This is a genomic window from Sphingopyxis indica, assembly GCF_032879645.1.
Taxonomy (GTDB): Bacteria; Pseudomonadota; Alphaproteobacteria; order Sphingomonadales; family Sphingomonadaceae; genus Sphingopyxis; species Sphingopyxis indica.
In genome coordinates, this window is record NZ_CP076394.1 from 1,109,731 (window position 1) to 1,167,111 (window position 57,381).

Annotated in this window: 53 protein-coding genes and 1 riboswitch (2 of these 54 cut by a window edge); of the genes, 39 read left to right on the plus strand and 14 right to left on the minus strand. The window is 63.2% G+C overall.

Features of this window, described 5'->3' with window-relative positions:
- The 9 genes in view from KNJ79_RS05420 to KNJ79_RS05460 are tightly spaced (at most 53 nt apart) and all read left to right on the plus strand, a layout consistent with a single transcriptional unit that may run on beyond the window.
- Positions 1-275: the 3' end of a phage tail tape measure protein gene (locus tag KNJ79_RS05420; RefSeq protein ID WP_317153110.1), read on the plus strand. 4,489 nt of this gene lie to the left of the window's left edge; 275 of the gene's 4,764 nt are visible here — the last part of the coding sequence; its start codon lies off the left edge, out of view; the stop codon is at positions 273-275.
- Between the two features lie 53 nt (positions 276-328).
- Entirely contained in the window at positions 329-826 is a 498-nt protein-coding gene (locus KNJ79_RS05425) for a phage minor tail protein L (protein WP_317153111.1), read from the plus strand.
- Complete coding sequence (locus tag KNJ79_RS05430; protein WP_317153112.1) at positions 823-1,284, plus strand: NlpC/P60 family protein; 462 nt, start codon at positions 823-825, stop codon at positions 1,282-1,284. Before KNJ79_RS05425 ends, KNJ79_RS05430 begins: the two co-directional genes overlap by 4 nt.
- Positions 1,265-1,603 (plus strand): MPN domain-containing protein, encoded by a 339-nt coding sequence (locus KNJ79_RS05435; protein WP_317153113.1) that lies wholly within the window; start codon positions 1,265-1,267, stop codon positions 1,601-1,603. Before KNJ79_RS05430 ends, KNJ79_RS05435 begins: the two co-directional genes overlap by 20 nt.
- Positions 1,594-2,160, plus strand: a complete 567-nt coding sequence (locus KNJ79_RS05440) for a tail assembly protein (protein ID WP_317153114.1) — start codon at positions 1,594-1,596, stop codon at positions 2,158-2,160. Before KNJ79_RS05435 ends, KNJ79_RS05440 begins: the two co-directional genes overlap by 10 nt.
- Positions 2,160-3,323, plus strand: coding sequence for a helix-turn-helix domain-containing protein (locus KNJ79_RS05445; RefSeq protein ID WP_317153115.1), 1,164 nt, complete (start codon positions 2,160-2,162; stop codon positions 3,321-3,323). The genes KNJ79_RS05440 and KNJ79_RS05445 overlap by 1 nt, the downstream gene beginning before the upstream one ends.
- Before the next feature lie 49 nt (positions 3,324-3,372).
- Complete coding sequence (locus tag KNJ79_RS05450) at positions 3,373-8,898, plus strand: phage tail protein (protein ID WP_317153116.1); 5,526 nt, start codon at positions 3,373-3,375, stop codon at positions 8,896-8,898.
- A gap of 4 nt (positions 8,899-8,902) precedes the next feature.
- Positions 8,903-9,223: a hypothetical protein gene (locus KNJ79_RS05455; RefSeq protein ID WP_317153117.1), complete on the plus strand. Its 321-nt coding sequence runs from the start codon at positions 8,903-8,905 to the stop codon at positions 9,221-9,223.
- The gene (locus tag KNJ79_RS05460; protein ID WP_317153118.1) at positions 9,220-9,528 is read left to right on the plus strand and encodes a hypothetical protein; all 309 of its coding nucleotides are present in this window, start codon (positions 9,220-9,222) and stop codon (positions 9,526-9,528) included. Before KNJ79_RS05455 ends, KNJ79_RS05460 begins: the two co-directional genes overlap by 4 nt.
- Here the strand turns inward: KNJ79_RS05460 and KNJ79_RS05465 are convergent.
- The 3 genes from KNJ79_RS05465 to KNJ79_RS05475 form a co-directional block, all read right to left on the minus strand.
- Positions 9,525-9,902, minus strand: a complete 378-nt coding sequence (locus tag KNJ79_RS05465; protein WP_317153119.1) for a dATP/dGTP diphosphohydrolase domain-containing protein — start codon at positions 9,900-9,902, stop codon at positions 9,525-9,527. The two genes, KNJ79_RS05460 and KNJ79_RS05465, sit on opposite strands and share 4 nt — an antisense overlap.
- Before the next feature lie 2 nt (positions 9,903-9,904).
- Entirely contained in the window at positions 9,905-10,285 is a 381-nt protein-coding gene (locus KNJ79_RS05470; RefSeq protein WP_317153120.1) for a hypothetical protein, read from the minus strand.
- A gap of 73 nt (positions 10,286-10,358) precedes the next feature.
- Positions 10,359-12,257 (minus strand): hypothetical protein, encoded by a 1,899-nt coding sequence (locus KNJ79_RS05475; protein ID WP_317153121.1) that lies wholly within the window; start codon positions 12,255-12,257, stop codon positions 10,359-10,361.
- Positions 12,258-12,327: 70 nt separating this feature from the next.
- Between KNJ79_RS05475 and KNJ79_RS05480 the strand changes: the two genes are divergently transcribed.
- The 22 genes from KNJ79_RS05480 (at position 12,328) to KNJ79_RS05585 (ending at position 34,489) form a co-directional block, all read left to right on the plus strand.
- Positions 12,328-12,624 carry a hypothetical protein gene (locus tag KNJ79_RS05480; RefSeq protein WP_317153122.1) on the plus strand — a complete coding sequence of 99 codons (297 nt, stop codon included), beginning with the start codon at positions 12,328-12,330 and terminating at the stop codon, positions 12,622-12,624.
- On the plus strand, positions 12,621-12,839 hold the full coding sequence (locus KNJ79_RS05485) for a DUF7940 domain-containing protein (RefSeq protein WP_317153123.1): 219 nt from the start codon (positions 12,621-12,623) through the stop codon (positions 12,837-12,839). Before KNJ79_RS05480 ends, KNJ79_RS05485 begins: the two co-directional genes overlap by 4 nt.
- Before the next feature lie 49 nt (positions 12,840-12,888).
- Positions 12,889-13,464, plus strand: a complete 576-nt coding sequence (locus KNJ79_RS05490; protein WP_317153124.1) for a lysozyme — start codon at positions 12,889-12,891, stop codon at positions 13,462-13,464.
- A complete protein-coding gene (locus tag KNJ79_RS05495) occupies positions 13,461-13,937 on the plus strand; it encodes a hypothetical protein (RefSeq protein WP_317153125.1) in 477 nt (158 codons plus the stop codon). The genes KNJ79_RS05490 and KNJ79_RS05495 overlap by 4 nt, the downstream gene beginning before the upstream one ends.
- Positions 13,937-14,203, plus strand: a complete 267-nt coding sequence (locus tag KNJ79_RS05500) for a hypothetical protein (protein WP_317153126.1) — start codon at positions 13,937-13,939, stop codon at positions 14,201-14,203. Before KNJ79_RS05495 ends, KNJ79_RS05500 begins: the two co-directional genes overlap by 1 nt.
- A 307-nt stretch (positions 14,204-14,510) precedes the next feature.
- On the plus strand, positions 14,511-15,707 hold the full coding sequence (locus tag KNJ79_RS05505; RefSeq protein WP_317153127.1) for a tyrosine-type recombinase/integrase: 1,197 nt from the start codon (positions 14,511-14,513) through the stop codon (positions 15,705-15,707).
- The gene (locus KNJ79_RS05510) at positions 15,704-16,603 is read left to right on the plus strand and encodes a hypothetical protein (RefSeq protein WP_317153128.1); all 900 of its coding nucleotides are present in this window, start codon (positions 15,704-15,706) and stop codon (positions 16,601-16,603) included. Before KNJ79_RS05505 ends, KNJ79_RS05510 begins: the two co-directional genes overlap by 4 nt.
- A gap of 175 nt (positions 16,604-16,778) precedes the next feature.
- Positions 16,779-16,952 (plus strand): helix-turn-helix domain-containing protein, encoded by a 174-nt coding sequence (locus tag KNJ79_RS05515; RefSeq protein WP_004210706.1) that lies wholly within the window; start codon positions 16,779-16,781, stop codon positions 16,950-16,952.
- A gap of 77 nt (positions 16,953-17,029) precedes the next feature.
- Entirely contained in the window at positions 17,030-17,674 is a 645-nt protein-coding gene (locus tag KNJ79_RS05520; protein ID WP_317153129.1) for a hypothetical protein, read from the plus strand.
- Positions 17,675-17,881: 207 nt separating this feature from the next.
- On the plus strand, positions 17,882-18,253 hold the full coding sequence (locus KNJ79_RS05525) for a hypothetical protein (protein ID WP_317153130.1): 372 nt from the start codon (positions 17,882-17,884) through the stop codon (positions 18,251-18,253).
- Complete coding sequence (locus KNJ79_RS05530; protein WP_317153131.1) at positions 18,250-20,097, plus strand: type IV secretion system DNA-binding domain-containing protein; 1,848 nt, start codon at positions 18,250-18,252, stop codon at positions 20,095-20,097. The genes KNJ79_RS05525 and KNJ79_RS05530 overlap by 4 nt, the downstream gene beginning before the upstream one ends.
- On the plus strand, positions 20,097-22,856 hold the full coding sequence (gene mobF / locus KNJ79_RS05535; RefSeq protein ID WP_317153132.1) for a MobF family relaxase: 2,760 nt from the start codon (positions 20,097-20,099) through the stop codon (positions 22,854-22,856). Before KNJ79_RS05530 ends, mobF begins: the two co-directional genes overlap by 1 nt.
- Positions 22,857-22,928: 72 nt before the next feature.
- Positions 22,929-23,246, plus strand: coding sequence for a HigA family addiction module antitoxin (locus KNJ79_RS05540; RefSeq protein ID WP_317153133.1), 318 nt, complete (start codon positions 22,929-22,931; stop codon positions 23,244-23,246).
- A gap of 76 nt (positions 23,247-23,322) precedes the next feature.
- Positions 23,323-25,341: a type I restriction-modification system subunit M gene (locus tag KNJ79_RS05545; protein WP_317153134.1), complete on the plus strand. Its 2,019-nt coding sequence runs from the start codon at positions 23,323-23,325 to the stop codon at positions 25,339-25,341.
- 89 nt (positions 25,342-25,430) lie between these two features.
- Positions 25,431-26,594, plus strand: a complete 1,164-nt coding sequence (locus KNJ79_RS05550; protein WP_317153135.1) for a restriction endonuclease subunit S — start codon at positions 25,431-25,433, stop codon at positions 26,592-26,594.
- Positions 26,595-26,596: 2 nt separating this feature from the next.
- Positions 26,597-27,460 carry an abortive infection family protein gene (locus KNJ79_RS05555; RefSeq protein WP_317153136.1) on the plus strand — a complete coding sequence of 288 codons (864 nt, stop codon included), beginning with the start codon at positions 26,597-26,599 and terminating at the stop codon, positions 27,458-27,460.
- Positions 27,457-30,450 carry a type I restriction endonuclease subunit R gene (locus KNJ79_RS05560; RefSeq protein WP_317153137.1) on the plus strand — a complete coding sequence of 998 codons (2,994 nt, stop codon included), beginning with the start codon at positions 27,457-27,459 and terminating at the stop codon, positions 30,448-30,450. The genes KNJ79_RS05555 and KNJ79_RS05560 overlap by 4 nt, the downstream gene beginning before the upstream one ends.
- Positions 30,434-31,399 (plus strand): pentapeptide repeat-containing protein, encoded by a 966-nt coding sequence (locus tag KNJ79_RS05565; protein WP_317153138.1) that lies wholly within the window; start codon positions 30,434-30,436, stop codon positions 31,397-31,399. The genes KNJ79_RS05560 and KNJ79_RS05565 overlap by 17 nt, the downstream gene beginning before the upstream one ends.
- A gap of 381 nt (positions 31,400-31,780) precedes the next feature.
- Positions 31,781-32,704, plus strand: a complete 924-nt coding sequence (locus tag KNJ79_RS05570) for a nucleotidyltransferase and HEPN domain-containing protein (protein WP_317153139.1) — start codon at positions 31,781-31,783, stop codon at positions 32,702-32,704.
- Positions 32,705-32,919: 215 nt separating this feature from the next.
- Complete coding sequence (locus tag KNJ79_RS05575) at positions 32,920-33,414, plus strand: hypothetical protein (RefSeq protein WP_317153140.1); 495 nt, start codon at positions 32,920-32,922, stop codon at positions 33,412-33,414.
- Complete coding sequence (locus KNJ79_RS05580) at positions 33,411-33,920, plus strand: sigma-70 family RNA polymerase sigma factor (protein WP_317153141.1); 510 nt, start codon at positions 33,411-33,413, stop codon at positions 33,918-33,920. Before KNJ79_RS05575 ends, KNJ79_RS05580 begins: the two co-directional genes overlap by 4 nt.
- Positions 33,914-34,489 carry an RNA polymerase sigma factor gene (locus KNJ79_RS05585; RefSeq protein WP_317153142.1) on the plus strand — a complete coding sequence of 192 codons (576 nt, stop codon included), beginning with the start codon at positions 33,914-33,916 and terminating at the stop codon, positions 34,487-34,489. The genes KNJ79_RS05580 and KNJ79_RS05585 overlap by 7 nt, the downstream gene beginning before the upstream one ends.
- Before the next feature lie 259 nt (positions 34,490-34,748).
- Here the strand turns inward: KNJ79_RS05585 and KNJ79_RS05590 are convergent, their stop codons facing one another.
- The 8 genes from KNJ79_RS05590 to KNJ79_RS05625 are packed head-to-tail and all read right to left on the minus strand — an operon-like array spanning position 34,749 to position 42,378.
- Complete coding sequence (locus KNJ79_RS05590; RefSeq protein WP_317153143.1) at positions 34,749-36,431, minus strand: GMC family oxidoreductase; 1,683 nt, start codon at positions 36,429-36,431, stop codon at positions 34,749-34,751.
- A 23-nt stretch (positions 36,432-36,454) separates the two neighbouring features.
- On the minus strand, positions 36,455-37,297 hold the full coding sequence (locus KNJ79_RS05595) for a sugar phosphate isomerase/epimerase family protein (RefSeq protein ID WP_317153144.1): 843 nt from the start codon (positions 37,295-37,297) through the stop codon (positions 36,455-36,457).
- Positions 37,294-37,851, minus strand: coding sequence for a gluconate 2-dehydrogenase subunit 3 family protein (locus KNJ79_RS05600; protein WP_317153145.1), 558 nt, complete (start codon positions 37,849-37,851; stop codon positions 37,294-37,296). The genes KNJ79_RS05595 and KNJ79_RS05600 overlap by 4 nt, the downstream gene beginning before the upstream one ends.
- Positions 37,848-38,660, minus strand: a complete 813-nt coding sequence (locus KNJ79_RS05605) for a 3-keto-disaccharide hydrolase (protein ID WP_245836647.1) — start codon at positions 38,658-38,660, stop codon at positions 37,848-37,850. The genes KNJ79_RS05600 and KNJ79_RS05605 overlap by 4 nt, the downstream gene beginning before the upstream one ends.
- Positions 38,661-38,671: 11 nt before the next feature.
- A complete protein-coding gene (locus KNJ79_RS05610) occupies positions 38,672-39,580 on the minus strand; it encodes a hydroxypyruvate isomerase family protein (protein ID WP_317153146.1) in 909 nt (302 codons plus the stop codon).
- Positions 39,577-40,878, minus strand: coding sequence for an MFS transporter (locus KNJ79_RS05615; RefSeq protein WP_317153147.1), 1,302 nt, complete (start codon positions 40,876-40,878; stop codon positions 39,577-39,579). The genes KNJ79_RS05610 and KNJ79_RS05615 overlap by 4 nt, the downstream gene beginning before the upstream one ends.
- Positions 40,879-40,924: 46 nt before the next feature.
- Positions 40,925-41,968, minus strand: a complete 1,044-nt coding sequence (locus tag KNJ79_RS05620) for a sugar phosphate isomerase/epimerase family protein (protein ID WP_317153148.1) — start codon at positions 41,966-41,968, stop codon at positions 40,925-40,927.
- A 17-nt stretch (positions 41,969-41,985) separates the two neighbouring features.
- Positions 41,986-42,378, minus strand: a complete 393-nt coding sequence (locus tag KNJ79_RS05625) for a c-type cytochrome (RefSeq protein ID WP_089215607.1) — start codon at positions 42,376-42,378, stop codon at positions 41,986-41,988.
- A 97-nt stretch (positions 42,379-42,475) separates the two neighbouring features.
- Between KNJ79_RS05625 and KNJ79_RS05630 the strand changes: the two genes are divergently transcribed.
- A complete protein-coding gene (locus tag KNJ79_RS05630) occupies positions 42,476-43,648 on the plus strand; it encodes a Gfo/Idh/MocA family protein (protein WP_317153149.1) in 1,173 nt (390 codons plus the stop codon).
- Position 43,649: 1 nt separating this feature from the next.
- Here KNJ79_RS05630 and KNJ79_RS05635 read toward each other — a convergent pair whose 3' ends face one another.
- Positions 43,650-44,045, minus strand: coding sequence for an acyl-CoA thioesterase (locus tag KNJ79_RS05635; protein WP_317153150.1), 396 nt, complete (start codon positions 44,043-44,045; stop codon positions 43,650-43,652).
- Positions 44,032-46,350 (minus strand): 5-methyltetrahydropteroyltriglutamate--homocysteine S-methyltransferase, encoded by a 2,319-nt coding sequence (metE, locus tag KNJ79_RS05640; protein WP_317153151.1) that lies wholly within the window; start codon positions 46,348-46,350, stop codon positions 44,032-44,034. Before metE ends, KNJ79_RS05635 begins: the two co-directional genes overlap by 14 nt.
- A gap of 118 nt (positions 46,351-46,468) precedes the next feature.
- Positions 46,469-46,672, minus strand: a riboswitch (cobalamin riboswitch).
- Positions 46,673-46,894: 222 nt separating this feature from the next.
- Between metE and KNJ79_RS05645 the strand changes: the two genes are divergently transcribed.
- The 7 genes from KNJ79_RS05645 to KNJ79_RS05675 all read left to right on the plus strand — a co-directional run bounded on the left by KNJ79_RS05645 (position 46,895) and on the right by KNJ79_RS05675 (position 56,669).
- On the plus strand, positions 46,895-49,144 hold the full coding sequence (locus KNJ79_RS05645; RefSeq protein ID WP_317153152.1) for a TonB-dependent receptor: 2,250 nt from the start codon (positions 46,895-46,897) through the stop codon (positions 49,142-49,144).
- A 14-nt stretch (positions 49,145-49,158) separates the two neighbouring features.
- Positions 49,159-50,799 (plus strand): carboxylesterase/lipase family protein, encoded by a 1,641-nt coding sequence (locus tag KNJ79_RS05650; protein ID WP_317153153.1) that lies wholly within the window; start codon positions 49,159-49,161, stop codon positions 50,797-50,799.
- The gene (locus KNJ79_RS05655) at positions 50,796-52,364 is read left to right on the plus strand and encodes an AMP-binding protein (protein ID WP_317153154.1); all 1,569 of its coding nucleotides are present in this window, start codon (positions 50,796-50,798) and stop codon (positions 52,362-52,364) included. The genes KNJ79_RS05650 and KNJ79_RS05655 overlap by 4 nt, the downstream gene beginning before the upstream one ends.
- Before the next feature lie 50 nt (positions 52,365-52,414).
- A complete protein-coding gene (locus tag KNJ79_RS05660) occupies positions 52,415-53,110 on the plus strand; it encodes a TetR/AcrR family transcriptional regulator (protein ID WP_245836641.1) in 696 nt (231 codons plus the stop codon).
- 71 nt (positions 53,111-53,181) lie between these two features.
- Positions 53,182-54,099, plus strand: coding sequence for an SDR family NAD(P)-dependent oxidoreductase (locus tag KNJ79_RS05665; RefSeq protein ID WP_317153155.1), 918 nt, complete (start codon positions 53,182-53,184; stop codon positions 54,097-54,099).
- A gap of 71 nt (positions 54,100-54,170) precedes the next feature.
- Positions 54,171-55,838, plus strand: coding sequence for an MFS transporter (locus tag KNJ79_RS05670; RefSeq protein ID WP_317153156.1), 1,668 nt, complete (start codon positions 54,171-54,173; stop codon positions 55,836-55,838).
- 162 nt (positions 55,839-56,000) lie between these two features.
- Entirely contained in the window at positions 56,001-56,669 is a 669-nt protein-coding gene (locus KNJ79_RS05675; protein WP_317153157.1) for a helix-turn-helix domain-containing protein, read from the plus strand.
- Positions 56,670-56,698: 29 nt separating this feature from the next.
- Here the strand turns inward: KNJ79_RS05675 and KNJ79_RS05680 are convergent, their stop codons facing one another.
- Positions 56,699-57,381: the 3' end of an N-acyl-D-amino-acid deacylase family protein gene (locus KNJ79_RS05680; RefSeq protein WP_317153158.1), read on the minus strand. 928 nt of this gene lie beyond the right edge of the window; the window shows 683 of its 1,611 coding nt (coding positions 929-1,611); its start codon lies beyond the right edge, outside the window; the stop codon is at positions 56,699-56,701.

Genomic DNA, 57,381 nt, shown 5'->3' on the forward strand with positions numbered 1-57,381 from the left:
CCCGCGGAGAGTTCGTTACGCAGAAGTCCGCAGTCGACAGCGTCGGTGTCGATTTCATGCGGGATCTGAACAAGCGCGGGGCTCGCGCGCTGCAGGGTCTTGGTGCCAATGTCGTACAGCTACGGCCCTCTCGCCAAGAGATGAATGTTTATGTGGTCGGACCGGAAGAGAAGCCGACACTCGGCCCGAACGACGTCCTCGCCGTGCTCGACGACGCGCTGATGCGCGAATCCAGCACAAAAAAACTTGTGAAGCACGTTTCCCAAGGGGGGTAATTCACCCCCCTTCCTCGCCAGACCCCGCGAGGCCAACCTAAATCCGTCGCGCAATGACGACCATCCCACCTGAACAGATCGCCGACGCCCATCTGCTCGAAGCAGATGGTGAAATCTTTCTCTATGAGATTTCACCCTCGGAGGGATCGGGAACGGTCCGCATCAAAGCGGACAACACTGTCTCATGGCGCGGGAACGACTATGAAGGTTTGCCCCTCAAATGGGAGGGGGAGAGCTACAGCGCCGACGGCACCGTCGCGCGGCCGACGCTCACGATCGGCGACGAACAAATCAATCTGATGGTACTGAAACCGCTGCTCTTCGACGGAACGATCGATGGCGGCACGTTGGTTCGGCATCGCATTCTGCTCGACGATCTCCTCAATGATCGGCTCGTCACCACAACAGACGAATACCGCATTCAGCGGGTTACCGGCTACTCCCGATCCCAGATTGGGCTTGCGCTGGCGAGGCAGGCCGACGCGCTGAATTTCAGTCTTCCGTTTCATCAGTACTATAGTCCCGACTTTCCTTCGGTGAACATCTCATGAGCGTGGACCCCGACAACTACGTCGGCATCCCGTTTCTTATGGGGGTCCGGGACTGTCTTGGCCTCACTCGGCGCTACTATGCTGAAGCTTTCGGCATCAATATCACCGATTATGCTCGACCAGTGGACTGGGAATCTCCGGTCATTGATTTGATCCGTGCCTGCTACGAGCGCGAAGGCTTCGAGATGGTCACCAAGTGGCGGGAAAAGGACCTCCGCCCCGGCGACCTCCTCTGCATGTCGATCGGCGAGGGCAATGCCAACCATCTCGCAATCTATCTGGGCGGAGGCGAAATCCTCCACCACCTGGCTGGCCGGCGCTCGTCTCGTGAACCCTACCGGGACTTTTGGCGCACTCTGACTTGCTACGTTTTGCGGCACCCGGACGTGCCCGATCTGCGTCCAGTCTATCCTGACACAACGATCGAGGAGTTGCTCCGTGCTCGATACGCTCGTTAAACTTTATGGTGAGGGGGCCAGCATCGAACGCTGTGGCTTCTTGCTCAAAGACGGCACGTTGGTCGAAGTTCCAAACGTTCATTCCGAGCCGGAAAAGGGGTTCGATATGGATTCCGCCGCCATGATCGAGCATCTGGAGAAGCCGCTCGTCGCCACCTGGCACACGCACCCCGGAGGCGACCCCAACCTCAGCCAGGAGGACTATGCCGGTTTCCTCAACTGGCCGCATCTGAAGCACTACATCGTGGGCACTCGCGACGGCGAGGTGACTGTGGAGTGCTATATCGTTGAAGACGGATTGGTCATCCGATGCGACTGATCTTTCACGGGCACTTGAGGGATTATTTTCCTGCGTCAGTCGAAATGAACTGCCGCACGGTTGCCGACGCGATCGAGGGTATCGCTTCGCAAACCCCCAATTTTCCTGCCGAACTTCGGGTCAAGGTCGTCGGCCATGACACAGAGGAGTCCTTGTTCTCTCCGACCGAAACCGAGGAGGTTCATATCGTGCCGGCCATGTTCGGCGGCGGCGGCAAGTTCTTTGGAATTATCCTTGGTGGACTAATGATCGCCTCAGCGTTCCTGTTGCCCGGCATTGGTATCGGTCTCTCGGCGGCGCTGAAAACCTCGCTTATCGTCAGCGGCGCCATGATGGCGGTGCAGGGCGTGGTGTCGCTGTTCATGAAAGCCCCCACGGCATCCAAATCCGAGGATCCTCCTCCTTCCAAATATCTCGGCGTCACCCAGAACACGACCGCCCAGGGCACGCGCATTACGCTCGCCTGCGGCCGAGTTCTGCTCGCCGGTCACTGGCTCAGCCTGCAGTCTGACGCCGACAAACTTTCCACTGGCATTTATCCGGCGAACCCAACCTGATGAACCTTTCCCCTGAACTTGCTCGCTTCGCGAGCCCCGCTCAAGATCGCTACCTCGAAGCCGTGCTCCGTCTGGGCAGTTGCCGAAAGGCGGCAAAGGAACTCGGCGTTCATAGTGCTACCGTTTCGCGCTGCATCAAGGCACTGCAGGACAAGGCGGCGCAGCAAGGCTTCTCGCCCGATCACGACATGCATCATGTCGTTCCCGACGGCTTCCGAGTGAAGGGGGTCTCGTCATTCTATAATCGTCATGGCGAGCTCACCGGCCAGTGGGTCAAATCGACCACTGACCACGAGCGTCGCGAAGAGCTGCTCCGCGCCGCGGTCGAGGCGATGACCGGTGAGGTGCAGCCGCTACCACCCATTTCGGCGCCCGAGTTTCACGATGAGCGTCTGCTCACCGTCCTGCCGCTCGGCGACCCCCATTTCGGCATGCGGGCATGGGCAGCCGAAACCGGAACCGACTTCGACCTCGAGACGGCCGAGCGGCTGACATTCGCCGCGGTCGATCGGATATCTGCCCGCACTCCGTCCAGCCATACGGCCCTGCTTCTCAATCTCGGTGACTATTTCCACGCCGACAACAGCACCAATCGCACGCCGCGCTCAGGCGCAAATCTCGACGTCGACGGCCGCTTTCGGCAGATCGCCGAGACGGGTGTCCGGGCGCTCATTCGCTGCATCGAGCGGTTGCTCGAAAAGCATCAGAACGTGATCGTCCGGAACAACCCGGGCAATCACGACCCGCATCAGGCGGCGATGCTCTCGATCTGCCTCGCGGCGCGCTTCCACGACAACCCGCGGGTGCGGATCGATGACAGCCCCTCGAGCTTCTTCTATTATCGGTTCGGCAAGACCCTCATCGGCTCGACCCACGGCGACGGCGCCAAGCTGGTTGACCTCCCGCTGATCATGGCCCGGGACGTCAAGGACGACTGGGCGGCGGCCGATTACCGCGTCTGGCACTGCGGCCATTTTCATCATGACCAAGTCAAGGATCTGGTCGGTTGCACGGTCGAGACGCACCGCACCCTGGCATCGACGGATGCGTGGCACACGCATCAGGGGTATCGGTCGGGACGGGATCTCAAGGCCATCGTCTACGACGTCGAATATGGTGAGATCGCGCGACTGAGGTGCGGCGTCGAGCAGATCGACAGCTAATTCCCCCCTCAACATAAGCACCAGTCGCAACCGCATCTATGCCGCGAGGATGCACGGTTTCTCAGGCGCCAAAGGTGGCAGCGGCGGTAGCAGCAGTTTCAAGCAGCGGCCCGATACGCTGCGCTCGACCGACACGTTCGAGGGTTTGCTCGGACTGTGCGCCGGCCCCATCAAGGGACTGACGCGGGGCCTCAAATCTCTGAAGATCGACGGCACGCCTCTCGAAGACGAGAGCGGCAAGCTCAACTTCGAGAATTTCCTCGCCATTCTCGCCGACGGCGATCCCACCTCTTTCCCTCAGGAGGTGAATCTCCGACTAGGCGCAGGCGGCTCGCCCGTCGCCGTCAATCTGGCACTATCAAACACCAATTCGAGCGGCCCCGGGCCGTGGGTCACAAAGTCGATCGCCAACACCGGCGCGGACTTCCTCGATTTTCGCTTCCTCGTCAACCAGCTCTATCGGCAGGACAAAACGGGGATTTTTGAGCACACGGCCAACATCGAAATCCAGCTCAAGCCCACCGGCACGACGAACTGGATTTCGCCGATGCTGGGCACGCCGTCGCAGTCGTATAGTCAGTCGGGCATTCCGTCCTCGCTCGCGGGGCAGCGGGTCTATATCCCCCGCGCCAAGTACGACCCCTCGGGCAATTACAAGCCCGAGACGAACCTCGGTTATTTCAAGATCACCGGGAAGACGACGAGCGTCGCCGTCCACGAACTGCGCATCACGGTGCCGAATACGGATGCCTACGATAACGTGGGCTGGGATGTGCGTGCGCGCCTCATCGAGAAAGAAAGCGTCGACGCCGACCCCAACTTCGAAAAGCGCACGATCACTTGGGAGTCCGTATCGGCGGGCTACAACACCAAGCTGGGCGTCACCGAACCGTGGCGGGGCCTTGCCTGGCTTCAGGTCTACGGGAAGGCGTCGGACCAGCTGACGGGCGTTCCCACCGTCGAGGGCGAGTACGATACGCTGATCGTGCCCGTACCCCCCACGGGGGTGTTCGATCCGGAGACGCGCGCTTACACGACGGCGATCTGGGACGGGAGCTGGGCTCGGTCCTTCACGACCGACCCGGCGTGGAACATCAACGGCCTGTTGTCCGACGCTCTCCATGGCATGGCCTCGGTCTCGCCGGGCGCGCATCTCAATAAGTGGGACGCGCTTGAGGCGTCCAAATGGTTCTCCGAGATGGTGCCCGATGGGAACGGCGGCACAGAGCCTCGCTACTCCCTGAACATCGCGATCAACGAGCCCCAGAAGGCGGCCGAGTTCGTCCCCTATTTGGCGGGCGCGGTCGGTGCGCTCGCGTGGGAAGAGAACGCGGGCGAGTGGCGGATCAAGGCGGACAAGCCTGAAAACCCCTCGGACCTCTTCACTCTCGAAGCTATCGAAGGCGAGTTCCGTTATTCGCACACCAACGTCGATACGCGCTTTAACGACATCACGGTCGTCTTCCTCAACAAGGAATTCGGCTATCGCGAAGATCGTGTGCGGGTCGTCGATTCCGCGCACATCGCCCGGTTTGGGCGTAAGCCCACGACAATTGTCGCCATCGGCTGCACCGGGCGTCAGGAAGCGCTGCGGCGCGCGATCATGCGACTGCGGGTATCGACCCGCGAGACCCGGATGGTCAATTTCACGACCAACCGCCGCGGTCGTCTTGTGCGGCCTCTCAGCACGATCCTGATTGCTGACGGCGATCTCGGCACGCTTATCGACTCCGACGAGAATACGCGCTCGACGGGGCGCATCATCAGCGTCGCTCCTGATCGCATGAGCGTCACGGTGCGGGATCCCCTGCGCCTCGAGCTCGGCGTTGACTACGACGTCACCTTCACGCTGCCCAATCCGGACTACGCGCCTGACGCGGACGTTGATCCGCAGGGTGAAGACGTCACGCTTCCGACGATCACCCAGACCGTCGCTCTGACGAACACGGCGGCACAACGGGGCAACGTCACGACGCTTCACTTGGCCTCGGCCTTGCCCGCGAATGTGGCGCCGAACGCCAACCTGGCGCTGCAGGCGACCAATCTCCCGGCACTGCCGAAGCAGTATCGTGTGACGCACGTCGAGCCGGACGGTGAGCGCGTTGCCATTTCCGCCATCGAGATCGACACTGGCAAGTGGGACGCCTCGGACTCGGGCGTGGCCGAGGAAGGCTATGTGCCCCCCAGCAATGTGGTGGTGCCTCCTGTCCTGAACGCAGTCATTTCGACGGGCTCGTTCGAGAGTGACTACGGCACCAATCTCACGCTGAACGTCAACTGGGAGCGCCCCGCGGGCGCGATGCTCGCGGGCTATCGAACCGAGTATCGGGTCAATGGCGCCGACTGGGTTCGCATCAACTCGCGCACCAGCCTGACCTCGATCGAGATCGTCAATCCCCAGTTTGGCAAATGGGACTTCCGTATCACGACCCTCGACAGGGCGGGTCGGACCTCGGAGCCGGTCGTCGTTTCGATCGTCGTCGATGAGAACCTGAAGCCGGGCTACTATGCCGATGGCACGCCGATCGATGACCTGAAGCCGGCCGAGCCGGGGGCGACCGAGGGTGGCACCATCGGCGATAACATCAAAGACGAAGACGGAAACGTCGTTCCGCCTGAGGATCTTTACACGAGCCTCGGGATCTCGCTCGATACCTTCAAGGTCAATGGCGTCGCTTCGGAAGACGTCCTCAACGCGATCTCGACGGCTCAGAGCGATCTTCAGGATCTGTTCGACACCTATGGCGACGTCGCTTCCGCAGCAGAAAGCGCGGACATCGCGATCGCCAACGCCAAGCTGGCCGCTGCCTTTGGTGCCTCACAGGGGATGACCCCGAACGGCGACCTGTCGCAGGGCATCACCGGATGGGATGGTGGCGACGGCGAGAACGACGGGGCAGGGCGACCGTGCCTGTTCGTCCCGGCTCAGAACTGGAATGGCGCCGGCACCGTGCTGGTGAACAGCACCAACGTGCGCCAAAACATGCGCGAGCGCGCGCATCAGGTTCTGCCCAACCGAAAGTATCGGGTCTACTGGCGCTACTATCTGACGGCGGCGTGCGCGAACGCGGTCTATATTCGCAAGTTCGACGCCACCGGCGCTTATGTGAACGTGGTCACCGCGCACACCACGCCTGGCTCTCCTCCGATCAATACTTGGATCGAGGGCAGCTTCGACTTCGACACCGCCGCTCTCGGCGACGCGGCCATGTTCGCGATCAGCTTCAACTCGAACACTGCGGCTGCAGCGGCGACGGTCGGCGTCGACTATCTCTACGTCGAGGACATCACCGAGAGCAAAGCCGCCGAGATCAGTGCGACCGCTGCCTCTGGTTCGGCCGCTGTAGCATCGGCGGAAGCGGCAACTGCTGCCTCCGATCGCTCGCTCACGGCGCAATACGCTGCCAACGCCTTTCGCGCCACGACGGCAAAGATGGCCGACAGCACGCACTTTACGCTCAACCCTGCCCCGACGATTGGTGCCGAGATTGCTGCAACCCCGGTGGCGGGCACAGGTGGAGCCTTGTGCTTCTCGCTGAGTTCCCAGAACTATCTCAGCACCTTCAACCTGGTCCCGGTTGCACCCGACCGGACCTATCGCTTCTACGTCGATTGCGACACAAACGGGGGCAACGTCGCGGTCGCGGTTTACCCCCGGCTGTTCGGTGAGTCGGGCGGCTCTCTGTCGAACCCGAAGATCGGCAACTTCACGGCTACCGATACGCGCCAGATTAAGACCGTGGACCTGACCTATTCCGCTGCGGAAATCGGGATGGCGACCCAGCTCCGTCCTGCACTCAAGAACAATCAGGCCTCGGGCTGGCTCCGCGTTTACGGCTTCTGGGTCGAGGACGTCACCGAGAGCAACGCTTCGGCCTCGTTCGCTGACATCTCGGAGGCGCAGCAGGTTCTCGCCACCGCCGCTGCGGCAGCTGCCAAGCAGAGCGAGGTCATGTCGGCTCAGCTCGCGTCGCAGGGCTATTTTGACAACGGCAACTTTGCCCAGTGGAGCGGCACCACCAACAACGCCCCCGATGGATATGTCTGGTGGGCGGGCTCCCCCACCTACACTCGCTACAGCGGTGGTCGCTACGGGTCGCCCTACTACATGCGAATGGACGGTGGGGCCGGACTGGTCAACGCGGGCATTCGGCGCTTCATTTACACGGGTCAATACGCCCAGCCCTTCGGCCCCGACCAGTGGGTTGTGATTGAAGCGGACGTTCGTCTCCGGGGTGGGGACTTCCGGGGCTCCGGCATCCTGTTTCGTCATTCGGGGGTGTCCAATCAGGACGCGATCCTCGACTTCTACAACGACCCCGACACGGCAAAGGCAACGGGCAACGGCATTGGGGCGGCTGGAATCCGCTCGTGGCGCAAGCTGGTCAAGATGTCGGGAACCTACAACCCCGCCAACACGACGCTCAACCTCTACCTCATGAACAAGTGGTCCGCGTTTCCGTCTTCCTCGGGCGCATCGAATGAGACGTCGATCGACTGGTATTATGTCAACGTCCGACCTGCGAATGATGGTGAGATCAAGGCCCAGCAGGTGGATGACTTGTCTGCCGAGATCACGTCGGTGTCGAGCGTCCTCGCGACCCACGACACGCAGCTCGCCGACCTCGAGACGACCGTCTCGACGCAGGGTGCCACGATCTCGACGCAGCAGACGTCGCTGAACGGGTTGCAGCTGCGCTACAGCGTCACGCTCAACTCCAACGGCCACATCTCGGGCTTCCAGCAGAACAACAACGGCACGACGAGCGACTTCATCGTCCAGGCCGACAAGTTCATGGTCGCGATGCCGGGATATACTCCGAAGGTCATCTTCGGCGTCAACGCTGCGGGCGTGCTCGTGAATGGCGATTTGCTACTCAATAACGGTCGGATCATCACTGACACCGGCACCTTCATGGAGGTTGCCGGCAAGGGGTTCGGTACGAGCAACCAGTTCCTGCGCTGGTATGGTCCCAAGATGGCGCTCAACCTCTGCTCGGAGAGCAACGGCGTCTTCTGGATCAAGACCAATGGCGACGCCTATTTCGGTGGGACGCTGTCGGCCGGGGTTCTGAAAAACTCCCTTGCGACGAGCAGCACCCTTCCCGACGCCTCCGTTACGGTGGGGCCGTATGGCACCAACGGCGGTCCGAAAGTGATCGCGCTCAGCTGGACATACACACAAACCCTGACCCGATATTACCCAGCTACGGTCCAAGGGCGGAGCGATTTCGACTCCGACGCTGCCGCCTATGCTTCAGGCTCATACACGGTCCCGAGCAGCAGCCTGGCGCTCACGCAGAAGGCGGGCTCCAGCACGGTGGGGACGCAAACGAAGACTACGACGGTTCAAACGAGAACCTTTTCCGGTGAGCGCCCCGTGTCGGACGCCACTACCGCCACGATCACGCTCAACACCACGATCGCCTTCACATACACCGAAAATAACGCCTCTTTGGCTGATCGCGAAACAACGGCTCAGCTGACCCGTGCTGGCGGCGTGTTCCAGACCATCCCCAATTACGGGACCACGAGCACCGTGCAGCGGGTTTCCGTTGTCGTAACCGAGGAGTAAACCAGTGCCCGAATATCCCCCGTTGACCCCCGAAGAACAGGCCACGCTCGATCAGCTGACCTACCAGCAGGCGATGGCCGACTGGGAGACCGCAGAGACGGCCCGTTTGGCGGAGCTGGCGCTGTTGGCGCCGCTCGATGACTGTGGTGAGCTGGAAGCGATGATCACGGCGTTGGGTTCGATCGCTGACGCTGCGCTGAGCGACGATCTCAAGGAACGCGCGGGCCGCGTGAAGAAGATCGTGAGCCTTGATCTGAAGGTGCTGTTCGACCGCCGCGCGGCTCTGGAAATCCCGACCCCGCAGCCGGAGGCACCGCCGGAATGAGACGCCTGATCCTCCTGCTCGCGCTTGCGCTGGCAAGTTGCGGGGGCGGTGCCCCCGATGGCTACCGGTTCGAGAAGAAGGAGTTCACCCGGGCGCGCCCCAACATCACCTTCGTGGTGCACCCGTCGATCGGGGACCTGCGCAAGGCGGGGCCGAAGCTCGAAGACGGGCGAGAGCTCATGGCGTGGGGCGAGATCCTCCCAAACGAATGCAGGGTCCACATCGTGGACCCTGCAGTGTCGTATCAGCCGCAGTGGATCGGTCACGAGGTGACGCACTGCGTGTATGGGAGGTGGCACGGCTAGCCGGGCTTACCCGCAACAACTCGGTCGTCCTCGCCGACGTCGCGAAGAAAGAATGTCGTCAGCGCCATCCAGTTCCAGGCCGCCAGCACGGCGTGGGGCAAGCCGGTCCAACGCATGTGGATGTCGGGATTTTCCGGATATGGGCCAAACTCCCCGTTGGGGCCGACATCGAGATCTTCGCCGCGCGCCCAAGCTTGGCCGTGCCGCATTGCGGAGGCGTAGCAGGACATCCAGTCGAAGCCCTTCTCCCAGTTTCGAGCGGCATATTTCTGAGCCCCGATCGTATAGACCTTTGCGAGCTGCTCAAGCGCGTCGGCAGGAATGAGGTCATAACGAGTCTTGCCCTCGTTGTAGCGAAGTGCAGTGTCGGTCACGATCAGACTCCCAGCTTAAAATAGTGCGGGCGCGGCTGCGGGCGCTTGCGCGGAATGGCGTAGAGAATTTCCCACAGACCATCGCGCCCGGTGGCGAGCTCGACGGTCCCTTCCTCGTACTGCCGACGAGCGCGGCGAAGCTCGGGGGCGGCATTGTTCCAGCCGGTGCCGGCGCGGCGCCGCGCTACGGTGAAGCGGACCATCTCAGGGCGGCCGTAGCCGCCGTGGCGCTCCTGCCGGGCGTGCAGCAGATGCTCGCTCTCGTTGATTAGTTCCCACACGTCGCTGAGCTCGAAGCCCAGTGCGGTGGCAGTCTTGAAGGGGCTCCGGCTGCGCCGGTAATGCTCCAGAATTGCGGCTTTATCTTGGGGGGTCAAACTCACTAAAAATCTCCGGGTTGATGCCCGGAGATCTAATTAGTGCCGAAGAATCTGGCTCTTAGTTTCCCAGAAGTCGCTATGCGAGAGGGTGGATTACCACCTGATCCGCGTAGTCGACTTCCTTGTGAGTAACGATGAGCATCTGCTCAAGCTGGTCGGACAGGGACGCGACGGCCTCGGCGGTGGCCGCGGCGCGCTCGGCGTCCATGTCACTGTCGATCTCGTCGCCGATGAACACGGGAAAGATCTGACTGACCAACACGCGGCCGAGCCCGATGCGAACAGCGAGATTGGCGACTGTCGCGCCTGCTCCCGACAGGGTGCCGATGTCCTGACCGTCGACCATGATGTTCATGTCTTCGTCGACTTCGACCGATGACAGCACGCCGTTGGTCATCTGATGGATGAGGCTTGTCGCCACCTTCGACAGCGAGGGGGCGAGATAGGCTTTGACCAGCCCGCGGGCATCGGCCAGCGCTTTGGCGCCGTCGGAAAAATCTTTCGCCTTCTGCTTCGCGTCCGCGATCTTCGCCTGCGCCTCGTCATAGGCGTTGCGCTGCGTCCAGTAGGCGGCGAGGAGCTGGTCATAGACGCGAGATTCGACAAGCGCCTGTGACAATTCCTCTGCATTCCCCTCGGGCACTTTGAGGTTCTGCAACGCGGTGCGCGCCTCCGCCGCTGCCTCGGCTCGTGCTTCCCACCGTTCGCGTTCTGAAGCCTTCGCCCGGTAGTCAGCAAGAAGCTCCCGCGCTTCGGCCAGTTCCTTGCTCACGTCCTCCGGCTCGACGTAGCGAGCGATCTCGTCCTCGAGCTCGCGGCGGCGATCGGCTTGAGCGTGCGCGGCACGCTCAGCAGCGGGGTCCTCGACGAGCACTTCGGGATGAAGAGTGGTCGCAAGGGGGGTCTCCCACATCTGGTTGGCCCTCTCTTCGACCTTGATCTCGGCCAGCGAAAGCTCGGGCTCGACAAGCCCCTCGGGGCGCCCGGGCACGAAGCTGTGGTCGCACTGCGGACAGGTTACCTCGTCGCCGTCGGCGGCCTGCAACTGGTGCCACACATGCCGCATCTGCTCCAGTTCCTCGGACGTGCGTGTCGGTTTCGGGCCGCGGCGGTCCAGCTCTGTCCGAAATATGTGGTATGCTTCGGACGCCTCAATCTGCTCGAGGGTGTAGACGGGCAGGGGGATACGCTCCAGTTCAGCCAGCCGGGCCTGATGCGCCTGCCGCAGCGACCGGGCAGCCTCGGCACGGCCCTCAAGATCAGCAATGTCGACCGAAGGGGCAGCAACCATCGGCGGCTCCTCTCCGACCTGCGCGACGATCGCCTCGAGCCGGGCCTTCTCCTTCTCATAGGTCTGCACGGCGGCGAGAGCTGTCTCCAACTCCTCGACCGGCCGATAGGACACCGGCCGCGCGGGCTCCTCAGGCCGGACCAGCCCGTCGGCGAGCGCCTCAGCGAGCTTGCGGTGTCCGGTCGCCTCGTCCTTGCAATCCTTCTCGGCCTTCTCCTGCGCGGTGAGGCCGAGGATGCGATCGATCAGCCGCTTCCGCTCTGCGGGCTTCATCTGGCTGAGGCGCTCGCTGTCCTTCTGACGAGCAGCGCACACGACGTCAAACACGTCGAGGCCGAAGCCGAGGATGTCGAGCAGCTTCTGGTTCACAGCCTCGGTGTTCACCGCCAGCACTTCGCCGTCTGGTCCCCAGAGCGTCTCCTTCCGCGGCAGACGCTCGACGCGATACTCCTTGCCCGCGATCTCGAAAATGCCCTCGGCGCTCAGCGCCTTGTAGTCCGACGCGGGACCGCGGAGCGCCTTCTTCCCGAACAGCAGATACCGAATGAGCTCGATCGAGCCGAACGTCTTACCCGATCCGTTGGGGCCGACGAATGCGGTTGAGCCCGGTTGAAGGGATAGGTCGCCGGACAGCGAGATTCCGTTGGTAGGGAAGGTGACCGAATAGGTGAGTTTTTTGATCATGAAAGCTCCGTTCGAAATTTGAAGCAGCGGGTCAAACGCTGATCGGAAACCCGCACAGCGAGATGGAAGAATGGCCAACGATCCTGCCAACGCTGCCCAGGTGAAAGTCATTGCCGAACAGATGCTCGACGTCTGGGAGGCGCGTCAGGGCAAGAAGAACGCCAGCTGGCCCGCGTGGGGCGGGCTCGTGCTGTCGGTTCTGGGGATCGCCTACATGGCCGGAGGCCTGTCGGGCGACGTGGCGATAGCAAAGACGGATGCCGCCGCCGCGCGCGCGAAGGTCGAGGCCGTCGATACCCGTCTCAGTCGGCTCGAGGAAAATGTGAAGTTCCTCGTCGACGCCGAGAAGGAAAGGCGCAAGCGGTGAAGATCTCTCTGATCGACGAATGGCGCGACGCTTGGCGCTACGCCTCGGTCTGGGCCGCAGGCGCCGGGCTCAGCATCCTGACTGTCTGGAACATGATGCCGGACGCGGTGCGCGAGCGAGTGCCCGATTGGATCGAAATCCTCGTGGGCGGCGCCCTCTGGGGGCTCGTGTTCCTCGCGCGCGTGACCAAGAAGAAGGAAAAGACCAGTGGCTAGGCCACCTGCAGAACGCGCTGCGCGCAACAAGGCGCTAGGGCTCACTGGGGTGATCGGCACGATCGCCGCCAGTATTCTCTACATCACCATTCCGGCCGACGAAGGCACCGAGTATCGCGCCTACCGCGACATCGCTGGTGTCTGGACCATCTGCAACGGTGACACCAAGAACGTCCGGGCCAACATGGTCGAGACGCCCGAAGGATGCCGCAGGCGCCTCGAGAAGCAGCTCATCGTGCACGCCAAGCCCATGATGGAGTGCGTGCCGCAGCTCAAGGCGTCGGGACGCGACTATCAGCGAGCGGCCATCACCTCGCTGGCCTACAACAACGGCGTCACCAATATCTGTGGCTCGACCGCGGCGAAGCGCTTTCGCGCGGCCGACTGGGTGGGCGGCTGCAATGCCTTCCTTTCGTGGAAGAACATCAAGGTCTCGATCTCGCAGGTGGCCCGCTACCGCAAGAGCGGCGAATCCTGCTTCAAGTCGAAGAACGGGCACTGGTACTGCTCGGTGCGCGGTCTTCGCCTTCGCCGTGAGCGCGAGCGTCAGGTTTGCCTAACCAACCTGATCCCCGGCTACACGCCCGCCAACCTTCATCAGCGCATCGAGAGGTACATGCCGTGATCGCGTATCTGAAATCCGCCGTCGGCATCGCCACGATGCTGGTCATCGCCGCGCTTCTCGCGTGGGGCCTTCGGGTCGATCACCTGCGTGCATACTGGCACGACAAGTACGACGTGATCAGCGACCAGGCCGGCAAGGTGCTCGACAGCGTCCGCATCGCCTCGGACAATCCCGATCTCGAATGGGAGGACACGGCCACGCAGATTGATCAGCTCGATGCGTCGCTGACCCAGTGGAAGGGGACTGCGCAGACGCAGAGCCAAATGATCGACGAGCTCGGCCGTGACACTGAACGGCTGCGCGCCGAGAACGCTGAGCTCGCGGCCAAGGTGGCCGTGCTTAACCGAAAGCGGGCCGAACTGATCCGTCGTCTCGACGAAGACGCCATGGACCCCGGTGATCGTGCCGATTGCTGGGCTCAAATTCGCGAGGCCGAGGACGCCTTGAACCAGCTCTACAAGGAGGGCTTCTGATGCGCGCCGCTCTATTCGCAGTGTTTCTGCTCGCCGGTTGCGGCGGGCCGACCGTCATCAAGGACCGGGTCGAGCACGTCTCGGTGCCGGTGATCCAGAAGTGCGCCTCGGAGAAGCCGACCAAGATCGTGCCGCTCAATGAGCAGGTCGCGGACGCCGACTGGGCCGCGCTGTCGCTGAAGCAAAAGAGCGAACGTGCTGCCGCGCAGGGGCTCCGTCGGATCGGCTATACCGACGCGCTGGAAGCTGCCACTTCGGCGTGCTAAATCCTTTACACCCCGTCGGCTAAGTCTTTGATAAGATTGCAGGGAATTCCCGAGTGTTTTACAGCTAAGTGTCTGAAAACATGAGGTAACCACAGGAATCATAATCCGCGTGTCGGGGGTTCAAGTCCCTCCTCCGCTACCAATTTCCTGTTTGCCAACACCTGTTGGTGATTGAAAAAATCCCTAATTTCCGCTAGTTTATGACCAGTCGCTGATTGTCGGCGATTGCCTTTGTCTGCCTGTAATCGTGGAAGATGGGGGCCTTTTTTGGGGGCATTGCAAAGCCCCTACGGAAGCGAGGCCCCCAATGCCGCTGACCGATACCGCGATCCGAAACGCAAAACCCAAGGAAAAGCCCTACAAAGTGGCGGATTCGCAGGGGCTTTATTTGCTGGTCAATCCGAGAGGCAGCAAGCTTTGGCGTGTGAAATACCGTATCAACGGTGTGGAGCGAAAGCTGGCGATTGGGTCTTATCCGGAAATCACGCTAGCAGAGGCGCGTTCGGCACGCGACGCGGCTCGCCGGCAAGTGGCCCACGACATCGACCCCAATTTTGCCAAGCGGCAGGCTCGCATAGAAGCAAGTATGCGTGCGGAAAACAGCTTTGCGAAAGTGGCGGAGGAGTTGATCGCCAAGCGAGAAAAGGAAGGCGTGTCGCCACGCACGCTGGAAAAATATCATTGGCTGCTAAAGCTGCTGGGAAGCGAGTTTGGACGCAGGCCGGTTGCCGAGATCAGTCCCGCCGAACTGCTGCATGAAATCAAACACCACGAACGACGGGGGCGGTATGAAACTGCTAAGCGGCTTCGTTCTTTTGCCAGTAGGGTGTTCCGGTACGCGGCTGCCACGGCACGGGCAGAGCGAGACCCTGCACAATTGCTTTTGGGCGCGCTCATCCAGCCGAGGGTCAAGCACTTTGCGGCGATCACCGACCCCGTCGGGTTTGGTGGGTTGCTCCGGTCTATTGAGGACTACGAGGGCGATCCGGCAGTCATGCACGCGCTCAAACTGACGCCGCATCTGTTTCAGCGACCCGGCGAGTTGCGGCATATGGAATGGGCCGAGATCAACTTTGAGAAAGCAATCTGGACGCTGCCGCCCGAGAAAATGAAAATGCGGCAGCCCCACGCGGTGCCCTTGTCGCGGCAGGCATTGGAGATTCTGGAGAGTATGCGTGGGCTGACCGGGAAAGGGAAATATGCGTTCCCATCGGTTCGGACGCGAGCGCGTCCAATTTCTGAGAATACCATCACCGGCGCTTTGCGCCGCATGGGCTACACCAAAGAGCAGATGACCACGCACGGCTTCCGTACATCGGCTTCCTCGCTGCTAAACGAATCTGGCAAATGGAATCCCGACGCTATCGAGCGGGCGCTCGCGCATATGGTGTCCGGCGAGATACGCCGCATATACAATCAGTCGGCCTATTGGGCTGAACGTGTTGAAATGGCGCAGTGGTGGAGCGACTATCTGGATGAATTGCGCGACGGAGGAAACAGATGACAGGTCGCCCCCGTGAAGGTTGGAAAATCTTTGGAGACGGGGACGAAGCCGACAACGTGCCGCTCTGGAAGGTGCTGGCTCAATTCAGATCGGACGATCTGGACGAGGGCTTGAGCCTCAACGCGGCGATCATCAATCACGCCAAGCCGTCGCCGCTGCGATTTTATAATCTCGCTTTCATCATCAGCTTCGTGTTTGGGTTCCTGTCTATAGTCTTCCTGATCGGCATCCTTGTCTCGGGGCATTCGACAGCAACCGACATCTTCTACTACCTCACGCTGGCTTCGCTGGCAGCCACGATAGCGCCGCACCTTGGTCGGCAGGCATATCAATATGGCCTGAAAATCCCCGACGCGCCGTTGAAACTGCCCCACGCGTCGGACCGGCTCTTTGACGAGGTGCTGGGCTATTTGCAGAAGGTGGACGGCCCGAAAGCCTATTATCTTTCCCGCTTCCGCAAGCAGCGGGTTCCGCTCAAACGCAGGCAGTTCTTCGGCAAGCTGCGTTATTTTCTGTTCTCCGAACACAGCAAGGATCGGGGGATGGTCATGCGTTACCCGACCGCGATGTCGCTGCCCGCCGACCTTTATCTTCATCGCGATGATGTCGAGACGATGCTCGCGATGAGCAGACCGAAGCGGAGAGGCGGACCTGGCCGGAACACCAAATACCGCTATGACGATGCGATTATCTCGCTGATCGGCGACCCCCGGCTAGGCACTCTGGATATGACCGATCGAACGGCGGCCATCAGCACCGTCAAAGATTGGCTGCACAAATGGCTCGAAAACAATGCCGATGAGTCCGGTGACGTGCCCCGCCGCGATCAGTTGACGCGTTATGCGGAAAAAATCTGCACGCATTTGGAAATGATCGCGTCCGCCCAAAGGCGCTGACCCGCGTTATCGTTTTTCGATCGCTGCGAAAGGATTTCCGGACGGCATCCGTGCATTTCTGTAACCCGCGTCATCGGCAGACTTCCACGGCTTTCCCATTGCTGGACGACACGCTGGCAACCCTGTGCAACTTGGCATGTCTCTCGCCACGAATCGGCAGCAAGGAGACAAGCAAATGGAACCCATAGCCATATCGATTAATGACACGGCCAAGGCGCTCGGCGTTGGACGGTCGTCGGTTTACGCCCTGATAAAATCCGGCGGCCTCGACGCCATCAAGATCGGCAGGCGAACCCTGCTGACGACGGAATCCATCCGGCGCTTGGCCCAATCCCGCACCGCTATCTGACCCGCAGGCGCTCCACGGCCCCAGCCTTTTGAACTGGCGGGCCACTCCGCGCCTGCTCCCCGAAGCACCCGAGAGCTTTGCATCGTGATTTCACGAAAGGATTCCCCATGTCCATTTTTCACCGCGTCATGGATCGGCTGGCCCATCACTTGTGGGGTGGCCGCGAGGTCACGCTCCACTTCACCGCCGACTATCGCATCGCCCGATTCACCCTGCCGCTGATCGAGCGGCTGCTCGCGGACGACGAGGACGGCGAAACCTATCGCAGTTCCATCGCGCATTGGACGCTCAATGAGCGCCCGTCGCTCCATATCCACCGGGGCGAGGTTTCAAGTTTGCGGATCGACGGCCCGTTGCAGAAGGTTGGCGTGAGCTATCTTCCGCTGGGCGGGTTAATCGAGTCTCCCGGCGTAACCACGCATCTCGATCCGGTTGAAGCCCATCGGCTCGACGGGCGCGTGCAGGAAGCGGTCGAGCGAGCAATACGCGACTGGATCGTCGAAAATGGTCTTTACGATCAGCCGCGCCAGCGCCGCGAGATCGACCGCCCCAAGACCGACCGAGAAGCCCGTGCGGTAATCGCCCGATGGGTGGACGAGCATTCCGCCAAACCGCCAGCCGAGGCCATGCCGAACGCGAGCGATCGACCCAGCGATTGCTGCTCCGGCGAACCCGACGGCTCCTTGTGCGATGCTTGCCGGAAAGGTTCGGACCATGCCTGATCCGGCCGCCCTTATGGCGAGGTCGCAGGGCCACGATGCTACGCATCGGACCCGTAAATTGGATACACACCTCACGCACGGGTGCATCCCGCTTTTCCGCCACTTTTCGAGGCGGCGATCCGACAGCGGTTTTTCCGGCGCACTCGGAAAGCACGGATTTCTGCCGTTAGATGAGACAGCGGATCGCTGTCGCAGGGGAGGCGGCCGATGAAACTCGTTCGCCACACCATCCGCGTGCCCGTGTCGCTCGACAAGGCGCTTCGTGCGCTCGCCGAGCGCCGAGGCATCAGCGTCTACGCGATGCTCCAGCGCAGCGTGAAGGCGGGCGTCGCGACGCTCGCCGACCCGGCCGCGCGCGATGCCATATCGGGGGAACTGGTCTCCGAACTGGCGTCGGTCAGCAACCGCATTGCCGATGTCGAACATATACTGGACCGGGCGCTGTTCACCGCCTGCGCCGCCTATTGCTATGCCCGCAGCGCGGGGTTGGGCGAGCGCACCACCGATGAGATCGCTGTCGCCGAGATCAACGAGGCCTATGATCGCCAGCGGCGGCTTTCGCAGGGGAAGCGGCCATGACCCAATTAAACGATCGCCGCATTCATGCCGACGCCGTGCGCCGGCACCATCGGCTTAGCCAGTGGCAGCGGTTCAAGCGACAGGTCGGCGTCATGCTCGCATCGATCGCCCTGGGCGCGATCGGCGCGCCCTACACGATGCTCGACAAGGACGAGCAATGGGCGATTGGCGTTTATGCCTATGCGCGCGGAGCACTTTGGATCGCCTTCAGTCCCGATCCCGCAGTCAACGTCACATATGAGGGCGCACAATATCGCGTCCCGGCCCGCGCGGTGGTTGCCGACCGCTATTATCGCGGATCGGCATCACGCCTCTTGTCGCTATCGAGCAAGGGCGGCCTGCTCGGTTTCGTGGGCTGGCTGTCCGGCCTGTTCCTGTTGCGCGGCGTCAGGGCGCGGCGTCGCGAGCGCGCTTTGCGCGATCGTGTCATCGCCGGAACCCTCGTCACCACCGAGAAGCAGCTTGCGGCGCTGACCGCCGCCGAAGCCGAACCCCATGCGCTCGCCATCGGCTCGGTGCCGATCCCGGCGCGGCTCGAGACGCGGCATATGGCGATGATCGGCACGACCGGCAGCGGCAAGACCACGGCGCTGCGCCAGATGCTCGATGGGATCGAGGCGCGCGGCGAAGCGGCGCTGGTGTATGATACCAGCGGCGAATTCATCGCGCATTATTACGATCCAGCGCGCGGCGACATCATCCTGAATCCGTTCGATGCCCGCTGCGCTTTCTGGTCGCCGTTCGCCGAGATCGCGCACCCCGCCGACGCCGACCGTATCGCGCAGCAGCTTATCACCGAGACCGGCCAGCACGACCGCGATGTCTGGCTGGAAACCAGCCGCATCCTCGTCGCGAATATGATCCGGGCGCTGTGGCGAGAGGGCAAATGCAGCTTGCCCGATTTACTCGACGCGCTGCAGGATCGCACGAAGGACGATCTCAAAGTCTGGCTGGCGGGCAGTTCGTCCGCACGGACCTTCGCCGAGGACGCCGACCGCGCAACGGGCAGCGTCTTGTTTATGCTCGCCAAGGCCGCGAACCTGATCCAGTTTCTTCGCACCCAAGCAAAGGATGAAACGCCCTTCGCGTTCCGGGATTTTATCGCCGGGCTCGACAAGCGCACCGGCGCGCGCCCTTGGATATTCGTCCCGCGCAAGGAGGATTATTTCGAGGCATCGAAGCCCCTGCTCGCCTGCTGGCTAGAATGCGCGGCGAGCGCCGTGCTGGGGCTGCCCCCGTCGCCCGACCGGCGCATCTGGTTCGTGCTCGACGAACTGGCCGACCTGCCGCGCGTCGATAATCTCGCGCGGTTGCTGCCCGAAGGCCGCAAGTTCGGCGCGGCGGTCGTGCTGACCTTTCAGGCGCTCGGCCAAATGCGGCACCGCTATGGGCCGCAGATCGCGGAGTCGATGCTGGGTTGCTGCAACACGAAGCTGTTCCTGCAAACCATCGACAGCGAGACCCGCGTCTGGGCCAGCCAGACGATCGGCGAATGCGAAGTCGAAATCCAGACCATGACCGATGCGCTCGCCGAGGGCGACGACACGCCGCGCACGACCTTGGGCCGGATGCGGAAAATGCGGCCCGCCATTCTCGAAAGCGAGCTCCGCCTGCCTAAGTATGAGGGCTATTTGCTGTTCCCCGATGGCTTGCCGGTCGCGCGGATCAGGCTCACCGCCGATCATATCGCGCGGCGTGGCAAGGCCAGCCAGCCGGGGTTCGTCGCGGGCCATCCGAAAACCACGCTTTGGCAGCAGGCGGTGCAGACCGCGCCGTCGTCTCCGTCTACGCCCCCATCGCAGCGGCCGTCGCCGCCGCCACCCAAGAGCCGGGGGCCGGTCTGATGGTGGCGTCCGTTTCAGCGCTGACCAGTTCGGCGCAAGCCAGCAGTTATTATGAGGCCGACGACTATTATGCCGAGGGCGGTCTGTCGCCGTCCGAGTGGCAGGGCGCAGGCGCGGAGGCGCTGGGCCTGTCGGGCGAGGTCGATCGCGATCAGTTCCGCGATTTGCTCGACGGCAAGATCGGCGATCAGCAGCTTGGCACATTCCGCGATGGCCAGTTGGAACATCGCCCCGGCTGGGACTTGACCTTGAGCGCGCCCAAGTCGGTGTCGATCATGGCTGAGGTCGCGGGCGACCGGCGCTTGATCGCGGCACATGGGCAAGCGGTCAAAACAGCGATGGCGCATGTCGAGAAGCATATGGCCGCCACCCGCATTCGCGACGGCGGCACCGTGACCCGCGAGGCGACGGGCAATCTCGCCATCGCCAGTTTCCAGCATGGCACCAGCCGGGCGCAAGACCCACAGCTACACACCCATAATGTCATTATGAACGCGACGCGGGGCGAGGACGGCACGTGGCGCAGTCTGGAACCACGCGCCATCTACCAGCTACAAAAGCAGATCGGCGCGATATACCGGCAGGAACTGGCGTTGAAGGTCCGCGAACTCGGCTATGAGATCGAGACCGGCAAGGACTCGCTATTCGAGATCAAGGGCGTGTCCAGTGAGGTGATCGGGGCGTTCAGCACTCGCAGCGCCGAGATCGAAGCAGCGCTTGGCGAGCGTGGCACCTCGCGCGATGCCGCCAGCGCTGCTGAAAAGCAGATCGCCGCGCTCGATACTCGGCAGGCGAAGGTCGCGACCGATCATGCCGCGCTTGTTGCCGATTGGCGCGAGACGGCGAGCGCAGCCGGGTTCGGAACGGACGCGCGGCTGACGATGGTCAAGCAGGCCGAAGCCCATGCCGCCAGCCCCGCGCACCGCGCCGACATGGCCGAGCAGGCGACATTGGCGGATCGCGCTGTCGCCCATGCCGCCGACAAGCTCGGAGAGCGGCAATCGGTATTTTCCGCCGCTGCTTTGCAGGAGGAGGCCGGGCGGGTCGGGCTGGGCAAGGTTGGCCATGCCGAGATCGGCGCCGCTATCGCCGTCGCAATGAAACAGGTCGAGTTATTCGAACGGACCTTTATTGACCGGCGCGGTGCGGAGTTCGCCGGATTCACCACGCGCCAGAATATCGAAACCGAAGCCAAGATGCTGCGGATCGAGGCCGAGGGGCGCGGTGCGCTTGGTCCCATCGCACCGCCACTTACGGCCGCGAAGGCGGTCGCCAGCGCGGTGACGCAGGCCGAGCGCGCGGGATTTGGCTGGAACGCAGATCAGCGCGCGGCCACCGAACAGCTTCTGACCAGCCGCAACCGCATCACCGCCGTTCAGGGCTATGCGGGCACCGCCAAGACCACGACCGTCCTCGCGACCTTTGCCCGCGAGGCCGAGGCGCGGGGCGTATCCATCATCGCGCTCGCGCCCACCGCATCGGCGGCGATGGTGCTGGGCGAGGGGCTGGGCACGCGCAGCGATACGGTCGCGCGGCATTTGTTGTCGCCCGAGCGCCCGCATCTCGGCCAACCCGCCGCGTGGATCGTGGACGAGGCGTCGCTTCTGTCGGCCCGCGAAACCGCGCGGCTGTTCGACCTGGCCGACAAGCACGATGCCCGCATCATCCTTGTCGGCGACGTAAAGCAACTCGGGTCGGTCGAGGCGGGCGCGGCGTTCGCGCAGTTGCAGGGTGCGGGCATGAAAACCGCGAAACTCGGCGAGATCGTCCGGCAAACCAACGCGGCGACAAAGGAGGCGGTGCTGGCGTCGATCGAGGGAGACGCCAAGAAGGCGCTCGCCGCGCTGGATCGCGGTGGCGGGCAGATCATCGAGGATACCGAACGCGCGGAACGGTTCGCGGCCATCGCCGAGCGATATGCCGGGATGGACAAGGCCAGTCGCGCTCGCACCCTTGTTATCGAACCATCGCGCGAGGGTCGTGATGCGCTCACCGCTGATATTCGTGCCGCGCTCATGAAATCGGGCGCTCTCACCGGTCCCGGCGTCACCGTGCAGGGGCTCGCCAACAAGGGGCTGACCCGTGCCGAGGCGCGCGATCCGATGAGCTACGATAGGGGCGACGTGGTGCGGTTCACCCGCGACTATGTCGATAAGGGCGTGGCGCGTGGGGAAGCCTATCGCGTCGAATCCATCGACTCGGCGAAGGCCGCCATTGCTCTGAGATCGGAGGATGGGCGCGAGGTGGATTGGCGGCTCAGGCAATGGGGTGCGGGCAAAAGCCAAGCGTTTGCGCCGCAGGCGCTGGACCTGAAAAGCGGCGACAGCATCCGGTTTACACGCAACGACCGCGAGGCGGGCCGCGTCAACGGCGAGCGCCGTGATGTGATCGCGGTGGATGAGCGGACCCGAACCGTCATCGTCCAGATGCCGAGCGGCAAGACCGAGACGCTTAATCTCGACGCCGCCCGTGATCGGCATATCGCCCACGCCTATGTCGAAACCGCCTTTGCCGCCCAAGGCCGCACCGCCGATCATGTCATCATCCACGCTGACAGCAAGGCGACCAACCTCGTCGATCAGAAGAGCTTCTATGTCGGGATTTCCCGCGCCAAGGAATCGGCCACCATCTTCACCAATGATCGCGGCAAGCTGGTATCCGCGATCAGCGAGCGCGCCGGACAGATGCAGCTCGCCATCGCGCAGGCCGTCATGCCGACGCCCATCGCCGACAAGACGGCGGGAGCCGGGATGGGGTGAAGATAGAGTTTGGCCGCGCTCCGACACCTGTATAGTGTTGCCGAACGGCGCACGATGCAGGGGGATGCGGCCATGCCCGCGATTGCAGACATCCGGTTGAAGAACCCAGCCCATCCCGGCGGTTTCATCAGGCATGAAATCATCAAGCCGCTGGGCCTGTTGGTGACGGCGGCCGCGGACGTGCTGGGCGTGACGCGCGCGACTCTTTCGTGCTTGCTCAACGAGCGTGCGAACCTGTCGCCGGAAATGGCGCTGCGCATCGAGAAGGCATTCGGCGTGCCGAGGGACACCCTCGTGCAGATGCAAAGCAGCTATGACATCGCACAAGCCCGTGAGCGAGAATCGGAAATTAGAGTTTTGCCCTTCAAAGGGAAACGGCGAGACGCCTAGCCAGCATTGTTCTAAGCGCCCCTGGGCGCAACATCGGCCGTTGTGCGTAAATTTGAGAATGACAGGATATTAACGGATGCAAAGAGAAGAAGTCCGCAACCTTGGCAGTTTTGTGTGGCCAATCGCCGAGATTTTACGCGGTGACTTCAAACAGTCTGAATACGGCAAGGTCATTTTGCCCTTTGTCGTATTGCGCCGACTAGACTGCATCCTCGAATCCACCAAGGACGCCGTTCTCGAAGCTGCGAATTCGGTTCCCGAGGGCGTGGACGACGCCACCCGCGATATGATTTTGTTCGGCGCGGTGGGCGGGAACGTGAAAGTTTACAACCTATCCCGCTTCACGCTGACCACCCTCAAGGGCCAAGACCCCGGCCAGCTTCACGCCAATTTGGTCGATTACATTACCAAGTTTTCGGCCAACGTCCGCGACATCTTTCTCGATAAATTTCTGTTCACCGACCAGCTTAAGCGCCTCAATGAAGGGGGTATCCTTTGGAACGTCTTTGAGCGCTTCACCGAGATCGACCTACATCCTGATACGGTCAGCAATATCGAGATGGGCTATCTCTTCGAGGAGTTGATCCGCCGCTTCTCGGAAATCTCCAACGAGACGGCGGGCGAACACTTCACCCCTCGTGAAGTGATCCGCCTGATCGTGGACTTGCTGATCGCCAATGACGATACCAAGCTGACCGGACGCGGCATCATCCGGCAGGTCTATGATCCGGCCTGCGGCACGGGCGGTATGCTCGCCCTCACCGAAGCCGCCTTGCAAGAGTTCAATCCCTCAATCCGAGTCGAATTGTTCGGGCAGGAATTGAACGGAGAATCCTTCGGTATCTGCAAATCCGACATGCTCGTGACGGGCCACGATCCCGAGCAGATCGCCTTCGGCAACACGCTCACGCAGGATGCTCACAAGGACAAGAAATTCCACTACATGCTGTCGAACCCACCCTACGGCGTGGACTGGAAAAAGTATCAGGACGCGATCAAGGACGAAGCCGACACCTTGGGCTTCGATGGCCGTTTCGGAGCGGGCACTCCGCGCATTTCCGATGGCCAGCTCCTCTTCCTGCAACACATGATCTCGAAAATGCGCAACGATGAAATCGGCTCGCGCATCGGCATCGTCATGAACGGCTCACCCTTGTTCACGGGTGGGGCCGGGTCCGGCGAAAGCGAAATCCGCCGCTGGATGTTTGAGAATGATTGGGTCGAAGCGATTGTCGCTCTGCCCACTGACCTGTTCTACAATACCGGCATCCAGACCTATGTATGGCTGCTGACCAACCGCAAGCCCGACAATCGCCGAGGCAAGGTGCAGTTGATCGACGCCAGCGGCGAACGGTTCTGGCGTTCCATGCGTAAATCCCTCGGCTCTAAGCGCCGCGAGATTCCCGAAGGGGCCCGCGCCGATATCGTGCGTATCTACGAAGGCTTCCTGAACGGCGTGAGCGGTGAAGGCGACGTTGCCAAAATCTTCGACGTTGCAGACTTCGGCTACCGCGAAATCCGCATCGAACGTCCGTTGCGCCTGAATTTTCAGGCCAGTCAAGAACGCATCGCCCGCCTTGCCGACGAGAAGGTGTTTGCGCGTCTGCCCGAGGACGAGCAGGAAGAGATCGAGGCCGTCTTACTGGCGATGGGCGACACGCTCTTCACGAACCGCGATACCTTCAACAAGGCTTTGACCAAGGCACTCAAGGCCGAGGGCGTGAAGATCGCAGGGCCGATCAAGAAGGCGATCCTTTCGGCGCTCTCCGAGCGTGACGAGGAAGCCGACACCTGCGCTGACAAGGATGGCAATCCCGAACCAGATACCGACCTGCGCGACCACGAGTTAGTGCCGTTGAAAGACGACTGGCGCGAGTATGTCGCGCGCGAGGTGGCGCCCTTTGTTCCCGATGCGTGGGTGGATGAGTCCTATCGTGATGCCCGCGACCGCGAAACCGGCCGCGTCGGCTACGAGATCAACTTCAACCGCTATTTCTACCGCTACACTCCGACCCGCCCGTTGGACGAGATCGACGCGGAGCTAAAGGCGCTTGAGGCGGAGATCGCCGAACTGCTGCAAGAGGTGGCGGCGTGATTACTCTGCAAGAGCGCGTTCACGGAACACCGCCCCCGGCTGATTGGCAAGCGAACAAACTCCGCAATGTCCTTCACGTCCGCAGAGGCATGAAGAACACGGGTATGCAGGAGGATAACCTGCTTTCCCTAAGTTATGGCCGTATTGTTCGGAAGGACATCGAAGCCAACGAAGGCTTGTTGCCCGAGAGCTTTGAAACCTACCAGATTGTTGAGCCGGGCAATGTCGTCATGCGGCTCACGGACCTGCAAAACGATAAGCGCAGTATCCGGCAAGGTTTGGTGACGGAGCGCGGAATCATCACCTCCGCCTACGACGCCTTGGAGATTGCCAAAGGCCATGATCCACGATTTTGGGCCTACACTCTGCTCGCGCTCGATCTTGCAAAATATTACTACTCGCTTGGGGCTGGCGTTCGTCAGTCAATCAAGTTCGCGGACTTTCCGAACGATTGGATACGCACTCCAAGTCTCGAAACTCAAAAATCCATCGGTGATTTCCTCGACCGCGAAATCGCCCACATCGACCAGTTGATCCAGAAGAAGCGCCTCTTCGTGACGGGCGTGGCGCGTCGGATTGAGGCGCTTGTGGACCAAGCAATTTCAGACGCCAATGTTCCACGCATACGATTTGAACATCTGACGCACCGCGTTTCGCGTCGGGTTACGTTATCCGAACATGATGAGTTGGTTCGGCTCGGCCTCTATAATCGGGGGCGCGGCATTTTCAAAAAGCCCGCCGCCGACGAAGAAGGCATGGGCGATTCCGAGTTTTTCTTCGTTGAGACTGGCGATCTTATCCTAAGCGGTCAGTTCGCATGGGAAGGTGCAGTCGCTCTCGCCACCGCCGATGAAGAAGGCTGCGTTGTTTCACACCGTTACCCTGTTTATCGGGGCAGGTCCGGGGTCAACACGTCCTATTTGCTCGGCCTCCTGCGGAGCCGTTACGGCGATTTCCTTCTCAACGAAGCATCGAGAGGTTCGGCTGGTCGTAACCGGCCCCTCAACGTGCGCCGACTTGGAAAAGAGAAAATCCCCGTCCCCGGACCAGAATTGCAGAAGTCCGTTGAGCAGGCGGTCGATTTTGAGCGGCGATTGAAGGGAAAAACAGAACAGTCGATTGTTAGACTGGAGGAGTTTCGCGCTGCCCTCGTAACCGCCGCTGTCACAGGCCAGATCGACGTGGCGGCATGGGGCAAGGAAGGCCAGACCGACCGTCGCCTTGACCAGATCGCGGAGGCCATCCGGGCATGAGATTGACTACCAAAGCCCTCGAACACCTTACCGGGATCATCACGGGCGATTCCCACAAAAGCCAGTATCGTTCCGGCCCCCAGCTTGTCGGCTTCTTCAACGATTTCGGCGAAGGCGACCTCTACGGGCAGGGCTTTCCATCCCGCGCCCAATTCGCACGGGGCAAGTTGGACAAGTTCAACGGCACGGACACGATGAAGAGAATCGTGTCCGCCGCCTTCGATTTTATCGGCGAAGATGGTTTCAACGCCGAGGATGCCGCCTATCAGTTCAATCGAGTCCTGTCCCGCGATGGCTTCCGGCTTGTCATGAAAGATGACTACGGCTGGATGGAGGGGGATAGGGAAGTCAGGATCAATCCGCGTTTTGAAGTCATCCCGCTTGGACCGGCTGTTTTGGCACCGACGAGCCTCGTTGCCATCAGCTACGAAGCCGTCACGGAGCAGGTGCGCAAGGCCAACCAGAAGATCGAATCCGGTGACTATTCCGGCGCGATCACCAACGCTTACACCTTGGTTGAGCACCTGTTGAAGCTCTTGCTCACCGAAACGGCCACGGCTTTCAAGGAAACCGAGGGCGACATCAGGGCGCTCTACAAGGCGCTACAGCCGTCCTTGAACCTTGATCCAGCCAAACTTGAGGAACCGCTAAAGCCGATTGTGGGCGGCTTCCAGTCACTGATCGGCGGGCTTTACGAAATGGCCAACAAGGGCAGCGACCGCCACGCCCGTCGCTTCAATCCCGCGCGGCATCACGCCAAGCTGGCCGTTAATGCGGCCTTCGCCCTCTGTGATTTTCTTGTCGAGAGCCGCGACTATCAGAAGGCGCGTGCCGCCAGCGCCCCCAACAAAGAGGCCGCCGCATGAGCACCGCCGCCCATAACGTCCACAAAGAACAGGTAGTGCAAGATCACCTGATTGCCCGGCTTGTCGCGGGTGGGGGCTTTGAATTGCGCGATGCCAAGGCCGACTACGACCGTGCGCTGGCGATGGACAAGCCATTGGTGCTACGCTTCGTCCAAAGCACTCAGCCCGATGAATGGGCCAAGCTGGAAGGGCATTACACCGCAGCGGCGGGGGACACATTTTTCAAGCAGCTTGAAAAATCCCTCAAGGATCGTGGTCTGCTGGACGTGCTGCGGCAGGGGATCAAGATTGTCCCCGGCATCAAGTTCGCCCTCTGCTATTTCCGACCCGCCAGCGCTTTGGAACCCAAGCGCGTCGCCGAATACGAGGCCAATATCCTCTCGGTGATGAAAGAGGTCGAATACAGCGAACGGCACGGGGGGCGGCTGGACGTAGCCCTGTTCCTCAACGGCCTTCCTATCGCCACGATGGAGGCCAAGAACCTCCTCACCGGCTCCAATTTCCGCCACGCCGAAAAGCAATACCGGCAGGATCGCTCGCCAGCGGGTGAACCGCTGCTGACCTTCAAGCGCGGGGCCTTGGTCCATTTCGCGCTTGATGAGGACAACGTTTCTATGACCACGCGGCTGCAGAATGGCCGCACCCGTTTCCTGCCTTTCAACCGGGGCCGTGATGGCGGGGCGGGGAATCCCGATATCGACGATGAGTTCCGCGTCGCTTATCTCTACAGTTCTGGCGAATGGGGTGCGGCGATATTCTCCCGCGCTGTGTTGCTCGACATCATCGGGCGCTTCATCCACCTCGACACCAGCGGCAAGACTGAGGCCCTGATCTTTCCGCGCTTCCAGCAGCTTGACGCCGTGCGTAAGCTCATGGCGCACGCGGGTCAGTTCGGCGCAGGACGCAATTACCTGATCCAGCACTCCGCCGGTTCAGGCAAGTCCAACACCATCGGCTGGCTCGCACACCATGCGATCAACCTGCATGACGCAGACGACAAGGCGGTGTTCAACACCGCGATCATCGTCACTGACCGTATTGTGCTGGACCGCCAGCTTCAAAGCACCGTCTCGCAGTTCGAGCAGACTCAGGGCGTCGTGCGGAAGATCGACGGCACGTCGAAGCAGCTCAAACAGGCTATCGCCAAAGGCGCGCGCATTATTGTCACCACGATCCAGAAGTTTTCTACCGAGCATCTCAAAGAGATTTCCGGTCAGGGTGATCGCACCTTCGCCGTCATCGTGGACGAGGCGCACAGCAGCCAGTCCGGCAAATCCGCCCAGGCCATGACTGACGCGCTCACGCGCGAGGCGGATTCCAGTGACGACATCGAGGACATGATCGCCGCCTATCAGAAGGCACGCGGTCCACAGGCGAATATAAGTTTCTTCGCGTTCACCGCCACACCGCGCAATGTCACGCTGGAACGCTTTGGCACCAAAGGCCCTGACGGGCTTCCGCACCCCTTCCACCTCTATTCGATGCGTCAGGCCATCGAGGAGGGCTTCATTCTGGACGTTCTTCAGAATTACATGACCTACAAGGCCTACTATGAACTGGAAAAGGCCATCGAAGATGACCCGCAGTTAAGCGGCCGACGCGGCCAGCGCCGGGTTGCGCGCTACGCCAACCTGCATCCCACCGCCATCGGCCAGAAGGTCGAGATTATCGTTGAGCATTTCCGCCGTCATGTCGCCAAAATGATGGATGGGCAGGCCAAGGCCATGATCGTCACCGGCAGCCGCGATCATGCGCTGCGCTACTTCTTCGGCGTGCGCGACTACATCAACGCGCAGGGCTATACCGACCTTCGCACGCTTGTCGCTTTCTCGGGCGAGTTGACCTTCGATGGCCAAACCTACACCGAAGCCGACCTGACGGGCTTTGCCGAAACCGAGTTGCCGGGCCGCTTCGACGGCTTTAAGCCGGACGGCACCCCCTATCCCGAACAGTATCAAATCCTGATCGTCGCCGAGAAATACCAGACCGGCTTCGACCAGCCTAAGCTCTGCGCCATGTATGTGGATCGTAAGCTAGCGGGCTTACAAGCAGTGCAAACCCTGTCGCGCCTGAACCGCACTCGGCCCGGAAAGGATCGGACCTTCATCCTCGACTTCCAGAATACCATCGAAGACATACAGGACGCCTTCCGGCCCTACTTCGAGGTGACGGCGCTCGAAGCCAATTCCGACCCCAATCTCGTTTACGACCTCGAAGGACGGCTGTTTAAATTCGCCTATCTCGACATGGACGAGATCGAGCGGTTCGCGGCGACCTATTATAAGGGGCCGCTCGACGGCGGCGACCGTGCTCGGCTGGAAGGGCTTGTCCGTCAGGCCGTCGCCCGGTTTGAAGCCGATGACGACGAGGGGCGGCAGGAAGAGTTCCGCCAACTTCTGCGCAGCTATATGCGCTTTTACAGCTTCATCGCGCAAGTGATGAAGCTTGAGGATACGAGCTTGGAAAAGCTCTATTCCTATGGCGCATGGCTGGCCCGCCTGCTTCCCAACCGCCAAATCCCCCCCGAAATCGAAATCACCGATGACATGCTCCAGCTACAAAAATTCAAGGTTGAGCGGAAGGAGCAGGACGACGCTTCGCTTGCAGCTGGCGACACGGCGGCGCTCAAAGCGATCAGCGAGTTCGGGGCCAAGCCCTACACCGAGGACGAGAAGAAGGAGCTGTCCGAGATCGTCAAGGCGTTCAACGAGCGTCATGGAACGCAGTTTTCCGAAGCCGACATGACCCGCTTCGAGCAGGTGAACGAGGAGATTTTGGGCGACGATCTTGCGCAAATGTTGCGCAACAATCCGCCGGACGTTGTTTACACCGCCTTCGCCCAAGCCTTCTTCCGAGGCGCGATCCGCATGTTTCAACGCGATAACGAAATGCGCAACATCGTGCTGACGGACGCAGAGGCGCGGGACAAGGCCACGCGCCACTTCTTCAATCGGGCACTCCGGCAGATCCGCGATGTTCATGCGCCGTAAGCCGTCCCGCCTTCAGATATGGCGCAAAGGGCTGGCAACCTCACCCGCCGCCGCGAATTGGCGAACCTTCTGGCACGATACCAACTTCCCAATGGCGATTGGCTTGTTCGTCGTCTGTGCCACGATCACCTACGTGTGGTGGCTTTGGCAGCCGCAAGACCCTAGCAATCTCTGGCCTGAAATGGGCGGGATGACACTGGATGTTTTCTTCATCCTGATCGCGTTCGCGCTGTTCGAGCAGCGCCGCAACAAGCGTCAGGACATCAGCCGCCAGCGCGAAGTGATTGACGATTACAAGCGGTGGGATCACCCCGAGGCGCATTTGCGGATCGCCGGGGCCATCCGCCGTCTGAATCGCATGAGTGAGTTTGCTCTGGACTTGGCAGGCGCACGCCTGACCAATTTTAGCTTTGCCCGCAGTGGTATCCAGAGCATCGAAGGTTCGACTTTTTATGACGGACGATGGGGAGAGAAGTTTGGGGACAGCTCGGTCAAACTGGATAGAGTCTCGTTCGATCACCTGAATTGCCACAACGTCACCTTCTCGCCGTATAATCCATTTGCCGGATTTGGAGACTTGGACACCAACTTTTCATGTTTCAAAGACTGTTCGTTTGTCGAATGTGACTTGAGCCAAGCGAAATTTAACGGGGCTGAACTTCACTGGACCGTGCCTCCGCCGGAAACACATTTGGAATATTGGGACGACGAAGACGGCTCGCCGGCTTGCGCGCAAATCAGCTACGGCCCGCTTTACCACGCCGATCTTCGGCAAACCTCATTCAAAGGGTGCCGCTTCAAGAACGCCGATTTCCGTGACACCGAGAACATCCTTGAGGCCGATTTCACCGGGGCGAAAGGGCTGGAGGACGCCATTTTCGACGATGACGACATCCGGGCTGCAGTGCTCGCCCAGGCATCCGGCGAGACAGCGATCATATCTTCCTGATCGAGCAACCACGACCGTCACGGGACTCATTCGTCGATTCACTGGCTTGGCCAGGTCAGGTGTCAATCGCGTGCGCTTTCGCGTTTTCAACTTGTGCAGCTTCCCCTGTCGGTCAGCCTTGTGGCTACCATGGCCCGCCCCTGTCCGGGGCGACCACTTCGTTTGCCCGCCCACCCGATCCCGTGCGCAGACCGCTCCATTCGGTCGCGGCCTGAATACTTTTCCCCGCCTGCCAAACTCTTGTCACCGCGTCCGGTCTGATTCAAATCACGGTGTTGTAGCCGCTGCGTAATTTTTGCCTTCTAGGTGACGTTCTGTCGCAGGAACGGGTCGCGATAACTCTTGCTAATGGACGGCGATTGCTCGAAGATTCGCAGGTCTATGCGCACCGACATTGATCATCTTCCTGCCGCGAAGCAGCGCGAGCTTGAGCGCATCGTCGCGATCATCTTCGACGAATTCGGTGCGGCGACGGAAAATGCGACCGGCCCGCGAAAGAGGGCGCGAATTCTCAAGATTATCCTGTTCGGTAGCTATGCGCGCGGCGATTGGGTCGATGCGCCCGCATCGGCGAACCAGTATAAATCCGACTATGACATCCTCGTCATCGTCAGCCAGAAAGAGCTGACCGATCGTGCCGCATACTGGGCGAAGGCCGAGGAACGGTTGATCCGGGCCTATACGATCGAGAAAACGCTTCCAACGCCCGTCAACTTCATCGTCCATTCGCTGCATGAGGTGAACGATGGGCTCGCGCATGGCCGCGTCTTCTTCATGGAGGTCGCGAAGGATGGCATCGCGATTTACGAAACCGATGGCAGTGAGTTGGCGACGCCCAAGCCTAAAACGCCGGCTCAGGCTTTGGTGGCGGCGCGGGAGTATTTCGCAGAAGAGATTTCCGGCTCCGTTGACTTTTATGAGGGCTTCAAGGACGCACAAGCCCGCGGAAAGCTGAAAAAGGCGGCTTTCGATTTACACCAAGCCACGGAGCGGCTCTACCAAGGCCTCCTCCTTACGCTGACATTTTACACCCCGTATAACCACAACATCGCCTTCCTGCGTTCCCTCGCCGAAGGGCTGGACCGTCGCCTGTACGGCATTTGGCCGGAGGGAACCCATCGCGAACGCGCGATGTTTCAGAAGCTGAAAGAGGCTTACACCAAGGCGCGCTACTCCAAGCATTACAAGATCAGCGAGGAGGAGCTGACCTGGCTCGGCGAACGGGTCGAGGAACTCGGCCGCGTCATCCATCAGGTCTGCACCGACCGGATCGCTGAGCTCGAAAAGTTGGCGGCGTCCGCCTAGCGCCCCGCCCACCGGCTTGCCGGGAGTCCCCGATTCTGACATAATCCCGTCCACGGGATGGAATGACTGGCGGCCATCCCGAGGATTATCCTGCCAGCATCATGCAGGTCCGGCCGAGGGTCGGGCAGTTGCTGTAGACCGCTCTAGCGGCGCGCAGCGGACACCGCTTGCACATCTGCGCACGATTGCGCGGACCGCCGCTGTGCGAGCTGCAAATGACTACCCCGAAACCGAAGGACTTCTACGCGCGCGAGGTCGTGATGGCGCGCGTCGATCATCTCATCCGCCGCAAGCAGGGTGAGATCGAGCGGATCACGCGCATCCTGCGCGCTTTCTTCGATCCCGATCAGGTGCAGGCCCCCGAGCCGGGCCAGATCAGGCGGATCATCCTGATCGGCCCCTATGCGCGGCGGTCGTGGTATGAAGACGACCAGACGATCAACTTTTCCGATTACGAACTGTGGATCGTCGTCAATCATCCGCTCTTCAAAGAGGAATGTTGCTGGACCCGCGCCCGCGAAATCATCGACAGCGAGGTTGGCGATCGCTGCGCGGTCAGCCTCGAACTCTATTCCCGCACCGACATTCGCATCGCCAAGGCCGAGCGTGACACTTTCATCCTCGACCGGATCGAAGCAGGTATCACCCTTTACCGGGCCTCGCGCGATGCGCCGCTGAACGAGCGCGAACGCAAGGGAGCCCGGGCATGATCGCGCCCGCTTCAACCGCCGCCTTCGAGGACCTATATCGCACCGAGTATAGGCGCTTGTTGCGTAAGCTGCGGCGCCGGGTCGGCTCCGACGAGGCGCCCGATCTGGTGCAAGAGGTGTTCGCGCGCTTTCTGCGCAGCGAGGCGCTGGGCCGCGTGGAAAACCCGGCCGCCTATCTTTCCCGGATCACCCGCAACCTGCTGATCGATCGCACGCGCCGGAAACGGCACGGCATGCCGATCTTCTTTCCATTCGACGACGAGCGCGACGCGTCGTCGCGTGCCGACCAGACATGGCGGACCGAAGCGATCGACCTGTTTCGTCTCTACCGGCAGACCGTTCGCGCCATGCCGCCGAAGACGCGGCGCGTATTCGTGATGCGCCGGGTGAAGCGCATGAGCTACAAGGAGATCGCGGCGGAACTCGACATCAGCATCGCCACCGTCGATTATCACATGGTGCAGGCCCTCGCGCGCTGCCGCGCCGCGACTGTTGCGCAATGTTGACCGGTGCATATGTCGGGCGCGAGCGCGCCGCCGATGTTCGAGAACAGGAGCAAACTCTTGCCTCGCCCGGTTCGGGGACTGATTTTGCTGCCTTCTATCGCGCCGAGCGAGGGTGGTTGTTCCATTACTTCCGGAGGAGGATCGGGCGTGATGCCGCGCCCGATCTTGTGCAGGAAGCTTTTACGCGGTTGCTTCGAAGTGGCGCGTTCGATCGGGTCGAATATCCGCGCCCCTATCTAGCGCGAATAGCGCACAATCTGCTGATCGAGCGAGCGCGAAAGATCATGCGCGAGGGAGGCATGGCCTGTCAGTTCGACGAAACCTGCGATGCACCGTTGGCGCCTGAGCAGGAGCGGCATGTCGAAGCAATTGAATTGCGGAGGGCCTTCCGGCGGGCGCTTCGCCCCTTGTCGCGAAAGACCCGGCGTATATTCCTGATGCACCGCCTGCGTGGCATGACATATCGGAAGATCGCCGACGAACTTGGGATCAGCAACAAGGCCGTCGAGAAGCATATCGGACGCGCACTCGCGCGGTGTCGTAGAGTTGTGCTCGCGCATCGGGAGTAGAGTCGAGCATCCACTACTGCGCGATGCTCTTGGGAGTCGGTTCGATTACCTTTGAAGGCTAGAATTATTAGGGCCTTTTTGGGGGCTTTCGCGGAGAGGCGAACTAAAATCTGCAAATAAAATCAATACTTTCAATGCTATAATTTCAGTCCCTCCTCCCTACCAAAATCCCGTATATCCTCGAGCCGTCGCGGCCACGCTGGCACGGGCGTCTGCCCGATTTGCGGGATATTCGGCGGCAGCCGGGCGTCTCTTTGTTTCAGATCGCGCCCGCCTGCAATTGCTTCACCGCATGGTCGGCCGCGCGCGCGGTCAGCGCCATGAAGGTCAGCGACGGGTTCACGCACGAAATCGAGGCCATCTGCGCGCCGTCGGTGACGAACAAATTGCTCGCGTCGTGCGCCTGGCTCCACTTGTTCAGCACCGATTCGCGCGGGTCTGTGCCCATGCGCGCGCCGCCCATTTCGTGGATCGCGTCGCCCGGAACATGCTCCTTGCGCTCGCTCTGCACATTGATGAGGCCCGCGGCGCGCAGCATCTTTTCGCCTTCGGTGCGCGCGTCGCTCATCATCTTGAGCTCATTCTCGCGGAAGGTGACGTCGAAGCGCATCAGCGGGACGCCGAAGCGATCGACCTTGTCGGGGTGCAGGCTGACGCGATTATCCTCATAGGGCAGGCATTCGCCGAACGCACCCATGCCGAATTTCCACGAGTCATATCGGCGCATCCCGTGCTTCATCGCGGCACCGAAGCCCTGCGGCCAGGCGGGGTTGCGATAGGCGGACCCCTGATAGCCATAGCCGCGGCGGAAGCCGACGCCTTCTTCGCCGCCGACGTTGCGGAAACGCGGGATATAGACCGCGCCGGGACGCCGGCCATATTCGATATAGTCGGTCATGCCCGGGATCTCGCCCGAGATGCCGACGCGGAAGATATGGTCCATCACATAGCGGCCGAGGGTGCCGCTTGTATCGAAATGGCTCTTGCCGGTTCCGGGGATGCGCGAGTTCATCAGGATCTGCGTCGAGGCCATCGCCGAGGCGCAGAGGAAGACGAGGCGCGCCGGGATGATCTCGGCAACCCCGGTCTTTGCATCGACGACGCGCACGCCGGTCACGCGCCTGGCCTTCGGATCATATTCGAGGTTCGAGACGACAGCGTCGGCGCGCAGCGTCAGGCGCCCGGTCGCGCGCGCGGCGGGCAATGTGACCGCCTGCGTCGAAAAATAGGCGCCGAACGAGCAGCCGCGCCCGCACTGGTTGCGGAACTGGCAGCGGCTGCGGCCCTGGTCGGGCTTGTCCTCGGTCATGTTCGACAAGCGCGCGTGGATGAGCTTGCGTCCCGGCGAGGTCGCCTCGAGCCGCTCCTTGAGCCATTTCTCCGCGATGTTCATCGGCATCGGCGGCTGGAATTCGCTGTCGGGGAGCTGCGGCAGATTCTCGCGGCTGCCCGACACGCCGGCATATTTTTCGACATAGCTGTACCAGGGCGCGAGGTCGTCGTAGCGGATCGGCCAGTCGATCCCGACATTCTCGCGCTTGTTCGCCTCGAAATCTTCGGGGCTCCAGCGGAAACTCCAGCGCCCCCAGATCAGCGACTTGCCGCCGACCGCGCCGGGGCGGATCCAGTAGAATTTCTCCCCCTCGTCATAGGCATAGGGGTTGAGCCGGTCGTTGTTGTAGAATTTCTGGCTCGCGGGGGAGACATAGCCGTGGGTGGCGATGAAATAGTCGCTCTCGATCAGCGGCTCGGGCATGATGTTGCGCGCCGGAATCTCATAGGCGGGCTTGCCGTCATAGCTATAGTCGGCGCCGTGCTCGACCATCACGCCGCGGTCGAGCATCAGCACGCGCAGCCCCTTTTCGGTCAGCTCCTTCGCCGCCCAGCCGCCGCTGACCCCCGAGCCGACAACGATCGCGTCATATTGATTCGTCGCAGTCATATGCATATCCTCCGGTGGTCGGATCAGGCGCGAAGGCGGCTGAGTGTCGTGAAGCTGGCGGTGATGTCGGGCAGATAGGGCGCCGGCGCCTGGTCGTTCTCGACATAGAAGTGCCGCACGCCCGCGACGTCGTTGAGCGTGAAGATGTCGGCGAAGTCGATCACGCCCTTGCCAACGCTGGTCATATCGCCGCCTGCCGTCATGTCCTTGACGTGATAGGCGTAAATCTGGCCCGGCAGGCGGCGGATCAGCGCCTTGGGATCCTGCCCCGCCTTCACCGCCCAGAACAGGTCGAGCTCGATCTGCACCAGCGCCGGATCGCGTTCGGCGAGCAGCATGTCGAACAGGCTCGTCTCGCCATCCTTCACGAGAAATTCGAAATCATGATTGTGATAGGCGAAGCCGAGTCCGGCATCCTTCAGCCGCGCGGCGAAGCGGTTGAAATCGGCGAGCGCGGTGCGCCACGCCGCAGGTTCGCGATATTTGGAATCCATCCACGGCAGGACAATCGTGTCGGCACCGAGCGTGCGCGCCATCGTCACCGCCGCGTCGAACTGCCCCGCGAGCGCGTCATAGCCGACGTGGATCGACGGCGCGGTCAGCCCGAGCCGGTCCATCGCCCCGCGCAGCGCGGCATGGTCCATCGCATCATAACCGCCGCCGCCGAATTCCACTTCGCGATAGCCGATCTTCGCCACCTTCTCGAGCGTGCCGATCGGGTCCGCCGCAAAGATTTCGCGCACCGTGTAAAGCTGGAGCCCGATCTTTCGCAATGCGTTTGCCGCCGTTGCAGCGAGCGGTCCTGCGGCGAAGGCCGCCGCCAAAAGCGTGCCGCCCGCGAGCAGCTGACGTCGGTTCATGCTCATGACGAATAGACCTTGTTGACGTTGGAATAGGGGAAAGCGCCGTCATATTCGCCCGGCACGGGCAGATATTCGCGCTCCTGCGTGATGCCGATCTCCGACGTGTAATAGCCGGTGATGACGAGCTGGCGGAATTTGTCGAAGAAGTCGGCGCCGCCGGGCAGCGCGCCGTTCATCGCGAGCGTCAGCAGCGCATCCTGCTGTTCGGGCGTCGCCTCGGCCGCGGCGACCTTGTAATCGCGCCGGCTGCGCGCCTCGATCGCATCGAGGCCGGCGAGGATCGGCGCCTTGTCTTCGGGCATGGCCCAGTCGGCGAGCAGCTTTTCGATGAAAGCGGGCACCTCCGCCGCGATCGCGCCGGGCGTGTCGGTGGTGGGGATCACCCGCTCGCTGAGCGCAGTCGCCAGCGCGCGCTGTCCTGCCGTGAACACGGCGCTGCTCGGCGGGCCGGTGTCGATCACCGGTATCTTGCCCGACGCGGCGCGCGCGATCGGCGCGAACAGCGCGGCACCGAACATCGTGACGATGCCGGCAAGGGCGTCTCTGCGGTCGATCACCGGGGGTCTCCTTCGTCGTGACTTTTCGCGGCCGCCGGAAGCGGGCGGACCCAGATGTTGCGGAACGATACCGGCGAACCGTGATCCTGAAGCTGGAGCGGCGCGGCGTCGCCATGCGCTTCATAATGGCCGACCTGTCGCCAGATGGTCGTGCCGAGCCACGGCTGGCGGTTCTGCACCAGCACCCCGTTCAGAAAGGCGGTGATGTAGGCGGGACGTTCGAGCGTGCCGTCGGCGGCGAAATGCGGGCGTTCGAAGATGATGTCATAGCTTTGCCACGCGCCGGGCGGACGCGAGGGGTTCACCAGCGGCGGCTTCCAGCCATAGATGGCGCCGACCGTCCCGTCGGCATAGGTCGCGTTCTGATAGCCGTCGAGTATCTGGATTTCATAGCGCTGCATGAACCAGATGCCGCTGTTGCCGCGGTCCTGCGAACTGTGCTGCGGCGGGCTCGGCGAACGGAATTCGAGGTGGAGCTGAACGTCGCCGAAGCTCTGCTTGCTGACAAGCAGGCTCTCGGCCTCGCCCTCGCCGCGTGCCGGCACGGTCATCACGTCCTTTTCGACGACCCACGGCTTGCCCGTCGCGGTCCAGGCATCGGGCGAAAGCCGGATCGCGTCGGACGGCGCGGCACCGGGCTCGGCGCCCGGCGTCACCACCTCGGGATAGGGGCGGTCGGAATCGTGGACATGCCAATCGCCGCCCGGCAGCATCGGGGTATCCTTGAACCCCGGCCTGTCCTGCGCCATGCCGCCGCTTCCCGCCAGCGCCGCGGCGACCATCGCGGCGGCCCAACCTATCCGTCTCACGCTTTTCCTCCTCATGCCGCGTCGATCGCGCGATAGGCGGCGACCAGCCGCTCCTCGCCCGCGCGGCCCTCGACCGAATTGCCATGTTCCATGCCGATCACGCCGGCGTAGCGCTTCGCGCGAAGCCGGCGGACGATGTTGCGATAGTTGATTTCGCCGGTGCCCGGCTCGTTGCGCCCCGGATTGTCGCCGAACTGGATATAGCCGATCTCGTTCCAGCAAGCGTCGAGCGTGTTGATCAGATTCCCTGCCTGGATCTGCTCGTGATAGAGGTCCGCCAATATCTTCACCGCGGGGCTGTTCACGCCCCGCGCGACCGCGAAGCCCTGCGGGATCGTTTGCAGAAAAACACCGGGATGGTTCACCAGCGTGTTGAGCGGCTCCATCACCAGCGTGAGCCCGTGCGGTTCGACGATCTCGGCGGCGCGGCGCATCGTGTCGACGATCCGGGCGGTCTGGATATCGGCCGGAATCCGGCGGTCGAGGAAGCCCGGAACGACCGTCGCCCATTTCGCGTCGAGCCGCTTCGCGACCTCGATCGAGGCGCGGATGTCGGACAGAAAGGCCTCGCGGTCGGTATCGTCGCCGCCGCCGAGCTGGGGGCGGAAATCGCCCCATCGCGGCATACTCGCGACGAAGACGCCCATCGTCATCCCGCGCTGTTGCAATGCCCGCGCCATCGCCGTCTGCTCGGCGACCGGGCGCCCCGCCGCCTCATTATCCTCCCACGCGGTGAAGCCCTGATCGGCGGCATAGGCGATCTGTTCGAGCCGGTCGCCGCGGCTCGCGAAACTGCCTTCGTGCGGGGCGTAGCCGAGCGAGAAGCGCGGAGCGTTGCTCGCCGGGGCGGCGCGGGCAACCGCCGCCGCTCCCGCCGCGGCGACGCTTCCCGCCAGCACCGAACGCCGTGACAGCCTCATGCCGCCTCACCCGCGAGCGCCGCGCGCGACTTGCCACGCTCGCGCAGCCAGACGAAGCCGAACACCGCGAGCAGGATCAGCGGCAGGATCGCGAGGCGCTGGAAGGACAGCGACGCCGCGGCATCCTCGACCGCCAGCTTCGCTGCGCCGGTCAGGGCGGCGAAGGCTTCGGGTCCGCCGGCGAACTCGACCTTCGCCGCGTCGTACATCGCGCCGAGCTGCGGCAGGACGAAGAAGCTGGCGAGCGCGCCCGCCGATCCGACCAGCCCCATCGCCCACGATCCGCCGCGCGGATAGCGTTCGGCGACCGAAGCGAGCATCGTCGGCCACATCACGCACACGCCGAGACCCCAGACGGTCGAGGCAAGGATCGCCGTAACCGGCGACTGCGCCTGGCTGAGCATGAACAGCCCGATCGCCGCGAGCAGGCTCGACACCCAGAGCAGCCCCGGGTTCGAGATGCGGTTCGCGAGCCGCCCCGCGAAATGGCGGAATATGAACATCAGCGCGTTGACATAGACGAGCAGCAATATGCCGCGCATCCCGACGCGGTTCGACAGCGCGACGTCGATCCACTGGCCGGGCGCGAGTTCGGACGCGGCGGTCAGGAACATCGCGCCGAACCAGATGAAGAAGCTCGGACGGCGGAACACCTCGCTCAGCATTTCGCCGAAGCTGACGCCGCTTTGTTCACGAAGCGGCGGCGGAAAGGCGGTCGTCGCGGCGATCAGCACCGTCGCGGCGGCGGGGATCATCACCAGCGCCATGATCCCCTGCCACGGCAGCGCGTCCGAGAAGAAGAATCCGGTCAGCCCGCCGACGATGATCCCGCCGGGAAACCAGGCGTGGAGCACGTTGAGCCGGTGCGTCGTATCCTCGGGATAAAGCTGTGCGGTCAGCGGATTGATCGTCGCCTCGGTGAGCCCCCAGCCGATGCCGCTCAGCAGCATGCCGAGCCATACCAGCGTATAGATGCCCATTCCGCTCGCGACATGGCCCGCGGTGACGATCATCAGCGGGCCGGCGACGAAGCAGAGGCCGGCGCCGATCAGGCACCGCTTCATGCCGAGCTGGTCGAGCAGCGCGCTCGCGACGAACAGGGTGATCGAAAAGCTGAGGAAGGCGGCGCCGAGCGCGGCGGCGACGAGTTCGCCGGCGTGCAGCGGCGCGATCGGGTCGATCCATTCGCCCTTGAGCCCGCTCGCGATCGCACCGCGGATCGCGAGGCTCGCGGCCGCGGTGAACAGCGCGAGCACGCCGAGCCAGAATAATCGTCCCTTGTGTACTGTCCCCGCCATCCTGCACTCTCCCCTTTATTGTTTTTGATCGCGCGCCGCGCTGGCGTCAGTCGAGCCCCAGCAGCTTGCGATTGAGCGCCGGATCGCTGCCGCCGGCGAAATCGTCGAACGCCTTGTCGGCGCGGCGGATCATGTGCGCCGCGATGAAGGGCGCGCCTTCGCGCGCGCCGTCCTCGGGATGCTTCAGACAGCATTCCCATTCGAGCACCGCCCAGCCCGAATAGCCATATTGGGTGAGGCGCGAGAAGATGCCGCCGAAGTCGACCTGCCCGTCGCCGAGCGAGCGAAAGCGCCCCGGACGGTCCACCCAGTCCTGATAGCCGCCATAGACGCCCGAGCGCCCCGTCGGGTTGAGTTCGGCATCCTTGACGTGGAACATGCGGATGCGCTCGTGATAGATGTCGATGAACTCGAGATAGTCGAGCGCCTGCAGCACAAAATGGCTGGGATCGTAGAGGATATTGGCGCGCGGATGATCGCCGACACCGGCGAGGAAGCGCTCGAACGTCACCCCGTCGTGCAGATCCTCGCCGGGATGGATTTCATAGGCGAGGTCGACGCCCTGTTCGTCGAAGGCGTCGAGGATCGGGCGCCAGCGCTTGGCCAGCTCGGCGAAGGCTTCCTCGACCAGCCCCGCCGGGCGCTGCGGCCATGGGTAGAGATAGGGCCAGGCGAGCGCACCCGAGAAAGTCGCATGGGCGTCGAGGCCGAGCCGCCGGCTCGCGCGCGCGGCGAGGTGCAATTGCTCGACCGCCCACGCCTGGCGCTCGGCGGGCTTGCCGCGCAGCGCCTCGGGCGCGAAACCGTCGAACGCCACGTCATAGGCGGGGTGGACCGCGACGAGCTGGCCCTGCAAATGCGTCGACAGCTCGGTGATCTCGACCCCCGCCTCGCGGCAGGTGCCGGCAAGCTCGTCGCAATAATCCTGGCTTTCGGCGGCCTGGCGAAGGTCGATGCAGCGGCTGTCCCACGTCGGGATCTGGACGCCGGCATAGCCCGCATCGGCCATCCAGCGCGCGGCCGACGGCAGCGTATCGAACGGCGCCGCGTCGCCCATGAACTGCGCGAGGAAAATCGCCGGTCCCTTCATGCCGCTGCCCCTTTCGATTATTTCGACGTTTCGGTCTTGAGATAGGAGATCAGCGCGGCGCGCCGCGCGGGATCGGGGACGCTCACGAACATGCGCGTGCCCGGAACCAGCTTGGTCGGCGCAGTCAGATAGGCATCGAGGGTTTTGTCGGTCCACTGGATTTTCGAGGCCTTGAGCGCGGGGCTGAAATTGAAGCCCGGTGCCGACGCCGCCTTGCGGCCGAAGAGTCCGTGGAGATTGGGCCCGACGCCGTTCTTGCCGCCGGCCTCGAGCGTATGACAGGCCCGGCACGCGGCAAAGGCCTGCGCCCCGGCATTTTGACCCGCACCTGCACGCGCTGTTGGCGGCGCAAAAAATGTTAGCGCAACCAAAAGTGTTGCCACTACCGGCAGCACGACCCTAAATTTCATTATCCTCTCCTGTCTGGCAACAGCCGGTCGAGACATGTAACCATCGCGAATCGAGTTAAGCAATCGTTTTTCGGAAATATGTCTCGGGAGAATACGAATGGGAGCGCGGGCGAAACTTCGCTACGGAATGGCGGGCGGCGGTGAGGGCGCCTTCATCGGAGCGGTCCACCGGATGGCTGCGGCGCTCGATGGCGAATGGGAATTGGTGTGCGGCGCGTTCAGCGGCGATGCCGAACGCAGCCGGCGCAGCGCCGAGGCGCTCGGTCTCGATGCGGCGCGCGCTTATGCGTCCTTCGATGCCCTGCTCGCCGGCGAAGCGTCGCTGCCCGCGGACCAGCGAATGCAGGCGCTCGCCATTGTGACCCCGAACCATCTGCACGCGCCGATGTCGATCGCCGCGCTCGATGCCGGCTTTCATGTCCTGTGCGAAAAGCCGATGGCGATGAGCCTCGCCGAAGCGCGCGCTATCGACGCCGCGGCGCGGCGCAGCGGCAAGCTCTATGGTCTCGCCTTCACCTATAGCGGCTATCCGTTGATCGAGGAGGCGCGTCTGCGCGTCGCGCGCGGCGATTTCGGCGCGATCCGGCTGGTGCAGGTCGAATATTCGCAGGGCTGGCTGAGCGCCCCGATCGACCGCGACGGCAACAAGCAGGCCGAATGGCGCACCGATCCCGCACGCGCGGGCCTCGGCGGCTGCCTCGGCGATATCGGCACCCACGCCTTTCAGCTTGCCGAGCATGTGTCGGGGCTGGCGGTCGACGCGCTGAGCGCCGACCTCACCATCCATGTCCCCGGCCGCCGCCTCGACGACGATGTCGCGGCGCTGCTGCGTTTCGCAGGCGGTGCGCGCGGCGTGCTGAAGGCGAGCCAGATCGCGGCGGGCGACGAAAACGGACTGCGCCTGCGCATCCATGGCGAGCGGGGCGGGCTCGACTGGTCGCAGATGGAACCGAACACGCTGACGCTGCGCTGGCTCGACCGCCCGGCCGAGATCGTCCGCGCCGGCGGCCCCGGCCTCGATCCTGCGACCATGGCGCAGTTGCGCACGCCGGCGGGACATCCCGAAGGCTATATCGAGGCGTTCGCCAACCTCTATCGCAGTTTCGGCCGCGCGGTGCGCGCGGGCGCCGCCGCCCCGCCCGCACGCGGCGACGCGGGCTGGTTCCCCGGCGCGCGCGACGGCCTGCGAACGATGGCGTTCGTCGAGGCGATGGTCGAAAACAGCGCCGGCGACGCGAAATGGACGACGCTCGCGCCGGGTGGGGGCTGACCTAGTCCGGCAGCGCCGGCACCGCGCGCGGCCGGCGGTCGGGGCCGACCGCGACGAAGACGAAGACCGCCTGGGTGACCTTGTGCCCTTCCTCGGAGTGCCGGTCGCGCGCCCAGGTTTCGACCTCGACGTGCATCGAGGTGCGGCCGACCTTGACCAGCCGGCCGAACACCGAAAGTTCGTCGCCGACGAAGACGGGACGGTGGAAGGACATGCCCTCCACCGAGATGGTGACCGCCCGGCCGCGCGCGTGGAGCGACGCGACCGACGAGGCGGCGAGGTCCATCTGAGCCATCAGCCAGCCGCCGAAAATATCGCCATAGACATTGGCGTTCGCGGGCATGGCGGTGACGCGGACCGCGGGCTGGTCATCCGGCATGGCGTCACTTTGCATCATAGGCCTCCCGCACGATCTCGCGGGCGCGCATCGCCTTTGCCGCCGCGACCATCGCGACGAGCGCGGGGCGCACCTCGTCCCATTTGCGCGTCTTGAGCCCGCAATCGGGGTTCACCCAGAGCTGCGCCGCCGGCACATGGCGGCCGGCGAGGTCAAGCAGGCCGGTCATTTCGCTTGTCGCCGGAATGCGCGGGCTGTGAATGTCATAGACGCCCGGACCGACATCGTTCGGATAGGCATAGGACGCAAAGGCGTCGAGCAGTTCCATCTGCGACCGGGCGGTCTCGATCGAGATGACGTCGGCGTCCATGTTCCCGATTGCGCGGATGATGTCGTTGAATTCCGAATAGCACATATGGGTGTGGATCTGCGTGTCGTCGCGCACCCCCGACGAGGCGATGCGAAAGGCTTCGACGGCCCAGTCCAGATAGGTCTGCCATTCGTCGCGGCGCAGCGGCAAGCCTTCGCGAAGCGCCGCCTCGTCGATCTGGATGATCGCCGCGCCCGCGGTTTCGAGATCGCGCACCTCGTCGCGGATCGCGAGCGCAATCTGGCGGCAGCTCGTCGCGCGCGGCTGATCGTCGCGGACGAAGGACCAGTTGAGGATGGTGACCGGTCCCGTCAACATGCCCTTCACCGGGCGATCGGTCTGGTCCTGCGCATAGCGCCACCACTCGACCGTCATCGGGGCGGGGCGCGAAACGTCGCCATAGAGGATCGGCGGGCGAACGCAGCGCGAGCCGTAGCTTTGCACCCAGCCGCCGCGGGTGAAAGCGAAGCCCGAAAGCTGCTCGCCGAAATATTGCACCATGTCGTTGCGCTCGAACTCGCCGTGGACGAGCACATCGAGACCGATTTCCTCCTGCCATTTGACCGCGGCGCGGGTTTCGGTGCGCAGGTATCGGGCGTAGGCGGCATCGTCGATCTCGCCCCGGATATGCGCGGCGCGCGCCTTTCGCACGTCGGCCGTTTGCGGAAAGGAGCCGATCGTCGTGGCCGGGTAGGCGGGCAGGGCGAGGCGTTTTTGCTGCGCTTCGCGGCGCATGGCGAAGGGCGTCTCGCGGCGCGTCGCCGTCTCGTCGAGCGCGGCGAGACGCGCGGCGACATCGGGATCGTGAATCTTGGGCGAGGTCCGGCGCGCGACCGCCGCGATGCGCGAGGCGGAGAAGGCGCTGAAACTCGCGTCCTCACCCTCGTTCAGCGCCTTGGCAAGCGCCGCCAGTTCCTCGATCTTTTGCGCCGCGAAGCTCAGCCATTGGGCGATTTCGGGGTCGAGCGCGGTTTCGGAGGCGAGATCGACGGGCACATGGAGAAGCGAACAGGAGGGCGCGACGATGAGGTCGCGCCCGGCCGCCAGGTCCTTGAGCCGCCAATAGAGGTCGGGAAGATTGGCGCGCCAGACGTTGCGGCCGTCGATGACGCCGAGCGAGAGGAGGATATGCGGCGCCAGCCGCGCGAGTGCCGCTTCGAGCTGGCCGGGCGCGCGCACCAGATCGAGATGGACGCCGTGCACGGGCAGGTCGGCGACGAGATCGAGATTGTCGCCGAGCCCGCCGAAATAGGTGGTGAGCATCAGGCGCGGGCCGCGGGTGGCAAGACGCGCATAGGCGCGCTCGAACGCGGTGCGCTGGCCGGCGGTCAGGTCGAGGACGAGGCAGGGCTCGTCGATCTGGACCCATTCGGCCCCCGCCTTCGCCAGCCGCGCCAATATGTCGGCATAGACGTCGAGCAGGGCGGGGAGCAGGGCAAGCGGTTCGACCGCCTTGCCCTTTGCCAGCATCAGATAGCTCACCGGGCCGAGGAGGACGGGACGGGTGGCATAGCCGAGCGCCTTCGCCTCCTCAAACTCGTCGAAAATCTTGGTCGAGGCGATGCGGAAGCGCTGCCCGGCGGTCAGTTCGGGAACCATGAAATGATAGTTGGTGTCGAACCATTTGGTCATTTCCTGCGCGGTCGCGTCGCGGCCGTGCCGGCAGCCCCCGACGCGCGAGCCCTGTGTTCCGCGCGCCATGGCGAAATAGATGTCGCTGTCGACCGTCTCGCCGTCCCAGTCATAGCGCGCCGGGACCGCGCCGATCAGCGCGCTGGTATCGAGCACATGGTCGTAGAGCGAGAAATCGTTCGACGGTAATATGTCGGCACCCAGCGCCTTTTGCCGCGCCCAGTTGGCGATGCGCAGCCCGGCGGCGGCCTCGCGCAGCTCTGCGAGGCCCGATTTGCCCGCCCAATAGGATTCGAGAGCGAATTTGAGTTCGCGGCGCAGGCCGATGCGAGGAAAACCCAAAGTGGCAACGCTGACAGTCATGGTTCGAACACCTTGCAGGGGGCAAGGGCGACAGCCGGACGAACATGCACATCGCGATGCGCCCGCGAGGCAAGGGTCGGGCGCAGCCATGCATGCGGCCTGACCGGACACCCCGCCGGAGGACGTATCTGACGAGGCAGGTCTCCTGGCTCGCGGATCGCCGCGGCGGTCTGGCCTTCCCGGCCCCTTGCGGACCAGTGACGCTTTTCGACCGCCGCTCACCGCTTACAGTTGCGGGGGCAGCGCCGGCTTTCCACCGGCTTCCCGTCTTAGCTTCGCGGCGCACGGGGCGACGCGAAGAACCTCGACCGCTTCAGGATAGGCCGAGGGCATATCTTGTCAATAGGGATATAAAGAATTCTTTATATCGGCTCCATATTACATTCACACACGAGATAGTGAATATTGACTCGTGCGAGAATCGACCGCATAAGGCGCGTCGAGACAGCGACGAAGATCGCTGTTCGGAGGGAGAGTCTGTATGAAGGTTCAGCTTCTTGCGTCCGCCGCGGCGGGCGCGCTTTTTGCACTACCCGCATCCGCAATGGCCCAGACCGACGACGGGCAGTCCGGTGGCGACGCCACTGCGGCCGCCACCGCCGGCGAGCGCGGAGACCGCGAGGAAATCATCGTCACCGCCACCCGGCGCGACGTCCGCCTGCAGGACGTGCCGCTCAGCGTCACTGCTTTCAATCAGGACGATCTCGATGATCTGGGCATCGTCGGCTATGAAGGGATCGCGCAGAATACGCCGGGCATCGTCGTCAACCGGCCGACGCAGAATTTCAACAATTTCACCAGCCGCGGCATCAACACCAACGGCTATAGCGCGGGCCTTCAGAGCGCGGTCGCCATCTATGTCGACGAACTGCCGATTTCGGCGAACGGCAATTCGACGATCCTCGATCCCAACCTCTACGATGTCGAGCGCGTCGAATTTCTGCGCGGTCCGCAAGGGACGCTGTTCGGATCGAACTCGCTCGCCGGTGCGATGCGGATCATCACCAAAAGTCCCGACCTCGACGATTTCGAGGCGTCGGCCAATGTCGATCTCGGCCTCACCGGATCGAGCTCGCTGCGTCAGCGCTACAATGCGATGCTCAACCTGCCGCTTATGACCGACGCGGTGGCGCTGCGCGTGACCGGCTATTATCGCAACGAAGACGGCTGGATCGACAATATCGGCACCGGCATCGAGGATTCGAACAGCCTCGAAGCCTATGGCGGCCGCGCGGCGCTGCTGATGCAGCCGAGCGACCGGATGCGGGTCAAGCTGCTCGTTTCCTACGAGAACAGCAAGCCCGCCGATTCGTCGCTGACCAACCCCGATCTCGGCAAGTTCGTGCGCAATTCGGACCGGCCCGACCTGTTCCAGGGCAAGCTCACCAACTATAATATCACGGTCAATTACGAGTTCGATTTCGCCGAGCTGATCAGTTCGACGACGCTGTCGGACTATGACGCGTCCTTCTATGTCGACCTGGCGGGAACCTATGGTCAGGCCTTTCCCTTCGCGCTCGACGCCTATGGCTATGACGATCTGTTCGTGCAGGAAACGCGGCTCGTGTCGCGCGGCGACGGGCCGTTCGAATGGGTCGCGGGTTTCTTCCTTTACGACAAGCGGCGCACCGTCGACTTCGCCTATCGCTCGACGCAGGACTATCTCGACGCGCATGGCATCGTCGGGCTGCCCGACGAATATTATCAGCGCTTCAACAGCTATACCGACCAGAGCGAGATCGCCGGCTTCGGCGAATTGACCTGGCATCTCAGCGACAAATTCTGGGTCACCGGCGGCCTGCGTTACGGCAATACCAAGGTGCAGAGCTTCACGCGCGGGGGCGGCTATAACAGCAACTATCTGACCGTCGCCTATTGTACAGAATTCACCGCGCTCTGCGGCGGCTTTGTCCCGCCGTTCAGCGGCATGACGCCGATCCCCTATGCCGAAGGGCTGAAAGTGTCCGACGATCGCCTGTCGTGGAAAGCGAGTGCATCGTGGAAGCCGAGCGAGAGCCTGACCACCTATGCCACGGTCTCGACGGGTTTCCGCACCCCCGTCGTCAACGCGCGCGCCGGACTGGTCAGCCAGATCGACCCCAACGACCTCGTGATTCCCGACGGCGCCAAGTCGGACAGCGTCACCAATTATGAGGTCGGCCTGAAAGGGCGATGGCTCGGCGGCGACCTGACCGCCAATGTCGCGGCCTATTATATCGACTGGCAGGACATTCAGGTCCAGGCGAACCGCGTGTCGGACTCGATCCAGTTCGCGACCAACATCGGCGGCGCGAAAAGCTATGGCGTCGAATTCGAATTTCTCGCGCGGCCCGTCGAGGGGCTCAGCCTGTCGGTCAACGGCTCGCTGAACAATGCGAAGGTCAACAAGCTGACCGATTCCGAGGCGGCGATTTCGGGCGCCGAACTCGGCACGCGGCTCGCCTCGCCGCACTTCCAGGGATCGGCGACGCTGCGCTATGACTTCGGAATCGGAGACGGCAAATCGGCTTTTGGCGCGGTCAATGTCTCGCACGCCGATTCCTTCCCCAACCAGTTCCCCAATGTGCCGGGGAATCCGGCGGCGGTCAGCCCGACCTATGATTTCACCGACGCCTGGACGAATGTGAACCTGACCGCGGGGACGAAGCTCGGCGCGGTGAGCCTCACCGCCTATGTCGAAAATCTCTTTGACGACACCTCGATCACCTATGTCCATCCGGAGGCGTTCCTCGATGGGCGCTATGCCCGGATGCGCCCGCGGACGGTCGGTGTGCGCGCTGATTATCGCTTCTGATCGGGGGACGACCAATGATGAACGTTCGTCTGCGCGCCTTTGCTCTCATCGCTGCGGCCCTGCTCTCCGGGGCCGCTTCGGCGGCGGAGCGGCCGGTGGTCGACGCGCCGGCGGGTTCGGTTGCGGGCGTGGAGGTCGACGGCATCCGCAGCTTCAAGGGCATACCCTATGCCGCGCCGCCGGTCGGCGCGGCGCGCTGGACGCCGCCCCAGCCGGCGGCAAGCTGGCAGGGGACGCGCGACGCGACCGAATTCGGCGCGGCGTGTATGCAGCCCGGGCCGCGCGCGGCGAGCATCTACAGCTGGGACCTGCCCGCGATGAGCGAGGATTGCCTCTCGCTCAATATCTGGGCGCCAGAGGGGGCGAAGGATCTGCCGGTGTTCCTGTGGATTCACGGCGGGGCGCTCGTCAGCGGGTCGGGCGGTGATCCGCTCTATGACGGCAGCGCGCTCGCGAAGCGCGGGATGATCGTCGTGTCGATCAACTATCGGCTCGGCGCGTTCGGCTGGCTCGCGCATCCCGCGCTCAGCGCCGAATCGCCCGATCATGTATCGGGCAATTACGGCCTGCTCGACCAGATCGCGGCGCTTCAATGGGTGAAGCGCAACATCGGCGCTTTCGGCGGCGATGCGGCGAATGTCACGATTGCGGGGGAATCGGCGGGCGCGCTCAGCGTCATGTATCTGATGGCGGCGCCCGCGGCGCGCGGCCTGTTCGCCAAGGCGATTGTCGAAAGCGGCTATATGGTGTCCGCGCCGGCGCTGCGCGACAGGGTCAACGGCATGGTTCCCGCCGAGGCGCAAGGCGCCGCGCTTGCCGCGAAGCTCGGCGCCAGCGATCTTGCCGCGCTTCGCGCGCTCCCCGCCGAAGCCATTGCCGAGGACGCGGCGAAAGCGGGCTATTTCCCTTTCCCGGCGATCGACGGCAAGACCGTCACGCGCCAGCTCGTCGAAAGTTTCGACCGCGGCGAGCAGGCGCCGGTGCCGATCCTCGCCGGCTTCAACAGCGGCGAGATCCGCTCGCTGCGCTTCCTGCTGCCGAAGCCGCCCGCCGATGCGGCCGAATATGAAGCGACGATCCGCGCCAATTATGGCGAATTCGCCGAGGCCTTCCTCGCGCGCTATCCGGCGGAGACAATCGAGGATTCGATGCTCGCCGCGACGCGCGACGCGATGTACGGCTGGACCGCCGAACGGCTCGCCTCGAACCAGGCAGCGCTCGGTCAGGCGGCCTATTTCTATATCTTCGACCATGGTTATCCGGCGATGGAGCAATGGGGGCTGCACGCTTTCCACGCCGCCGAGCTGCCCTATGTCTTCGGCACCACGGGCAAGACGCCCGAGCTGTGGCCGAAAATCCCCGACACGCTCGCGGAGCGCAAACTGATCCGCGTCATCGGCGATTATTGGGCGAGCTTTGCGAAAAGCGGGCGGCCGCAGGCAAGCGACGCGCCCGCCTGGCCCGACTATGCCGACGACCGCGGCTTCATGCACTTTGCCGACGAACCGAAAGCCGCGCACAATCTCTTCCCCGGCACCGCCGCGCTGCACGAGGCGGTGGTCTGCCGCCGCCGCGCCGCCGGGGACATGCCGTGGAACTGGAACGTCGGCCTGGCATCGCCGCCGCTGCCGCCAAAGGCCGAGGGATGCCAATGATCGACGGATCGATGCAATCCTACCGGTTGACGCTCGACAAATTCCTCTCCCACGCCGCCAAATGGCATCCCGACGCCGAGGTCGTGTCGGGCGGGGAGGGCGCGAGCGTCCATCGCATTTCCTATGCCGCGCTCCACGATCGCGCGCATGGCGTGTCGGGGGCCTTGCGCGAACTCGGCATCGGCCGCGGCGACCGCGTCGCGACGCTCGCGTGGAACACGCAGGGCCATGTCGAGGCATGGTACGGGATCATGGGCATGGGCGCGATCTGCCACACGCTCAACCCGCGCCTCACCGCCGCGCAGATCGGCGCGATGCTCGCACAGTCCGAAGCGCGCGTTCTGCTCGCAAGCGCCGACCTGCTGCCGCTGGCGCGCGAGGCGAGCGCGAACCTCCCCGCCTTGCGGCGCATCCTGCTGCTCGACACCGACGCGGGCGAAGCGGGCGCCGACGCCTTTGCGCCGCTCGTCGATGCCGCGCCGCGCGGGTGCGAGTGGGGTGACTTCGACGAGACCACACCCTCGGGCCTGTGCTTCACTTCGGGCAGCACGGGCGCGCCGAAGGGCGTCACCTATACCCACCGCGGCTGCTATCTCCATACGATGCGCCAGCTTCAGGCCGATGTGCTCGGCCCGACGCCCCGCGATGCGATCCTCGCGGTGGTGCCGATGTTCCACGCCAACGCCTGGGGCCTGCCCTTCGCCGCGCCGGCGGTGGGGGCGAAGCTCGTCCTGCCCGGTCGCCACAATGACGGCGCCAGCCTCGCGCGGCTGATCCGGTCGGAGGGCGTGACCGCGGCCGCCGGGGTGCCGACGGTGTGGCTCGGCCTCGTCGAACATCTCGAGGCGGAGGGCGGCGAGGTGCCGACGCTCCAGCGCATCCTCGTCGGCGGCTCGTCGATGCCGCCCGCGCTGATGGAGCGGATCGAAACGCGGCTGGGGGCCGAGGTGCAGACGAGCTGGGGGATGACCGAATTGTCGCCGCTCGGCACTGCGGCGCTGCCCGGCGATCCGCAGCGAAAGGCGTCGCTGTCGGGGCGCCCCGCGCTCGGCATCGACCTGCTCCTGACCGATGCCGAGGGCCGCGCGCTGCCCGAACAGCGCGGCGCCGAGGGTCATTTGCGCGTGCGTGGCGGCACCGTCGTCGAACGCTATTTCGGGCAGAGCGAGCCCGCGACCGACGCCGACGGCTGGTTCGACACCGGCGACCTCGCGCGGATCGACAGCGGCGGCAATCTGACCATCACCGGCCGCGCCAAGGATCTGATCAAATCGGGCGGCGAATGGATCAACCCGGCCGAGATCGAGGCGCTCGTCGGGGCGCTCCCGCAAGTCTCGCTCGCGGCGGTGATCGGGCGGCCCGACCCCAAATGGGGCGAGCGGCCGATCCTGCTCGTCGAAACCCATGGCGGCGCGGTCAGCGACGAAGACCTGCTCGCGCCGCTCGCCGGGCGGATCGCCTCGTGGTGGATGCCCGACGCGGTGGTACGCGTCGATGCGATGCCGCTCGCGGCGACCGGCAAGATCGACAAAATGCAATTGCGGGCCGAATATGGACAGGTGTAGTCCCCGCGAGACTGCAACGGCGACTTCGACGGCTGCGAAAGGGAAGTGAATTGGCGTCCAACGCAAAGACCCGGACGAAGCGGCCGACGAAAGCCGAACAGCGCGCCGAAACGATGGAACAGATACTCGACACCGCCGAGCAGCTGTTTTCGAAACATGGATTTTACGGCGTCACGCTGAAGGATGTCGCCAAGCAGGTCGGCGTCCATCACACGCTGCTCAACTATTATTTCGACGACAAGAAGACCTTGTTCGAGGCGGTGTTCGCGCGCCGCGCCGTCGTCACGATCGAAAAACGGATGAAGGCGCTCGACGATTATGATCGCGCCGCGGGCGACAGCCCTACGGTCGAAGGGGCGCTCCACGCCTTCCTCGACACCGACCTTGACCTCTATATTCAGGGCGGCGAGGGGTGGAAGAATTACGGCGCCTTCGGTGCGCAGGCGTCGAACAGCCCCGAAGGCGCCGAATTCATGGACAAATATTTCGATCCCGTGGTGCTGCGGCTGATCGGGATATTGAAAAAGGCACTGCCGGAGGCGGACGAGGAAGATATTTTCTGGGGCTATCATTTCGTCACCGGCGCGCTGATGCTGACGCTCGCGCGCACCGGGCGCATCGACAAATTGTCGCACGGCCTTTGCCGGTCGGACGATTATGAAGCGGTGAAGGCGCGCATGGCGCGCTTCATGGCCGCGGGCTTCCGCGACATCTGCGAACAGCGACGGAGCGAACGAGCGGACTGACGCAGCCGGAGAGGGGCGATCGGTTGGCGCGCATCGCGCCGGTCATTTAATTCACTCACAAGAGAGTTATTATGAAAGCTGAAGGGGACAAGACGATGGAACTGGCGGGGCGGGTGGCAATCGTGACCGGTGCGGGCGGCGGGCTCGGGCGGGCTCATGCGCTGATGCTCGCGCGTCACGGCGCGCGCGTCGTCGTCAACGACCGCGACGGCGAGGCGGCCGAATGCGTCGCGGCCGAGATCGCCAATGCCGGCGGAGAGGCGATGCCTGCCGCCGCCTCGGTGACCGACGAAGCCGCGGTCGCGGCGATGGTCCACGCCGCGACGATGGCGTGGGGCGGCGTCGACATATTGGTCAACAATGCCGGAATCCTGCGCGACAAGAGCTTCGCCAAGATGGACCTCGCCGATTTCAGATTGGTCGTCGAGGTGCATCTGATGGGCGCCGCGATCTGCTCGAAGGCGGTGTGGGATCAGATGCGCGAGCGCCGCTATGGGCGCATCGTCATGACGACCTCTTCGTCGGGTCTCTACGGCAATTTCGGTCAGGCCAATTACGGCGCCGCGAAAATGGCGCTCGTCGGGCTGATGCAGACGCTCGCGCTCGAGGGCGAGAAATATGGCATCCGCGTCAACTGCCTCGCGCCGACCGCCGCTACGGGAATGACCGAAGGCGTTCTTTCGCCGCAGGCGCTCGCGCATCTCGCGCCCGAGGCGGTGAGCCCCGGGCTGCTCGCGCTCGTCGGCGACGCGGCGCCGACGCGCGCGATCCTCTGCGCCGGCGCCGGCCATTTCGCCGCCGCGCACGTCACGCTCACCGAAGGCGTTTTCGTCGGCCGCGGCGACGATGCGGCCGGGCGCGTCGCCGCCGAGTGGACCCGGATCGACGACCGGCGCGGCGAAATCGTGCCCGCCTATGGTTTCCGGCAAGCCGAACGCGAACTCGCGAGTGCCGGATACACCGCGCCGACGATGGCGTTCGCGCGCTGAAATTCCCCGGGGGCGCGCGCGGACGGGCCGGCAGAGCCCGCCGCCGCTGCCGGGCTGCAAGGGAGAAGGACATGACGACCGACAGCGAAGCCCTGCCCGCCGAAGAGGCGAAGGGGCAGAATGAAAAGCTCGTGATCGCCGCCTCGTCGCTGGGGACGATCTTCGAATGGTATGACTTTTACCTTTACGGACTGCTCGCCAGCTCGATTTCGGTCCATTTCTTCTCGGGCGTCAACGCGACCACGGGCTTCATTCTCGCGCTGATGGCCTTTGCCGCGGGCTTCGCGATCCGGCCGTTCGGCGCGCTCGTTTTCGGCCGCGTCGGCGACATCGTCGGGCGCAAGAATACCTTCCTCGTCACCATGGCGATCATGGGACTGTCGACCTTCGCGGTCGGATTTCTTCCCGGCTACGACAGCATCGGCATCGCGGCGCCGATCATTCTGATGCTGCTGCGGCTCTTGCAGGGCCTTGCGATCGGCGGCGAATATGGCGGCGCGGCGGTCTATATCGCCGAGCACGCCCCGCCGGGAAAACGCGGCTTCTATACCAGCTTCATCCAGACCACCGCGATGCTCGGGCTGATCATCGCGTCGAGCTTCGTCGTGTCGCTGCGCCTGTTCATGGACGCCGACAGCTTCGACGCCTGGGGCTGGCGCCTGCCGTTCCTCTTCTCGATCGTCCTGCTCTCAGTCGCGCTGTGGATCCGGCTCCAGCTCGAGGAAAGCCCGGTGTTCCAGCGGATGAAGGCGGCCGGCGCGACCTCGAAAGCGCCGCTCAAGGAAGCGTTCGGCGAGTGGCGCAACCTGAAGGTCGTGCTGATCGCCTTGTTCGGCGCGGTGGCAGGGCAGGCGGTGATCGGCTTTGCCGCGCATCTCTATCCGCTCTTCTATCTCGAAAAGATCGCGCGCGTCGACGGTGCGACCGCCAACTTTCTCGTCGCGACGGCACTGACCCTTATCATCCCCAGCTTCGTCTTCTTCGGCTGGCTCAGCGATCGCATCGGCCGCAAGCCGATCATGATGAGCGCGTGCGTCGTCGCGGTCTTCGCCTATTTCCCGCTCTATCAGGCGCTCGTCGCCGCGGCGAACCCGGCGATGGCCGCCGCGATCGAGCGCGCGCCGGTCACCGTCGTCGCCGATGCGCGCGAATGTTCGTTCCAGTTCGACCCGATCGGGCAGAACCGGTTCGACGCGACCAGCTGCGACATCGTGAAGGCCTATCTTGCGCGCAGCGGCATCAACTATATCAATATCGACGCGGCGTCCCGAACGATCGCCGAGGTGCGGATCGGCGACGACGTGCATGTCGCGCCCGATCCCGCGATCCTCGACGGGGATGCGAAGACTGCCGCGATCGCGCGCTTTCAAAACGAGGTGCAAGGGGGGCTGACCCGCGCGGGCTATCCGAAGGATGCCGATCCCGCGCAGGTCGACAAGCTGAAGGTGATCGGCATCCTCTGTATCTTCGGCGTGCTCGCGACGATGGTTTACGGCCCCCTCGCCGCCCTGCTCGTCGAACTGTTCCCCGCGCGCATCCGCTACAGCTCGCTGTCGCTGCCCTATCATATCGGCAATGGCTGGATCGGCGGCTTCATGCCGACGATCGGCTTTGCGATGGTCGCGGCGACCGGGAATATCTATCAGGGGCTGTGGTATGCGGTCGTGGTCGCGGCGGTAACAGCGGTCGTCGGAATCCTTTTCCTTCCCGAAACCTATAAGCGCGATATCGAGGCCTGATGGACTGGTATCGCGTGCGGTGCCCTCCGTGCGAATCCTATCCAGCCCAACACGCTGATTGCCTCGGCAGAAGCGCCGATGCTAATGCGGAAGGGCGAATCTCCGAACAGGACAAGATCGTCCCCGTTCGACACGCTGGAAGGTGCGAGGGCCAGGGACGACATGGCGGATGGTCGAAAGACGCTCGGTGCGGTGATGGCCGACCTGCGCGCGCGCAACGGATGGACGCTGAAGGAAATGAGCCAGCGCTGCGGTATTCCGGTATCGACGCTGTCGAAGGTCGAGCATGATCGTCTGTCGCTCACCTATGACAAGCTGCAGCAGCTCGGCGAAAAACTCAATGTCAGCATGGCCGACCTGTTCGCCGAGCAGGAGGAAGCGCCCGCGGCGATCCTGGGGCGGCGCAGCGTCGGGTCGATCGACAAGGCGGTGCGCGTCGATACGCCCAACTACGAATATTATTATGTCTGCACCGAATTGCGCCACAAGCGCATGGTCCCGATCATCACCCGTATCCACGCGAAATCAATCGAGGAGTTCGGCGAACTCGTTCGGCACAGCGGCGAGGAATTCATCTATGTGGTCGAGGGCACGCTGACCGTCCACACCGAATATTACGACCCGATCGAGCTTCGGGCCGGCGAATCGATCTACATCGATTCGGGCATGGGTCACGCCTATGTCTGCGGTCCCGGATCGACCGAGACGCTGACCGTGGGCGTGATGTCGAGCGCCGACGAGGATTTGTCGCATATGGTGTATGAGGCGCACCATCGCCTCTCCGCGCCCGAAGAGCAATCGGCGCCTGCCAGGAAGACCAAGGCGAAATAGCGGCCCCCATCGCAAGCGGAACGCACCGGTCAGCCGCAGGGATGGCGCAGTGCCATCCCGGGCCGCGCGCCCGTCATCTTGCCCGCGCGCAGCACCGGCACGCCGTTGACGATCACATCGTCGATGCCCGCCGGCGCGGCGAGCGGCTGCTCCCAGCTTGCCCCCTCGGCCACCTTTTCGGCATCGAAGATGGTGATGTCGGCGCGCAAGCCTTCGCGCAGCACGCCGCGGTCGGTCAGGCCCATGCGCTGTGCCGGCCACGAGGTCATCTTGCGCACCGCATCCTCGAGCGTCAGCACCTTTCGATCGCGGACATAGTGTCCCAAGATGCGCGGGAAGGTGCCATAGGCGCGGGGGTGGGGCAGGCCGATGGCGTCGATCTCGCCGAATTTCGCCGCCGCGCCGGCGTCGGTGCCGATGCTCACCCACGGCCGCCGGAGCGCGAGGTCGATGTCGCCCTCGTCCATCATGAAGAACAGGCCGTAGGCCCGGTTGGGGAGCGCGCCGAGGACGATGTCCCACGCGGCATCGGCCGGATCCTTGCCGAGTGCCTTGCCGATTTCGACCATCGACTTGCCGCGAAACCGGTCCATCGCGGGATCATAGGCGTTGGCGAGGGTGATATGGTCCCAGCCTCCGGATGCCTCGACGAGGTTCGACCATCCCGGCTGCGAGCCCGCCGCAATTTCCTTTTTCAAGCGCGCGCGCAGCT

Excerpts from the sequence above, each read along its gene's own strand:
- KNJ79_RS05515 (WP_004210706.1), top strand. The coding sequence starts at position 16,779 with ATGGAACCCATAGCCATATCGATTAATGACACGGCCAAGGCGCTCGGC.
- KNJ79_RS05645 (WP_317153152.1), top strand. The coding sequence starts at position 46,895 with ATGGCCCAGACCGACGACGGGCAGTCCGGTGGCGACGCCACTGCGGCC.
- KNJ79_RS05665 (WP_317153155.1), top strand. The coding sequence starts at position 53,182 with ATGAAAGCTGAAGGGGACAAGACGATGGAACTGGCGGGGCGGGTGGCA.
- KNJ79_RS05475 (WP_317153121.1), bottom strand. The coding sequence starts at position 12,257 with ATGATCAAAAAACTCACCTATTCGGTCACCTTCCCTACCAACGGAATC.
- KNJ79_RS05575 (WP_317153140.1), top strand. The coding sequence starts at position 32,920 with ATGACTACCCCGAAACCGAAGGACTTCTACGCGCGCGAGGTCGTGATG.
- KNJ79_RS05445 (WP_317153115.1), top strand. The coding sequence starts at position 2,160 with ATGAACCTTTCCCCTGAACTTGCTCGCTTCGCGAGCCCCGCTCAAGAT.
- KNJ79_RS05625 (WP_089215607.1), bottom strand. The coding sequence starts at position 42,378 with ATGAAATTTAGGGTCGTGCTGCCGGTAGTGGCAACACTTTTGGTTGCG.
- KNJ79_RS05440 (WP_317153114.1), top strand. The coding sequence starts at position 1,594 with ATGCGACTGATCTTTCACGGGCACTTGAGGGATTATTTTCCTGCGTCA.
- KNJ79_RS05580 (WP_317153141.1), top strand. The coding sequence starts at position 33,411 with ATGATCGCGCCCGCTTCAACCGCCGCCTTCGAGGACCTATATCGCACC.
- KNJ79_RS05670 (WP_317153156.1), top strand. The coding sequence starts at position 54,171 with ATGACGACCGACAGCGAAGCCCTGCCCGCCGAAGAGGCGAAGGGGCAG.
- KNJ79_RS05430 (WP_317153112.1), top strand. The coding sequence starts at position 823 with ATGAGCGTGGACCCCGACAACTACGTCGGCATCCCGTTTCTTATGGGG.
- KNJ79_RS05505 (WP_317153127.1), top strand. The coding sequence starts at position 14,511 with ATGCCGCTGACCGATACCGCGATCCGAAACGCAAAACCCAAGGAAAAG.
- KNJ79_RS05510 (WP_317153128.1), top strand. The coding sequence starts at position 15,704 with ATGACAGGTCGCCCCCGTGAAGGTTGGAAAATCTTTGGAGACGGGGAC.
- mobF (WP_317153132.1), top strand. The coding sequence starts at position 20,097 with ATGGTGGCGTCCGTTTCAGCGCTGACCAGTTCGGCGCAAGCCAGCAGT.
- KNJ79_RS05585 (WP_317153142.1), top strand. The coding sequence starts at position 33,914 with ATGTTGACCGGTGCATATGTCGGGCGCGAGCGCGCCGCCGATGTTCGA.
- KNJ79_RS05620 (WP_317153148.1), bottom strand. The coding sequence starts at position 41,968 with ATGAAGGGACCGGCGATTTTCCTCGCGCAGTTCATGGGCGACGCGGCG.
- KNJ79_RS05560 (WP_317153137.1), top strand. The coding sequence starts at position 27,457 with ATGAGCACCGCCGCCCATAACGTCCACAAAGAACAGGTAGTGCAAGAT.
- KNJ79_RS05460 (WP_317153118.1), top strand. The coding sequence starts at position 9,220 with ATGAGACGCCTGATCCTCCTGCTCGCGCTTGCGCTGGCAAGTTGCGGG.
- KNJ79_RS05650 (WP_317153153.1), top strand. The coding sequence starts at position 49,159 with ATGATGAACGTTCGTCTGCGCGCCTTTGCTCTCATCGCTGCGGCCCTG.
- KNJ79_RS05545 (WP_317153134.1), top strand. The coding sequence starts at position 23,323 with ATGCAAAGAGAAGAAGTCCGCAACCTTGGCAGTTTTGTGTGGCCAATC.
- KNJ79_RS05425 (WP_317153111.1), top strand. The coding sequence starts at position 329 with ATGACGACCATCCCACCTGAACAGATCGCCGACGCCCATCTGCTCGAA.
- KNJ79_RS05635 (WP_317153150.1), bottom strand. The coding sequence starts at position 44,045 with ATGATGCAAAGTGACGCCATGCCGGATGACCAGCCCGCGGTCCGCGTC.
- KNJ79_RS05590 (WP_317153143.1), bottom strand. The coding sequence starts at position 36,431 with ATGACTGCGACGAATCAATATGACGCGATCGTTGTCGGCTCGGGGGTC.
- KNJ79_RS05525 (WP_317153130.1), top strand. The coding sequence starts at position 17,882 with ATGAAACTCGTTCGCCACACCATCCGCGTGCCCGTGTCGCTCGACAAG.
- KNJ79_RS05540 (WP_317153133.1), top strand. The coding sequence starts at position 22,929 with ATGCCCGCGATTGCAGACATCCGGTTGAAGAACCCAGCCCATCCCGGC.
- metE (WP_317153151.1), bottom strand. The coding sequence starts at position 46,350 with ATGACTGTCAGCGTTGCCACTTTGGGTTTTCCTCGCATCGGCCTGCGC.
- KNJ79_RS05550 (WP_317153135.1), top strand. The coding sequence starts at position 25,431 with ATGAAGAACACGGGTATGCAGGAGGATAACCTGCTTTCCCTAAGTTAT.
- KNJ79_RS05480 (WP_317153122.1), top strand. The coding sequence starts at position 12,328 with ATGGCCAACGATCCTGCCAACGCTGCCCAGGTGAAAGTCATTGCCGAA.
- KNJ79_RS05610 (WP_317153146.1), bottom strand. The coding sequence starts at position 39,580 with ATGAGGCTGTCACGGCGTTCGGTGCTGGCGGGAAGCGTCGCCGCGGCG.
- KNJ79_RS05630 (WP_317153149.1), top strand. The coding sequence starts at position 42,476 with ATGGGAGCGCGGGCGAAACTTCGCTACGGAATGGCGGGCGGCGGTGAG.
- KNJ79_RS05565 (WP_317153138.1), top strand. The coding sequence starts at position 30,434 with ATGTTCATGCGCCGTAAGCCGTCCCGCCTTCAGATATGGCGCAAAGGG.
- KNJ79_RS05615 (WP_317153147.1), bottom strand. The coding sequence starts at position 40,878 with ATGGCGGGGACAGTACACAAGGGACGATTATTCTGGCTCGGCGTGCTC.
- KNJ79_RS05530 (WP_317153131.1), top strand. The coding sequence starts at position 18,250 with ATGACCCAATTAAACGATCGCCGCATTCATGCCGACGCCGTGCGCCGG.
- KNJ79_RS05570 (WP_317153139.1), top strand. The coding sequence starts at position 31,781 with ATGCGCACCGACATTGATCATCTTCCTGCCGCGAAGCAGCGCGAGCTT.
- KNJ79_RS05675 (WP_317153157.1), top strand. The coding sequence starts at position 56,001 with ATGGCGGATGGTCGAAAGACGCTCGGTGCGGTGATGGCCGACCTGCGC.
- KNJ79_RS05450 (WP_317153116.1), top strand. The coding sequence starts at position 3,373 with ATGCACGGTTTCTCAGGCGCCAAAGGTGGCAGCGGCGGTAGCAGCAGT.
- KNJ79_RS05655 (WP_317153154.1), top strand. The coding sequence starts at position 50,796 with ATGATCGACGGATCGATGCAATCCTACCGGTTGACGCTCGACAAATTC.
- KNJ79_RS05595 (WP_317153144.1), bottom strand. The coding sequence starts at position 37,297 with ATGAGCATGAACCGACGTCAGCTGCTCGCGGGCGGCACGCTTTTGGCG.
- KNJ79_RS05500 (WP_317153126.1), top strand. The coding sequence starts at position 13,937 with ATGCGCGCCGCTCTATTCGCAGTGTTTCTGCTCGCCGGTTGCGGCGGG.